This window comes from Phenylobacterium soli, from assembly GCF_003254475.1.
Lineage (GTDB): Bacteria > Pseudomonadota > Alphaproteobacteria > Caulobacterales > Caulobacteraceae > Phenylobacterium > Phenylobacterium soli.
In genome coordinates this window covers 2808157-2861367 of the sequence record NZ_QFYQ01000001.1, presented here as the reverse complement: position 1 = coordinate 2861367, position 53211 = coordinate 2808157, and the positions used below count along the sequence as shown (strand labels likewise).

Genomic DNA, 53211 nt, shown 5'->3' with positions numbered 1-53211 from the left:
CCAGATCACCACCGCCGCCAACACCGCCTTCAAGGACGGCGTCGAGAAGACCCTCGCCGCCCTGACCGAGGCGAACACCCATTCCAAGAAGAACTTCGAGGCCGTCGCGGCGTCGGTCTCGGCCGCCGCCAAGGGCGCCGAAGCCCTGGGCGCCCAGGCCGTCGCCTACTCGAAGAACGCCTTCGAGACCCAGGTGAGCGCCGCCAAGGCCCTGGGCGCCCAGGCCGTCGCCTACTCGAAGAACGCCTTCGAGACCCAGGTGAGCGCCGCCAAGGCCCTGGCCGGCGCGAAGACGCCGCAGGAGCTCTTCGAGCTGCAGACCACCTTCGCCAAGGGCGCCTTCGAAGCCTACGTCGGTGAGATCGGCAAGATGACCGAGACCTTCACCGCCTCCTTCAAGGAGAGCTTCAAGCCGCTCAACGAGCGCGTCTCCGACGTGGTCGGCCGCCTGCAGGCGACCCGCTGAGCCCAGCTTCAGTAGAGTAGCGTACCGAGCGTAGGCCCGGGCCGTGAGGTCCGGGCCTTTTCTCATGCCTAACCCGGCTGTAGACCTGCGGCCATGTCGCAGATCGAAGACCGCCTCGCCGAGCTGGGGATCGTCCTCCCGCAGCCCAATCCTCCCGTCGCCAACTACGTGCCGTTCGTGCGCACCGGCGACCTGATCCACATCTCCGGCCAGGTGTCGGTGGACGCCTCCGGCGGCGTTAAGGGAATCGTCGGCGAGGACGTCGACGCCGAGACTGCCAAGCGCGCCGCCCGGCTCTGCGGCATCAACCTCATCGCCCAGATGAAGGCTGCCTGCGAAGGCCACCTCGGCCGCGTGAAGCGGGTGATCAAGCTCGGCGGCTTCGTCCAGGCGGGCCCCGGCTTCTTCGAGATCCCGCAGGTGGTGAACGGCGCCTCGGACCTGATGGTCGAGGTGTTCGGCGACGCGGGCCGCCACGCCCGCTCGGCGGTCGGCGTCTACCGCCTGCCGATGAACTTCGCCGTCGAGGTCGACGCGGTGGTGGCCCTGTCGTGAGGCAGCGCTTCGGCGAGGCCTGGGACCTGCTCTTCGCGCCGCCGGTCGCGCACCGCGGGCTGTGGAGTCCCGACGGCGCGCCGGAGAACTCGCTCGGCGCCTTCCATGCCGCCTGCGCCGCCGGCTACGGCGTCGAGCTCGACGTCCAGCTGACCGCCGACGGCGAGGCCGTGGTGTTCCACGACGACAAGCTGGAGCGCATGACCGGCGCGCCGGGCAAGCTCGCCGACCGCACCCTGGCCGAGCTCTCCGAGCTGCGGCTCAAGGGCACGGACGAGCGCATCCCGACCCTTACCGAGACCCTCGCCCTGATCGGGCGCCGGGCGATGGTGCACGTCGAGCTGAAGACGCCCTACGGCCACGTCGGCCCGCTCGAGCAGCGGGTGCACGAGATCCTCATCGACCACGCCGGCCCGGTGTGCGTGATCGGCTTCAATCCCTATTCGCACGCCTGGTTCGCCGAGCGCTTCCCGGGCGTTCTGAGGGGGCTGGACAGCTACTCCTACGACCGGGCCCCGCAGATGAACGAAGAGCAGCGCAAGGCCTTCGCCAACCTCGAGCACGTGGCGATCGCCAGGCCCCACTTCCTGGCGCTGGGCCTCGACATGCTGCCGAGCGCCAGGGCCGCCGAGTTCCGCAGCCAGGGCATGCCCATCGTCGCCTGGACGGTGAAGTCGCCCGAGCAGTGGGAGGCCGTGAAGGACGGTTGCGACAACCTCATCTTCGAGGGCTTTAGGGCGTGACGCTGAAGCCGGCGGTCAGGGTCTGCCGCCGCGTCGCCGAGATCGGGCGAGAGGACTGGGACGCCTGCGCCGCCAACCCGGCCTACGCCGGCAATCCGTTCCTGCGCTACGACTTCCTCGACGCGCTGGAGGAGGCCAACTGCGCCGTCGAGCGCGCCGGCTGGGGGCCGCAGCACCTGGTCGTCGACGACGAGGACGGGCGCGCCGCCGCGGTGATGCCGCTCTATCTGAAGAGCCACAGCCAGGGCGAATACATCTTCGACCACGCCTGGGCCGACGCCTACGAGCGGGCCGGCGGGCGCTATTACCCCAAGCTCCTCTCGGCCGCGCCGTTCACCCCGGTCACCGGCCCGCGGCTTCTGGTGCGGCCGGACGTCGAGGCGGAGGAGGGCTGGCGCTACCTCGTCGGCGGCGGGCTGACGCTCTGCGAGCGCTACGGCGCCTCGGGCCTGCACGTGAACTTCCCCACCGAGGCCGAGTGGCGCTGGCTGGGCGAGCAGGGCTTCGGCCTGCGCGAGGGCCAGCAGTACCACTGGCAGAACGCCGGCTATTCCACCTTCGAGGATTTCCTCGGCGCCCTGTCCTCGGGCCGCCGCAAGACCATCCGCCGCGAGCGCCGTGACGCCCTGGAGGGCGTCGAGGTCCAGTGCCTGACCGGCGGCGACCTCAGCGAAGAGCACTGGGACGCCTTCTTCCGCTTCTACATGGACACCGGCTCGCGCAAGTGGGGCCGGCCCTATCTGACGCGCGCCTTCTTCTCCATGCTCGGCGAGCGCATGGCCGACCGCGTACTCTTGATCATGGCCCGCCGCCACGGCCGCTGGATCGCCGGCGCCCTCAACCTGATCGGCGACGACTGCCTCTATGGCCGCCACTGGGGCTGCGTCGAGGACGTGCCCTTCCTCCACTTCGAGCTCTGCTACTACCAAGCCATCGAGTGGGCGATCCTCCACGGCCTGCCGCGCGTCGAGGCCGGGGCGCAGGGCCAGCACAAGATCGCCCGCGGCTACCTGCCCAAGGCCGTCTACTCCGCCCACTACATCGCCGACCCGGCGCTGCGCGGCCCGGTCAACGCCTTCCTCGAGCGCGAGCGCGCCGGCGTGGAGGAGGAGATCGAGTGGCTGACCGAGGAGTATTCGCCCTTCCGGCAGGGCGAGTAGATGCTCCCCCTGAGGGGGAGGATTTGTTACGACGCCGGCAAGACAGGGAGCGCGCGCATGAGCTTGGACGGGACCTACGACCAGGGGAACATCTTCGCCAAGATCCTCCGCGGCGAGGCGCCGGCGGCCAAGGTGTTCGAGGACGACCACGTCTTCGCCTTCATGGACGTCTTCCCCCAGGCCAAGGGCCACACCCTGGTGATCCCCAAGCGCTCGGAGGCGCGCAACCTGCTGGACGAGGATCCGGCGGTGCTGGCGCCCCTGATCCTCGGGGTGCAGCGGGTGACGCGGGCGGTGCGCGCGGCGCTCAATCCCGACGGCATCGTCGTCACCCAGTTCAACGGCGCCCCGGCCGGCCAGACCATCTTCCACCTGCACTTCCACATCATCCCGCGCTGGGAGGGTGTGCCGCTCGGCCGCCACGCCGGCGGCGGCATGGCCGACCCGGCCGAGCTCAAGGTGCTGGCCGAACAGATCGCCGCCAAGATCAGCTAGGCTGAGGCCTCAGCGCGCCTCCCAGAGATCGATCCCGCAGGGCGTCTCGCGGCCGAAGCACTCGCCGTCCTTGGCCTTGTGGTCGCTCGTCCGCTCGGCGTGCCAGCGCAGGTCGTAGCTGTGGTCGCGCCCGAAGCGCGGCGTGACGGAATAGGTCTCGCCGTGATTGATCCGGTAGTGGTCGAGGATCAGTCGGTCGCCGTCGTTGCGGTCGATCACGCTGACGATGGCGTCGGCCTGATCGAGGTTCGTGATCTGCACGCCCGGCTCGTCGGCGGCCGCGACGCCGCCCCCGATCAGCACCAGGGCGCCGGCGAGGACCGCCGCCGTCCGCTGCATCGCCTTTGTCCGCTGTCTCATGGTGCGGGCCTCCTGGAAGACAAACGTCCGAGACCGCCGCCTTGAGCCGCGAGCGCGATCCCCATCGTTGACAGGAAGCCTGAAGTCGGACGCTCCTGACGCGGCGGCGCGTCCAGAGCGCCCGATCGGACGGAGGATGAGGACGATGATCACGGTGTGGGGCGGACAGACTTCGCGATCGCTCCGGGCCGTCTGGGTCCTGGAGGAGATGGGCCTTCCCTACCGCCTGCGGCCGGTCGACATGCTGGCGGCGGAGCGGGACCCGGCCTGGCTCGCCGTCAATCCCGGCGACTTCCTGCCGGCGATCCAGGACGGCGACGTCACCATGGTCGAGTCCGTCGCCATCATGGAGTACCTGATGGGCCGCTACGGGCCGACGCCGCTGCAGCCCGCGCCCGACGATCCGGCCTTCGGCGCCTACCAGCAGTTCCTCCACCTGGGCGAGGCGGGCCTGGCGACCCTGATGATGGTCCCGCTGGTCAGCGGCTTCCTCGCGCCCGAGGCGGAGCGCGACAACTGGAGCGCCCGCTGGGCCCGCGACTGCGTCGAGCGCCGCCGCCTTCTCGTGCAGCGCCAGCTTCAAGGCGCGCCCTACATGGCGGGCGACAGGTTCACGGCCGCCGACATCTCGGTGAGCTACGCCCTGCGCCTGGGCGGCAATCACGGCTTCGCCCTCAGCGACGCCGAACAGGCCTACCTCGCCCGCACCACGGCCCGCGACGCCTATAAGCGCGCCTACGAGCGCTCGCACGAGGGCGTGGCGGCCTGAGCCGGACGCGCCTGGACCGCGCGCCCGTCGCGCGGGCATGCGCCGGCGCCGAGGTCCGGGCGGGCCCGGCCTCGTGGCGGAAGATCTGGAGCTTGGGAGGTGAATTCCGCGGCCTCAGCGGCGCGGCGGGCCGGTGGCGCGGCGCGTCGGCGGGATGTGCGCCGGCCGAAGGGCCGGGCTGACGCCGGAGAGGGCCAGGGCGGCCGAGCCGGCCAGGCGATCGCGCAGCGGCGTCCTCGGCGGCGGCGGCCGGGCGGGCGACGGCGCGGCCCGGGCCAGGAGCTGTTGCAGCGCCGGCAGCTCGGCCGGCCCAAGATCGGATAGGGGCGAGGGCAGGGCGGCGGCCTCGGCCGCCACGCCCTGCAGGGTGTTCAGGAAGAGGGGCAGGCTGGCCCGCTCGGTTTCGCGGTCGCGCTCGCGGTCACCCTCGAAACGCTCGCGCTCGGGCCGCGCCTCGATGGCCTCCGCACGCTCCGCCTCGGGCCGCTCCGTCTCGGGACCGACGCCCTCGGCGATCGCGCCCTCCCGCCGCAACCGAAGCTGCAGCGCGGTCGCCACCCGCACGGCGAAGAAGCAGCGCTCGAACAGGCCGAACATCTCCAGCCTCTCCCCGCCATCCTCCGCCCGCTCGGCCGCCGCGCCGAACGCCATCCCCAGCCGATAGGCGCAAGCGCTCATCTCGCTGAGCATCTCGGACGTGGCGGGGGTGGTCGGCATGGAGAGAACAAAGATAGAACATCCGTTGCAGTTGCGCAAGCTCCATGCTTCCGCAGACGGGGCGTTCGCATCGACCTCTCGATGCCGGGATCTTCACCGTGGGTTCGAGTCCGCGAGTCCGCTAAGAGCTCGGCGCAGGCGCTTCCTCAGAGTTCATATGAGCCCCCGGGTCACCGCAAAGCTATTCGCCGGACTTACGGCGGTCGTCGTGGCCTTCCAGCTGGCGCTCGCGCTTGGCGCGCCCTGGGGGGCGTTGGCCATGGGCGGCTCGGTCCCCGGCGTCTACCCGCCCGTCATGCGAATCATCGCGCTGCTTCAGGCCGCCATCCTCGCCAGCCTCGCCCTCGTCGTTCTCTGCCGGGCAGGTGTCGTGCTGCGGTCTTGGCGCGCGGCGAGCCGATGGCTCGCCTGGGGCGTGGTCGCGTTGCTGGCCGGCGCGAGCATCCTGAACCTCATCACCCCGAGCGCCGCCGAGCGCGCGATCTGGGCGCCTGTCGCCGTGGCCCTCTTCATCGCCTCTCTGCGAGTGGCGCTCAGCCGCTAGAACGGCAGCCCCGTTCCACCCCGCGGCGTCATCGCTGATGTCCGTGGCGAGCCCCCGGCGCTGGTGGCAAGGCTCGTCCGCTCAGCGCCAGAAGCAGACACTGGAGGATGGCCGAGGAGATGACGCTGAAGCTGAACGAGCTTGCGGACGGGTTCTCAGCGGTCACTGCTTAACGATGACGACGGAGACATTGCCCGGGCTCTCTAGCCCGTGCCGAAACTCTGCCTCGTCGCGAATGAACCCGAGGTCGTAGATGACGAACATGATCCTCTCGTACTTCGCGGAGTACGAGCGGATGTCCGCGTTGATTTCATCGATCACTGCCTTCACGCGCAGGGCGTCCTTGACGATCTTCACTTCCACGGCGGTTGAGAGGGGCGCGAGGATGAAGTCGGGAACGACCTCCTTCGCGGAGACCTTCACCCGCCCGGTCTCGCGGTCGTAGTCCTGGCCCTTCTGGAGGCCACGCCCGATGAGAAGTTGTTCAAGCGCGTTCTGGACCTCCCGCTCGTTCGCGGGCGGCTCGAACATGGCGCTGCGCAGCCGGGCCTGGATGAAGTCGCGGAGGGCCGAGAACTCGTCCTCCACCTTTCCGGCATGCTTCTCAAGGATGCTCCGAAGCAGGCTCACGTTGGCGTAGATGCTCTCGAAAAACGCCTTCTGCTGGGGCGCTACCGTGTCGCCCGGGCCCTTCAACTTGCTCAGGTCGTAGGCGTCCAAGATCGGCGGAAGCGCCATCCTTGACGCGATGTGGCGGAGGATCTGATCGTACTTCCGGGCGAACTCCCTGTAGCCGAAGTACTTCCAGACGTACTCCGGATCGTCAGAGCGAACGGCTAGCTCCATCGCCCTCTGCAGGGCGAGCGTCCACTGCAGGAACTCCCGCACCTCTTCCTTGCTCGCGGACATGCTAGGCGTCCGGATCCCTTGAAGTTCTGGTCAGCTCAATGTCGCCCGTCGTGCCCCGGTCGGTGAAGTACCTGATCTTGGCCTTGCCGGGCGCGGTGATGTCGTATTCGAGCGAGGCCATCCCCTCGTGGGGCGAACTGCGGTGGCGCACCTGGGCGTCGGGGTCGCTGTTGTAGGTGTACCAAACCTTGAAGCAGCCGATGTCGCGGAAGGGCTCCAATATTGCCCGCGTAGATCGCGACGTGGACTCGCCGGTCTTCAGCCGGACCGTCGTCTTGAACAAGCCCTGCCTTATCCAGACCGTCGCCTCGATGGGCGCGATGTCCTTCCCCGTCTGGGGGTCGATCCAGTTCGACAGCAGCTTGCCCTCCCAGCGCCCATTCAGGTCAGGGAACACGCGCCGGCCGAGGGCCGGGACCGCGTTCCACAACATCCGCCACGTGGCCGTGAAGGCGAGCGTCGCCACGGTGCCGAGCCCGAAGACGACGGGGGAGATGAGGTCAAGCGGCGAAGCGTGCTGACCGGTGAACGCGACGTGCAGACCGTCCCAGGCCCAAGCCGCGAAGAGGGTGGTGGCGACGATGAGCGTCAGCCGCCAATTCGCCGGCAGAAGCGACCACATCAGGCGTCGCCGAGATGGGCGACCACCGCCTCCGCGAAGGCCATGGCGTCAGCCCAAGTCCACGCCTGCTCCTCAGTGAACAGCTTCTTCAGGCCGTTCACCTCCAGCATCCCAGCCGCCGTGTTCTCGTCGCGCACCATCCACTGGAGCCGGCGGGCGATCCGGCGCACGCGCTCGTACATGTCGTCACCGGAGACCGTGAAATAGCCGTCCTCAACATTCCAGACGAGGCTCTCGACGAGGAACGACGGGACCTTGGCGTGCAAGAGCCCTCGCTGGGCCAGGTCGCCGCGCAGGCGCTTGAAGATGCGGACCTGCCGCTTGAATTGGTGACCTGTACCCGCCCGCTTCGCGACGCCGCTCGCGCGGTGGTGATCAGGGTAGTTGATGGTCCAGCGGCCGTCTTTCGACAGCAGGGCGACACCCTCGATCGTGTTGTACCGAGCCTCCCAGTCCCACCACATGATGTTCTGGTAGCGGACGGCAGGAACGACATCGATCTCGGCGCGCGTCCCGCGCAGGCCCTTCACGCGGATCGCCTTGTTGCCGGGCGTCACATTCCTCTTGCCGAAGGCCTCTCCGAGCAGCGTCTCCAGCTCCCAACGCAGCATCGTGAAGAGTTGGTCGAAGCTCCACGAAGAGTCCGTCAGCCCGAGCAGAGAGCGCGCGTACGGGACCGTCACGTTGGGATGGTAGTCGACCTTGATCAGAGGCAGTTGCACCCGCAGGTCAGCGTCCGCGTCCAAGCGAGTGTTCGTATTGTTGTGGTACGAGCCTTGCGGCTGCACCGTCGCTCCCTGCTCCCGAAGCCACACGCTCCCGGCGATAGCCTCTCGCACCATGCGCTGCGCCCGGTCCAGGGTGCTCTCCTCCGTCGTGCTCGCCGGCTTCTCCCAGTGCTCAAACCGCGCGTTCCACTCGCGCCGCTGGCGGTATTTCTCAAGGCCGCCGAGGCCGCCGAGGTAGCTGAGTTCGCCGCTGAGAGCTTGGGCGAGAGACGACGTCATGGGCAGCCCTAGGCCGGTGGCTGGAGGCGCGGGCGAGGCGACGAGGCGGGCGAGCTCCGACAGGGAGTTCGTCTGGCCGGTCATTCGGGCGAGGTCCGAAAAGGCGGAGAGCGCGTTCGGCGGCGGGTCGGTAAATCGGGCAAGCCCCGAGAGTTCGGAGAACGGGTCCGGCCCGAGCGGCCCGCCCAGGCCCCTGCGGAAGGGGTTGTCGTCGGTCATGGTCGATCCAGCTTCGCCACTGATCCTACCAGATGAAACCGCCGGAGTCCCAATTCTAGAGGTGCGGCAGTCCAGGCACACAAGATGTTGTGGATCGGCGGGGCTAGCCGAGGTCAGGCCGCCAATGGGCCCGCGCACCCCCAGCTTCAGCCCTCTTTCCCTCGGCGGACCTATCGAGGGTCGGCAATGAGTCACCTCCCGCCCTTCCTCCGCCGCCACAGCCCCCCGCACGCAAAAGGCCCGGGGTTTCCCCCGGGCCTTCTGACTGTCTCAGCTCTCCGTAAGGCGCCCTACGGCTCCACGGCCTCCGGCTCGGCGTCGGCGGCGGGGTTCTCGACGATCGGGGCGCCGGGTTGGCGTTCGGCGCCTTCGATCTCGAAGGCCAGCTTGCCGTCCTTGAGCACCACCTGGACGTGGCCGCCCTTGACGAGGCGCCCGAAGAGGATCTCGTCGGCCAGGGGCTTCTTGATGTGCTCCTGGATGACGCGGGCGAGGGGACGGGCGCCGTAGAGCTCGTCGAAGCCGTTCTTGGCCAGCCAGTCGGCGGCCTCGTCCGAGGTCTCGATGGTGACGTGGCGGTCGGCGAGCTGGGCTTCCAGCTGCATGACGAACTTCTGCACCACCTGGCGGATGATCTCGGGGCTGAGGCCCTTGAAGGCCACGACCGCGTCCAGACGGTTGCGGAACTCCGGCGTGAAGACCCGCTTGATCGCTTCCTCGGCCTCGTCGTCCTGCTTGCCGCGGCCGAAGCCGATGGCGTTGCGCTGGGCGTCGGTGGCGCCGGCGTTGGTGGTCATGATGAGGACCACGTTGCGGAAGTCGATCTTCTTGCCGTTGCTGTCGGTCAGCTGCCCGTTGTCCATCACCTGCAGGAGGATGTTGTAGACGTCCGGGTGGGCCTTCTCGATCTCGTCGAGCAGGACCACGGCGTGCGGGTGCTGGTCCACCGCGTCAGTGAGCAGGCCGCCCTGGTCGAAGCCCACATAGCCGGGAGGGGCGCCGATCAGACGGCTGACCGTGTGGCGCTCCATGTACTCGCTCATGTCGAAGCGCAGGAGCTCGATGCCCAGCGTCGCGGCGAGCTGACGGGCGGTCTCGGTCTTGCCGGTGCCGGTGGGGCCCGAGAAGAGGTAGCAGCCGATCGGCTTGTTGGCGTCGCGCAGGCCGGCCCGGGCCATCTTCATGGCCGCGCTGAGCTGCTCGATGGCGTCGTCCTGGCCGTAGACCGCGCGCTTGAGGTCGCTCTCGAGCTGCTTGAGCGCCTCGGTGTCGGACTTGGAGACCGACTTCGGCGGGATGCGGGCGATCTTGGCGACCACCGCCTCCACTTCCTTCAGGCCGATGGTCTTCTTCCGCTTGCCCTCGGGCAGCAGCATCTGCGAGGCGCCGGCCTCGTCGATGATGTCGATCGCCTTGTCGGGCAGCTTGCGGTCGGTGATGTACTTGGCCGACAGCTCCACCGCCGCCTTGATGGCGTCGTTGGTGTAGCGGAGCTTGTGGAACTCCTCGTAGTAGGTCTTCAGGCCCTTGAGGATCTTGATGGTGTCCTCGATCGTGGGCTCGTTGACGTCGATCTTCTGGAAGCGCCGGACGAGGGCCCGGTCCTTCTCGAAGTGCTGGCGGAATTCCTTGTAGGTCGTCGAGCCCATGCACCGCAGGGAGCCCGAGGCCAGCGCCGGCTTGAGCAGGTTGGAGGCGTCCATCGCCCCGCCGCTCGTGGCGCCCGCGCCGATCACCGTGTGGATCTCGTCGATGAACAGCACCGCGTCGGGGTGGTTCTCCAGCTCCTTGACGACCTGCTTCACGCGCTCCTCGAAGTCGCCGCGGTAGCGGGTGCCGGCCAGCAGCGCGCCCATGTCGAGCGAGAAGATGGTGGCGCCGGCGAGGACGTCGGGCACCTGCTTGTTGACGATCTTGCGGGCCAGGCCCTCGGCGATGGCGGTCTTGCCGACGCCGGGGTCGCCCACCAGCAGCGGGTTATTCTTGGTCCGCCGGCAGAGGATCTGGATGCAGCGCTCGACCTCGTTGGCGCGGCCGATCAGCGGATCGACCTTCCCCTGCTTGGCCTTCTCGTTGAGGTTGATGCAGTAGGCCTCGAGCGCCTCGCCGCCGGTCTTGACGGTGGGCTTCTCGTCGTCCTCGGCGCCCTTGACGGGCTTGGCCTCGGCGGCGCCGGCCTTCTTGGCGATGCCGTGCGCGATGTAGTTCACCGCGTCGTACCGCGTCATGTCCTGCTCCTGCAGGAAGTAGGCGGCGTGGCTCTCGCGCTCGGAGAAGATGGCCACCAGCACATTGGCGCCGGAGACCTCCTCGCGGCCGGAGGACTGGACGTGGATGACGGCCCGCTGGATCACCCGCTGGAAGCCGGCGGTGGGCTTGGCGTCCTCGCCGTCGTCCACCACGAGCGAGCGGAGCTCGTTGTCCACATAGTTGGTGAGGGTCGTCCGAAGGGAGGCCAGATCAACGTCGCAGGCCCGCATCACGGAGGCCGCGTCCTCGTCGTCGACGAGGCTTAGCAGCAGGTGTTCGAGCGTAGCGTATTCGTGCTTGCGCTGGTTGGCGTAGGCGACTGCGCGGTGAAGGGACTCTTCGAGCTGGCGCGAGAATGAAGGCAAGAGCCTCTAATCCTTTTCCATGGTGCACTGCAGCGGATGCTGGTGCCGCCTGGCCGTATCAACGACCTGCGCGACTTTTGTTTCCGCCACCTCGTAAGTGTACACGCCGCACACACCGACCCCGTGTTGATGCACATGCAGCATGATGCGAGTCGCGTCTTCGCGCGACTTGTTGAAGAACTGCTCAAGTACATAGACTACAAATTCCATAGGAGTGTAGTCGTCGTTCAAGAGCAGAACCCGGTACATTGAGGGTTTCTGCGTCTTCGGCTTGGTCTGAGTGACCACCGCCGTTCGAACGCCCGTGGCCTGATCACCTTGTTTGCGTTCGGCCATCGAACGGTTCTCCTGGCGTCGTCGAACTCGCCGCCCTCGTCAATTAGATATGGAAAACCTTGCCGGATGGAAGGGCCGAATCGTCACGGGCGCCCTGATTGAGATCAACTGCGGAAAAAAGCGGCGAGGGGGCGCCTCACTCGGCTTTCGGATTACCCTTCAGGCGTAGGATGCGTCCGGAGGTCACCGCCTCGGCGCCGAATCGGGCGCGCAGCGCATCGATGGTGCGCTCGCTGGCGAGGGCCCGCCGCTCCTCGCCGGCAAAGAAGTCGGCCTCGACGGCGCCGGCTTCCACGAGGTCGGCGACGCCGATGCCGATCAGCCGCCAGGGCTTGCCGCCGGCTTCCCTGGCCAGCAGCTCGCGGCCGACGGCGAACAGGGTCTTGGCCGTCTGGGTCGGCACCGGGATGGTCCGCCGGCGGGTGACGATCTTGAAGTCGGTGGCGCGCAGCTTGAGGGTCACGACGCGGCCGGCGAGGCCGGCGGCGCGGGCCTGGCGGGCGACCTTCTCGCAGAGCGGGGCGAGCTTGTCCTCGAGATCGGCGAGGGCGGAAAGGTCGGTCTCGAAGGTGGTCTCGGCGCTGATCCCCTTGCGCTCCTCGTTGGGATTGACCGGGCGGCTGTCGCGGCCGGTGGCGAGCTGGGCGAGCCTGAGGCCATGGGCGCCCCAGCGCTCGGCCAGCGCCTTGGGATCGGCGCGGGCGAGGTCGCCGACCGTGCGGTAGCCGGCCTTCTCCAGGCTCGCCGCCATGGCGGGGCCGACGCCGGGCAGGATCCCGACCTTGCGGGGCGCGAGGAAGCCTTGCGCCTCCGCCGCGCCGATCACCGAGAAGCCGCGCGGCTTGTCGAGGTCCGAGGCGATCTTGGCCAGGAACTTGTTCGCCGCGAGGCCGATCGAGACGGTGAGGCCGGTCTGGCTTTCGATGCGCGCCTGCAGACGGGCCAGCGTCAGGGCCGGCGGGGCCTGATGCAGTCGCTCGGTGCCCGAGAGGTCCATCCAGGCCTCGTCGAGGGAGAGGTTCTGGATCAGCGGGGTGAGCTCGCCGGCCATGCCGAGGATGCGGCGGCTCTCGGCCTTGTACTTGGCGAAGTCGGGCTTGATGACCACCGCCTCGGGGCAGGCCTTCAGCGCCTTGAACATCGGCATGGCCGAGCGGACGCCGGAGATGCGGGCGATGTAGCAGCAGGTGGTGACCACCCCGCGCTTGCCGCCGCCGACGATCACCGGCCGGTCGCGCAGCTCGGGCCGGTCGCGCTTCTCGACGCTGGCGTAGAAGGCGTCGCAGTCCATGTGGGCGATGGCGAGGGCGCCGAGCTCCTCGTGGGCGACGATGCGCGGGCTGGCGCAGGTCGGGCAGCGCCGGACCGGCTCCTCGCCCGTCCAGAAGCAGTCGCGGCAGAAGGCCTTCATGTCGGCCACAGCCAGGCCGCGCCGCGCACGCCGGAGGAATCGCCGTGCGCCGCCTTGACCACCGGCGTCGCGAAGACGTCGGAGAAGACGTGCGGGGCGATGGCGGCGGGCAGGCGGTCGTAGAGCGCGTCGAGGTTGGACATGCCGCCGCCGAGGACGATGACGTCCGGGTCGAGGACGTCGCAGACCAGGGCGAGGCCCCGGCCCAGCCGGTCGACGTAGGCGCGGAGGGCGGCCACGGCGGAGGGCTCGCCGGCCTGGGCCGCGGCGACCACGGCCGCGCCGTCCGCTCCGGGCTTCCAGCTGCGGCCGAGGCCAGAACCCGAGACCCACAGCTCCAGGCAGCCGCGGCGGCCGCACCAGCAGTCCGGGGCCGGCAGCTCGTCGGCCTTGGGCCAGGGCAGGGGCGCATGGCCCCACTCGCCGGCCACGCCGTTGCGCCCAGAGAGGGACTGGCCGTCGACGACCACGCCGCCGCCGCAGCCGGTTCCGAGGATGACGCCGAACACCACCCGCGCCCCCTGGCCGGCGCCGTCGGTGGCCTCGGACAGGGCGAAGCAGTTGGCGTCGTTGGCGAGCCGCACCGGGCGACCGAGCGCCGCCTCGAGGTCGGCCTGGAGCGGCCGGCCGTTGAGGTGGGTGGAGTTGGCGTTGCGGATCAGGCCGCTGACCGGCGAGACCGAGCCGGGGATGCCGACGCCGACCCGCGGGGCGCGGGCGCCGGCCTGGCGCTCGGCCTCGGCGACGAGGTCGCGCACCGTCTCCAGCGCCGCGTCATAGGCCTTCGGCGAGGGCGCGCGGACGCGGGCCAGGAAGCGGCCCTGCGCGTCCAGCGCCGCCGCCTCGATCTTGGTGCCGCCGAAGTCCACGCCGATGCGGATCATCGCCTGCCTATACCTGATTTGTTCGGCTCATCTGAGCCGCGTCCTGGTGGGGCTCGCTATGGGGGATCGATTCCCGCTAAAGCCTTGCTTCATCCAAGTCGCCGATCCTCGGGCCCCATGACAGCCACCGTCCAGACCGTCGCCGCCCAGGTCCAGGGCCGGGTGCAGCGGCTGGGAGACGCCTTCGCCTCCCTGTCGCCGGCCCAGGTGATCGCCGCGGTGTTCGCCTTCGCCGTGGTGCTGATCCCCGGCTCGGTGTTCAACGACCCGGACACCTTCTGGCACATCGCCGCCGGCCGCTGGATGATCGAGCACCGGGCGGTGCTGAAGACGGACGTCTTCTCCTACACCTGGGCTGGCAAGCCCTGGGCGAGCCACGAATGGCTGGCCGAGATCGTCATGGCGGCCGCCTACATGGCGGGCGGCTGGACCGGGGTGATGCTGCTGTTCGCCGCCTCGCTGGGCCTCGCCGCCTGGCTGCTGGCGGGCGGCATCGGCCGCTGGATGGGCCCGCTCGGCCAGGCCGTGGCCCTCACGCTGGCCCTGTTCGTCATCGCCCCGACGGTGCTGGCCCGGCCGCACCTGCTGATGCTGCCGATCCTGGTCGCCTGGACCCGCGAGATGCTGGCCGCCCGCGAGGCGCACCGCGCGCCGCGCTGGTGGTTCGCGCTCTTCATGCTGGCCTGGGCCAACCTGCACGGCTCCTTCGTCTTCGGCTTCGTCCTGGCCGGCGGCTTCGGCCTGGAGGCCCTGGTCGCGCGCGGCGCCGACCGCCTCAAGGTGATCCGCGACTGGGGGATCTTCGGCGCGCTCTGCATCCTCGCCGCGCTCGCCACGCCGCACGGGATCTCCGGCCTGATCGCGCCCTTCGACATCATGTTCATGGGCACCCTCGACCAGATCATCGAGTGGAAGCCGGCCAACTTCTCGAAGTTCACGCCCTTCGAGGGCGCGATCCTCGTCACCCTGCTGATCTGCCTCGCCAAGGGCGTGCGCGTGCCGCTGGTCCGCGCGGTCCTGATGCTGTTCATCTTCCACATGGCCCTGCAGCACCAGCGTCACCAGCTGGTGGTGGCGGTGATCATGCCGCTGCTGCTGGCCGAGCCGATCGGGCGCGCCTTCAACCGCCAGCCGGGCAGCGTGGCCATGACCCGCGCGGGCAGCATCATGCTGGCGGTGCTGGCGCTGGGCTTCGCCGGCTGGCGGATCGCCGACCCGGCCGTGCGCAAGGACGACGGCATCACCCCGGTCAGCGCGCTGGCCCACGTGCCGCCGGAGCTGGCGGCCCGGCCGGTGTTCAACGCCTACAACTTCGGCGGCTATCTGATCTTCAAGGGCGTGAAGGTGTTCATCGACGGCCGCGCCGACATGTACGGCGACGCCTACGTCAAGCGCTACAGCCAGGCCAACAAGGGCGATGCGGCGACCATCGACAAGCTGTTCAAGCAGTACGACATCGCCTGGGTGATCACCCAGCCCAAGGAAGGCGTCGTCGAGGTGGTCTCCAAGCGGCCGGGCTGGAAGAAGATCTATGGCGACAAGTACGCCGTGGTCCTGGCCCGCGAGGATGCGCTGCCGAAGGCCGCCGGGCCGGCGCCCCAGGCTAAGCCTCAGCCCAAGCCCTAGCCGTGGATCGCCGCCTCGATGGCGGCGGCGAGGTCGGCCCAGTCGTCGATGCGCGGGTGGCGCTCGGGCGCAGCCGGCGCCAGCGGCCGCAGCCGCTCGTCGGCGACGTGCTGGAAGGTCGCCGTGGCGGGCGCGTGCTCGGCCACCGAATCGAGGTTCGGCAACAGGTCGTCGACGAAGGCCGTGCGATGCGGCGTCTGGGCGACGATGCCGCGGGTGATCGGGCCCTTCGGCCCGGAATTGAGGATCAGGGTGTGCGGCAGGCCATGCTTCCTCAGCCACTCGCCGCGCAGCCGCTCGGCCTGGGGCGGGGCGTTGGAGAGGATCAGGATCTCGGCCCGCCGGTTGAGCCCCTGCAGCGCCGCCGCCGCGCCCGGGACCGGCTCGATCTCGGCGCAGTGGGTGGCGAAGAAGTCGTCGAACAGCTTCTGGCCGGTGGCGAGGTCGAGGTGCTCGGTCCCGCCCCTGGGATAGATGTTCTGGAAGAGGGCGAAGCGGTCGATTCGGAAGTCGTAGCCGCGCTCGGCCAGGAAATCGCCGAAGCCCTTCATGAACAGGCCCAGCACCTCGTCGACGTCGACGATCACCAGCGGCCGCTCGCGCGACAGGCCCAGGGTCTGAAGCGAAGGGGCGGTGCTGGGGGCGGGAGAGGAAGCGGACAAGGCGACTCCGAACGCGGCTAACGAAGTTTAAGGATATCGCGGTGATGAATGCGCGAAAGGTGGGGTGGGCCGAAAGACCGCATCCCGCAAAACAGCGCCGGGTCGGGAATGGCCAAGAAGGTCCTCATCGTCGAGGATAACGAGCTGAACATGAAGCTCTTTCATGATCTGCTCGAAGCCCAGGGGTACGAGACCCTTCAGACCCGCGAGGGTCTGCAGGCGCTTGCGTTGGCGCGCGAGCATCGCCCCGACCTCATCCTCATGGACATCCAGCTGCCGGAGATCTCGGGACTCGAGGTCACCAAGTGGCTGAAGGAAGACGACGAGTTGGCCCATATCCCGGTGGTGGCGGTGACCGCCTTCGCCATGAAGGGGGACGAGGAGCGCATCCGCGAGGGCGGCTGCGAGGCCTACATCTCCAAGCCGATCTCGGTCTCCCACTTCTTGGACACCATCCGCCGGCTCCTGGACTAGCGCCATGACGGCCCGGATCCTCGTCGTCGACGACATCGAGGCCAACGTCCGGCTGCTCGAAGCCAAGCTCGCCTCCGAATACTACGAGGTGCTGACCGCCAGCGACGGGCCGACCGCGCTCGCCGTCGCCGCCGCCGAGAAGCCCGACATCATCCTGCTCGACGTCATGATGCCCGGCATGGACGGCTTCTCCGTCTGCCGCCGGCTGAAGGACGACGCCGAGACGCGCCACATCCCGGTGGTGCTGGTCACCGCCCTCGACGGCCGTGGTGACCGCGTCGCCGGGCTCGAGTCGGGCGCCGACGAGTTCCTGACCAAGCCCATCGACGACATGATGCTGTTCGCCCGGGTGCGTTCGCTGACGCGCCTGAAGGCGGTGATCGACGAGCTGCGCGAGCGCGAGGCCTCCGGCCGGCGCATGGGCGTGATCGCCGGCGCGCACGTCCGCCTCGGCGGGGCAGGGGGCCGCATCCTGGTGGTCGACGACCATATCCGCCAGGCCCAGCGCGTGGCGGCCGAGCTTTCGGTCGAGCACCGGCCGGTGGTCGAGACCGAGCCCGACAAGGCCCTGCTCACCGCCAAGGGCGCGGTGGACCTGATCATCCTCAACACCGCCGCGCGGGGCTTCGACGGGCTCAGGCTTGCCGCCCAGATCCGCTCGGACGAGCAGACCCGCAACGTGCCGGTCATCGCCGTGGTCGACTTCGACGAGCGGCCGAAGGTGATGAAGGCCCTCGAGATCGGGGTGAACGACATCCTCGCCCGGCCGATCGACCCGCAGGAGCTGGCCGCTCGGGCCCGCACCCAGATCCGCCGCAAGCGCTACACCGACTACCTGCGCGACAACCTCGACCAGTCGCTGGAGCTGGCGGTCACCGACCAGCTCACCGGCCTGCACAACCGCCGCTACATGCAGGGCCGGCTGGAAGCCCTGGCGCGGCGCGCCGCGGCCGGCGGCGAGCCGGTGGGCTGCCTGGTCATCGACATCGACCACTTCAAGAAGATCAACGACAGCTTCGGCCACGAGGTCGGCGACGAGGTGCTGCGCGAGTTCGCCGTGCGGCTGGCATCCAACGTGCGGGCCATCGACCTGCCGGTCCGCTACGGCGGCGAGGAGTTCGTGGTGGTCATGCCCGACACCTCGCTGGACGTCGCCCAGCGCATCGCCGAGCGCATCCGCCTGCACGTCGCCGGCTCGCCGTTCCGCGTCCTCGGCGGCGAGGAACTGCTCAGCGTGACCATCTCCATCGGCGTCGCCGCCACCGCCGGGGCCGACGACACCCCCCAGGCCATGCTCCGCCGCGCCGACGCGGCCATGTACGAGGCCAAGTCCCAGGGCCGCAACCGCGTCATCGCCCGCGCGGCGTAGGGGCATCCTCCCCCTCCCGCCGCTTCGCGGGGGAGGTAAGGGGGCGAGAATCAAAAACGCCCGGCTTTGGGCCGGGCGTTCTCAAATCAGATCAGCGAGTTGGCGATCTTACTTGATCTTGCCTTCGCGGAACTCGACGTGCTTGCGCGCGATTGGGTCGTACTTCTTCAGCACGAGCTTGTCGGTCTTGGTGCGGGCGTTCTTCTTGGTCACGTAGAAGAAGCCGGTGTCCGCCGAGGAGTTCAGGCGGATCTTGATGGAGGCGGGCTTCGCCATGGGATACCTCGGGCGGGGCCGGCTGCGCGAAGCGCCGGCGGGTGTTCGAAAGAGCGGCGGAAAATACGGATCGCGGCTCCAAAGTCAATGCCGGCCAAGTCTTTCCGTGACCGGCTAGTCCATGGCCATGTAGGCGGCGAAGGCGTCCTTGTAATCCGAATGCCAGCGCGAGAGGGCTGGGCGGTTCTCGATGATGTCGCCGATCGCCCAGGCCATCCGCTTCTCGTCGGTGCGGCGGTCGACGTCGTTGTCGGGGCAGAGGATGTAGAAGTCGCCCCTGGCGAGGGCGTCGATCATGAAGTCGACGACCTGTTCGGCGGTCCAGGCCGCGGCCGGCTTCTCGGCGCGGCCGGTGATGCCGGTGAAGGTGAAGCCCGGAATCAGCAGGTGGGCGCTGACCCGGCAGCCGTCCTTCTGGCGCAGCTCGTAGGCGAGGGCTTCGGTGAGAGCCTTCACCGCCGCCTTGGCGACATTGTAGGCGGCGTTGCCGGGCGGGGTGGTGATGCCCTGCTTGGAGCCGGTGTTGATGATCATCCGCGGCGCGTCGTCGGCGGTCATGCACGGCACGAAGGCCTGCAGGCCGTGCTCGACGCCCCAGAAGTTCACGTCGATCAGCCGCCGCCAGGCGGGCAGGTTCTCGCCGACGCCGCCGGGGTTGAGGCCGATGCCGGCGTTGTTCATCAGGATCGAAGGGACGCCGAACTCGGAGACCACGCGCTCCTTCACCTGCGCCAGGCTCTCGGCGTGGGCGACGTCGCAGCCGGCGGCCATGATGTCGGCGGGACGGCCGCACAGGCGCGAGACCTCAGAGGCCGCCTCCTGCAGCGGCTCGCCGGGCAGGTCGCAGAGGACCACCTTCATGCCCGCCTCGGCGAAGGCCTTGGCGGCGGCGAGGCCGATGCCGCTGGCGCCGCCGGTGATCACCGCCACCTTTCCCGGACCGACGGCCGGCAGCTTGGCGAGGTTGGGATTGGCGGCCATGCGGCGCTCCGGGTCTGGCGGCGGGTCAGAGGTGGCCAAATCTACAGATGGGAGGGCCGCATACCCCCGTCCTTGAAGCGGAGGAAGGGCTTCGGCCGGTTCGGATCGCGCATCCGCTCCACCGATTCCTTGATCATCATGCGGGTGACCTGCGGCAGGGGCAGGGCCTGGGCCTCGTCGAAGTCGACCCAGGCGATCTCCTCCAGCTCGCCGCAGTCGGCCTGCCGGTCCAGGCTCATCAGCCGCTCGGCGTCGGCCACCAGGAACCAGGTGTCGAAGCGCTTGCCGACCGCCGGCGGGGTGATGGCGCGGGCGACCACGTCCAGCGCCTCGAGGTCGGGCAGGGCGCCCTGTTCGATGAACTCGCGCCAGGGGCCGGCGGCGGGGCGCTGGGGCGCGGGCCTGGCCAGCAGCAGCCCGGCTTCCTCCCAGGTCTCGCGCACGGCGGCGAGCGCCAGGGCGCGGCCCTTGCCGGGCTTCAGATAGGCGTCGAACACCGCCGAGACGTCGTGACGAAGATCGGTGGCGAAGGGGGCGCGGTAGTCGGCCCGGTCGATGCGGCCGCCGGGAAACACCCAGCGGTCGGGCATGAAGGAGTGGCCGCCGTGGCGCTTGCCCATCAGCACGCGTGGCTTGGGCCCGTCGCGGCGGATGATCATCACCGTGGCGGCGCTCTTCGGGCGGACGGCGCGGGCCCCGGGGACGCGCGCGGGCCCTTCCGGCTTGAAGGGCTTGGGTTCAGGTTCGCTCATGCGAACAACTGTATGACCGCGCCGAGCCGGGTGGAAAGGCTGTCCTCGCGGAAAGTGGCCGAACGGCCGCCTGTCGTGGGCCCTTACTTCCTCGGACCGCCGCGCTTGCGGCCATTGCGGATGTTCTTCGGCCGGCCCGGCTTGCCGGGGCGGTGCGCGCCGCCGGGACCTTTGCCGCCGGGACCGGGGCGCCGGTCGCCGCGTGCGCGCATGCCGAGCCGCGGGGCGGGCATGGAGCGGTCGGCAGGCGCCGGCTCGCTCAGCATCTCGAAGAGGAGGCCGCCGGTGAGCGGCGTCGCCTCGCGCAGACGGACGCGCACGGCCATGCCCAGCGGCCAGCGCGCGCCGGTCCGCTCGCCGACCAGGGCGTGGGTGCGATCGTCGTGGACGAAGTACTCGCCGCCGAGGCTCGACACCGGCACAAGGCCGTCGGCGCCGGTCTCGGCCAGGCGCACGAAGAGGCCGAACCGGGTGACGCCGGTGATCTTGCCGTCGAACTCCGCGCCCACGCGATCGGCGAGGAAGGCGGCGATGTAGCGGTCGGTGGCGTCGCGCTCGGCGGCCATGGCGCGCCGCTCGGCCATGGTGATCAGCTCGGCCGTCTCCTTCATGGTGGCGACGTCGCGTTCGGTCAGCCCGTCGTCGCCGAGCTTCAGGGCGGTGATCAGGGCGCGGTGGACGATGAGGTCGGCGTAGCGGCGGATCGGCGAGGTGAAGTGGGCGTACTTCGCCAGGTTGAGCCCGTAGTGGCCGATGTTCTCGGACGAATAGTGCGCCTGCATCTGGGTGCGCAGGACGACCTCGTTGACGATCTCGGCATGGGGGGTGCCGCGGGTCTCGCCGAGCAGCTTGTTGAAGCGTTCGGTGCGCGGCGCCTCGCCCTTGCTCCAGGGGATTTCGAGGGTGGCCAGGAAGTCGACCAGGGCCTGCAGCTTCTCGAAGCTCGGCTCGTCGTGGACCCGGTAGATCAGCGGGATCTTCTTCTGCTCAAGCGTCTCGGCGGCGCAGACGTTGGCCTGGATCATGAACTCCTCGATCAGCCGGTGGGCCTCCAGGGAGCTGCGCGGGATGATCGAGGCGATGCGGCCCATCTCGTCGATGTGGATCTTCCGCTCCAGGCTCTCGATGGCCAGGGGCGAGCGGGCGTCGCGGCCCGTCTTGAGGCAGTCGTAGGCTTCCCAGAGCGGCTTCAGGATGGGATCGAGGAGCCCCATGGTCTTGCCGTCGGTCTGGCCCTCGATGGCGGCCTGGGCCTGCTCGTAGGAGAGCTTGGCGGCCGAGCGCATCAGGCCGCGCACGAAGCGGTGCGAGCGCTTGCGGCCGTCCTTGCCGAACACCATCCGCACGGCGAGGCAGGCGCGGTTCTCGCCCTCGCGCAGGGAGCACAGGCCGTTGGACAGGCGCTCGGGCAGCATCGGCTCCACCCGGTCGGGGAAGTAGACGCTGTTGCCCTTGTCGCGCGCCTCGCGGTCGAGGGCGGAGCCGGGGCGGACGTAGGCGGCGACGTCGGCGATGGCCACCCAGGCGATCCAGCCGCCGGGGTTCTTCTCGTCGGTGTCCGGCTCGGCATAGACCGCGTCGTCGTGGTCGCGGGCGTCGGCCGGGTCGATGGTGATGAAGGGGACCTCGCGCAGGTCCTCGCGGCCCTTGAGGGTGGGCGGCTCGGCGGCCTCGGCCTCCGCTTCGGCGGCCGGCGAGAAGCCGGTGGGGATGCCGTGGGCGTGGATGGCGATCAGGGAGGCCGCGCGCGGCTCGTCCTCGCGGCCGACCACCTCCAGCAGCTTGCCGCGATGCGGGCCGTAGCGGGCGGCCGGGCCGCTCATCTGGGCGAGGACGAGGTCGCCGTCCTTCAGCTCCGCGGCTTCGGACGGGTCGAGGACGAGGGTGTCCTTGGAGCGCCGGTCCACCGGCTCGACGCGGATCTCGCGGCGCGCCTTGCGGATGACGCCGAGCAGACGATGGGCGCTCTGGCCCAGGCGCTTGATGAGCCGGGCCTCGTACTCCCCGCCCTCGAGGCGCTCGAAGCGGACCAGCAGCCGGTCGCCGAGGCCCGGGGCCTGGCCGGCCTCGGCCTTGCGGCTGGGGGCCAGCACCACGAGCGGCGCGTCCTCGCCCTTGGTCAGGCGGACCAGGAGGTCGCCGTCCGGGTCGCGCTCGACCACGTCGACGACGCCCACCTCGGGCAGGGCGCCGGGCTCGGCGAAGCCCTTGCGGCCGCGGCGGGAAAGGCCGCCTTGGCCTTCCAGTTCGCGCAGCATCTCGCGCAGCGCCCGGCGCTCGGCGCCCTTCAGCCCGAAGGCGCGGGCGAGGTCGGCCCGGTCGCTCTCGCCGTGCTCGCGGATGTAGGCGAGCAGGGTCTCCTTGTCGGGAAGGCCCTGGGGCGTCTTGGCGGGCGGACGGGATTTCGGGGCGCGGGGCTTGGCCATGTGTCCTTACGTCTAGCACCTTTGAACGCCGATTCCTCGGCGCTGCTCCCGAAGCCTGTTGGGCGTTAAGCTGGAGCCATGCTCACCGGATCCCACCGTTTCCCGCGCCAGGACCTCGTCACCTACGGCCGCCCGGCGGCCCAGGCCCTGAAGGAGATCGCCGCCCAGGCCGGGCTGAAGCGGCTGATGATCGTCACCAACCGCTCGCTGGCCAACAGCCTGGCCCGCCAGCTCGCGGCCGAGCTCGGCGAGCTCTGTGTCGGCGTCGCCGCCGGGGTGGGAGCCCATTCGCCGCGCGAGAGCGTGATGGCCGGCGCCGAGGCCGCCCGGCGGCTGAGGGCCGACGTGCTGGTGGCGCTGGGCGGCGGCAGCGTCATCGACGCCACCAAGGTGATGCAGCTCGCCCTCTGGGCGGGTCTCGGCCGGCCCGAGGAGCTGGACCGCTACCGCGCCGCGCGCAGCACGCCCGACCGCATCGACACCGCGCGCATTCCGCCGGGCGTGCGGGTGATCGCCGTGCCGACGACCCTGTCGGCCGCCGAGTTCACGCCCTTCGCCGGGGTGACCGACACGGCGCGCCGGACCAAGGAGGGCTACACCCATCCGCTTCTGGCGCCGCGGGCGGTGATCCTCGACGCCGCCATGACCCGGCACACGCCGGATGCGCTGTGGTTCTCCACGGGGCTGAAGGCCATCGACCATGCGGTCGAGCAGCTCTGCAACCCGCTGCGCGCGCCCTATGCCGACGCCCTGGCCGCGGACGGACTGAAGCGGCTGGCGAGCGGGCTCGCCGCCTGCAAGGCCGATCCGGCCGACCTCGACGCGCGCCAGGCCTGCCAGTTCGGCATGTGGCTGGCGATCAGCGGCGCGGGCGCGGGGCGGGGCCTCGGCGCCAGCCACGCCATCGGCCACACCCTGGGCGGCAGCCATGGCGTCTCGCACGGGATCACCAGCTGCGTGATCCTGCCGGCGGTCCTGGCCTGGAACGCGAGCGCGGACACGGGCCAGCAGGCGCTCGTCGCCGAACTGATGGGCGCGCCGGGCAGGCCGGCGGCCGAGGCGGTGCGCGACCTCGCCCGCGCGCTCGGCCTGCCCACCGACCTGAAGGCGATCGGCATCGGGCCGGACACGTTCCAGGCCATCGCCGAGCACACCATGCACGACAGCGGGGTGAGGGCGAACCCGCGGCCGATCACCGGCCCGCAGGACATCGTCGAGATCCTTCAGCTCGCGGCGGGCTAGGCGGCCAGCAGGAACTCGGCCATGGCCGGGACGGCGGTGCGGTCCTGGATCATGAACAGGTGGCCGCCCTCGAACCACCGGAGGACCGCGCCGGGGATGCGGGCGGCCATCTTCTCCTGGGTCTCGGGACGGGCGATGCCGTCGTAGCGGCCGGCGGCGATCATCACCGGACAGGCGATCTGGGGCAGCCGGTCCCAGGCGTCGTGGAAGCGGCGGGCCTCGAGCTGGCGGTGCGCGCCCATGGCGTGGCCGGGCTCGTCGGCGAAGGGATCGCGGGCGCCCATCTCGACGAGCTGGGCGTAGGCGTCCGGATGCTCGCGGGCCCAGGCCTCGGTGCGGCGGACATCGGAGATCGGGATCAGGTGGCGGGCGCGGGCCTCGCCCTTCAGGTGCTCGATCTCGTGGAACGGGAAGGAGGCGCCGCCGGCCCCGCCCGGCGAGGTGCAGGCGAGGACCAGGCGCTTCACGCGGGCCGGATGCCGCAGGACCAGCTCCTGGGCGACCATGCCGCCGAACGAGACGCCGATCACCAGGGCCTCATCCCAGCCGATCTCGCCCATCAGGGCGGCGGCGTCGTCGGCGTAGTCGGCCATGGAATAGGCCGTGTCGGGCTTGCCGCTCCGGCCCAGGCCGCGCTGGTCGTAGGCGAGCATGTCGAAGGACCGGGGCAGGGGGCCGTCGAAGACGTTGGGCTTCACCCGCAGGTCGCCGCCGGTGCCGGAGATGAACAGGAGGGGCGGGCCCGCGCCGGCCCGCTCCCAATAGATCTCGATCCCGTTGGCGCGGGCGAAGGGCATCAGGCGTCGGCCTTGGCCTTTTTCTTCGGCGCGGCCTTCTTGGCGGCCGGCTTCTTGGCCGCCGCCTTCTTGCCGCGGGCGGGCTTCTTGCCGCCGCCCTTGGCCTCGCGCTCGGCGATCAGGGCCACGGCCTCCTCGAGGGTCAGCTCGGCCGGGTCCTTGCCCTTCGGGATCGTGGCGTTGGTCGAGCCGTGCTTGACGTAGGGCCCGTAGCGGCCGGCCAGCACCTTGATCGGCTGGCCGTCGGCGGGGTGGGCGCCGAGGTCCTTCAGCGCGGTCGGCTCGCCGCCGCGGCGGGCGCTGGCCGCCGCCTTCTTCTCGGCCAGCACGGCGACGGCCCGGTTGAGGCCGACCTCGAAGACCTCGTCGACGCCGGAGAGGTTCGCGTAGACGCCGTTGTGCTGCACGAAGGGCCCGTAGCGGCCGATCCCGGCCAGGATCGGCTGGCCGTCCTCCGGGTGGGCGCCCACCTCGCGCGGCAGGCGCAGCAGGCGCAGCGCCTTCTCGAGGTCCATGGCCGCCGGGGTCCAGCCCTTGGGCAGGCTGGAGCGCTTGGGCTTCTCGCCCTCGCCGAGCTGGACGTAGGGCCCGAAGCGGCCGGCCTTGAGGAAGACCGTCATGCCGGTCTCCGGATCGACGCCGAGCTCGCGCTCGTCGCCGGCCTCGCCGTCCTCGGCCGTGCCGAAGGGACGGGTGTAGCGGCACTCCGGATAGTTGGAGCAGCCGATGAATGGGTTCGAGCGGGAGAGCTTCAGGCCCAGACGCCCCGTGCCGCACTTGGGACAGGCGCGCGGATCGCTGCCGTCCTCGTTGGGCGGGAACATGTAGGGGCCGAGGACCTCGTCGAGCGAGTCCAGCACCTCGCGGGTGCGCAGCTCGCCCATCTGGCCGACCTTGGCGTTGAAGTCGGCCCAGAACTCGCGGAGCAGCACCTTCCAGTCGAGGTCGCCCGCCGAGACGAGGTCGAGCTTCTCCTCGAGGTCGGCGGTGAAGTCGTACTCCACGTACTTGCCGAAGAACTGCTCGAGGAAGACCGTCACCAGCCGGCCCTGGTCCTCCGGCACGAAACGGTTCTTGTCCATGCGGACGTAGTTGCGGTCGCGCAGGCGCTCGAGGATCGAGGCGTAGGTGGAGGGCCGCCCGATGCCGAGCTCCTCCATCTTCTTGACCAGGCTGGCTTCGGAGTAGCGCGGCGGCGGCTCGGTGAAGTGCTGGTCGGCCTTGGCGGAGATGACCCGCGCCTCGGCGCCCTCGCGCACCTGCGGCAGGCGGCCGCCTTCCTCGTCTTCCGGATCGTCGCGGCCTTCCTCGTAAACGGCGAGGTAGCCGTCGAACAGCACCACCTGGCCGGTGGCGCGCAGGCCGGTCTTCCCGTCCGCGCTGTCGAGGTCGATGGTCGTGCGCTCGATGCGCGCGGCCTCCATCTGGGAGGCGATCATCCGCTTCCAGATCAGCTCGTAGAGGCGGCCGAGGTCGCCCTCCAGCCGCAGGCGGCCGGGGTTGCGGGCCAGGCTCGTCGGGCGGATCGCCTCGTGCGCCTCCTGGGCGTTCTTGGCCTTGGTCGAATAGAACCGCGGCTTCTCCGGCACATAGTCCTTGCCGTAGATGCCGCCGATCACCGAGCGCGCCTCGTCGAGGGCTTCGGGCGCGGTCTGCACGCCGTCGGTCCGCATGTAGGTGATCAGGCCGACGGTCTCGCCGCCGATGTCGACACCCTCGTAGAGCTTCTGCGCCGCCTGCATGGTCCGCTGGGCGTTGAAGCCGAGCTTGCGGGCCGCCTCCTGCTGCAGGGTCGAGGTGGTGAAGGGCGGCGGCGGCGAGCGCTTGGCCGGCTTCTTCTCGACGGCGGCGACCTTGAAGCTCGCGGCCTTGACCGCGTCGCGCGCCGCGAAGGCCGAGGCCTCGTTGCCGAGGTCGAACTTGGAGAGCCGCTTGCCCTCGTGCTTGACGAGGCGGGCCGTGAAGGGATCGCCGCCGGCGGAAACCTCGCCTTCGACCGTCCAGTATTCCTGGGTGCGGAAGGCCTCGATCTCCAGCTCGCGGTCGACCACGAGCCTCAGGGCGACGGACTGCACGCGGCCGGCCGAGCGCGAGCCCGGTAGCTTGCGCCACAGCACCGGCGAGAGGGTGAAGCCCACCAGATAATCGAGGGCCCGGCGCGCCAGGTAGGCGTCGACCAGCTCCATGTCGATCTGGCGCGGGTTGGCCATGGCCTCGGTCACGGCGGTGCGGGTGATGGCGTTGAACACCACGCGCTCGGCCGGCAGGTCCTTCAGCGCCTTCTTCTGGCGCAGGATCTCCAGCACGTGCCAGCTGATCGCCTCGCCCTCGCGGTCGGGGTCGGTGGCGAGGATCAGGCGGTCGGCGCCCTTGGCCGCGTCGGCGATCTCGGCCAGCCGCTTGGCCGCCTTGCCGTCCACGTCCCAGGACATGGCGAAGTCCTCGTCCGGACGCACCGAGCCGTCCTTGGCCGGCAGGTCGCGGACGTGACCGTAGGACGCCAGGACCTTGTAGCCCGAGCCCAGGTACTTGTTGATGGTCTTGGCCTTGGCCGGGCTCTCGACGACGACGACGTTCATACTGGCGGTGATCTGTCCCGTGGGCCGGTCGTGCGGCCGAAAAAGAGCCGGAAGGTGGGGGCGCGTCCCGGCCGCTGTCAACGTCCGTTGAGCAGGCGGTCCGGCGAGCCCCCTTAAGGGGGCTCAAGAGAAGGGCGCCGTTGGGACAGCGTTCCAAGACCCGCCGCGGGCTTGCTATGCCGGAGCCAATCAGAGCTTTGGGAGGATCTAGGATGTCGCTGGCCGGTCGAGTGGCGCTGGTGTCGGGCGCGAGCCGCGGGGTGGGACGGGCGATAGCCCTGGCGCTCGCCGAGGACGGGGCGGACGTCGCCGTCAACTATCGCCGTGAGGCGGCCGAGGCCGAGGCGGTGGTCAAGGCCATCGAGGCCATGGGCCGCCGGGCCAAGGCCTACCAGGCCTCGGTGGACGACTACGCCCAGGACAAGGCCATGGTCGACCAGGCGGTCGCCGACTTCGGCCGCATTGACATCCTGGTGCACAACGCCGGCATCGCCAGCCGCGGCCAGTCGGTGGTCGACACCGATCCCACCGAGCCGCAACGCCTGTTCGCCACCCACGCCCAGGCGGCCCACCACCTGGCGGCGCTCTGCGTGCCGCATATGCGCCAGAACCCGCGTGGCGACGTGGTGGTGATCTCCTCGGTGGCGACGCTGAGCCACGCCGCCAACGGCGCGCCCTACAACATGGCCAAGGCCGCCCTCGAAGCCCTGGCGCTCACCCTGATGAAGGAAGAGCGGGGCAACGGCATCTATGTGAACATCGTCGCCCCCGGCCTCGTGGACACCGACATGGGCCAGCGGCTGGCCAAGGCGGCCATGGGCGCGGCCGATATCCACATGCTCGACAAGAACATGCCCTTCGGCCACGTCTGCCAGCCCGAAGAGGTGGCCAGCGTCGTCCGCTTCCTGGTCTCGCCGGCCAACACCTACGTCACCGGCGAGAAGATCAACGTCCACGGCGGCGGCCAGCGCTAGCGGGCGTTGACAGGCAGGCTCAGGGGGCGCCTCGATCCAGGATCGTCAGATCCGAGGAGGCCCCCATGGACGCCAAGGTCCAGACGCTGGTCGCAGCACAGACGCTCGCACGCGAGAACCCGGTCCGGATCGCCAATGAAAGCGCCGAGTACCGGGCCGCGCGCACCGCCTTGCTGGCCGAGGAGATCGAACTCCGCCGCCATATCGAGAAGGTCGCCGCCATGCGTCGGGCCCTGCCGCCCGGCGGCGCGGTGACGGGCGACTATCGCTTCGAGGGTGAGGAGGGGTTCGTCGACCTCGCCGACCTCTTCAACGAGCGCGGGACCCTCATCACCTACAGCTACATGTTCGGGCCCGAGCGAGAGCGCCCGTGTCCGATGTGCACCAACATGCTCGACGCCTGGGACGGCGTCGCCGACAGCGTCGGCCAGCACGCCTCGCTGGCCGTCATCGCCCGGTCGCCCTACGCCAAGCTGGCGGCCTGGAAGCGCGAGCGCGGCTGGAAGCATCTGCGGCTCTACAGCGACCTGACGGGCGCCTATTCGCGCGACTACCTGGCGCTGGCTCCCGACGGCAGCGACATCCCGGCGATGAACGTCTTCACGCGGCGCGACGGGACGATCCGCCACTTCTGGTCCGGCGAGATGACCGGCTCCACGGCAGACCCCGGCCAGGATCCGCGCGGCGCGCCCGATCCGTCGCCCCTGTGGGCGGTGCTCGACCTGACACCCGAAGGGCGGCCGCCGACCTGGTACCCGAGCCTGTCCTACGCCTGAACGAGGCGCACCCGCGTCCCGCAGAGCACCACCTCGCCGGCCTGATCGACGCAGCCCCGGACCTTGGCCCGGGCGCGCACCGCCGCGGGATCGCGCACCGCGACGTCGAAGGCGGTGAGTCCCTCGCCGCGGGCGTCCTTCAGCGGGGTGAAGCGGATCTCGCCGCCCTCGGTGACCAGCCGCCAGCCGTCGGCGGTCTGCTCGCGCGGACAGGCGAGCACCTGCGCCCAGCGCTCCGACATGGCGGCCGGGTCCTCGCCCTGCACCTCGGCGCCGCGGATCTCCACCGCGCTGTCGGTCCTGACGTTGTCGCGCCAGTCCGGACCGCCCCATTCCCAGCGTTCCTTCGGCTCCATGGCGTCCACCGAGACGATGGCGCCCGGCACGTCCTTGGGGTGCAGGTGGGTGAAGCTCGCGCCGCCCCGGTCCATCTGGTCGACCACCCGCACACCGGCCTTGGCGATCCGCGCGCGGTCGGCCGCGAGGTCGTCGGTCTGGAAGATGGCCATGTAGCCGCCGTCGCCGCCGCGCTTGTCGAGCAGGCGGCCGGCCGTGGTGCCGTCCTGGGTCGGCGAGACCACCTCTAGGAAGGTGTCGCCGATCGGCCAGACCTGGTTCGCGAGGCCGTACTTGCCGACGCCCGGGTCGGCATAGGCCCCACCCAGCCCCAGCACCTCGGTGATGTCCTGGCGAATGGCGGCCAGATCCCGGCCCACCAGGGCCACCTGCCGAAGGCGCATGATCGTCTCTCCTCCCACCCAGGCCGTTTGGGGGCCTTTTCCAGGCCCATCCTCAGGGCCTATCACTTCGTCAGGCAAGAACAACATCCCAGGGGAAACGCCATGGCCGCCATCGACACCGGCACGAAGGACCTCATCGCCGACCTGGACGAGGGCGTGCTGACGATCACCCTCAACCGCCCCGAGGCGCGCAACGCCATGAGCGGGGAGATGAACGACGCCCTGGCGCAGCAGCTCGCCTGGGCCGAGCTGGCGCGGGAGGTGAAGGTCGTGGTGCTGACCGGCGCGGGCCAGGGCTTCTGCGCCGGCGGCGACGTGAAGGGCATGAACAGCCGCAACCAGGGCGGCGGGGCGCCGCTCTCGATCGACGAGCAGATCCACCGCCAGCGGGTCAACCAGCGCGCCACCTCGGGCAAGCTGTTCAAGATGCCCAAGCCGACCATCGCGGCCCTGCCGGGCGCGGCGGCGGGCGCCGGCCTCGCCCTGGCGCTGGCCTGCGACCTGCGCGTCATGGCCTCCAGCGCGATCATGACCACCGCCTTCGCCAAGGTCGGCTTCTCCGGCGACTACGGCGGCACCTATTTCCTGACCCAGCTCGTCGGCGCCGCCAAGGCGCGCGAGCTCTACTATCTCTCCGACCGGGTCTCGGCCGAGGAAGCCCTGCGGCTCGGCCTCGCCAACTGGGTCGTGGCGCCCGACGAGCTCCAGGCGAAGACCCGCGAGATCGCCCTGCGGCTCGCGAAGGGTCCGACCGTCGCCTACCGCTACATGAAGGAGAACCTCAACCGGGCCATGGCCGGCGACTGGGATGACTGCCTCGACCTCGAGGCGACCCATCACGTCCACCTCGCCCAGACCGAGGATCACAAGGAGGCCGCCCGCGCCTTCGTCGAGAAGCGCGAGCCGAAGTTCGTCGGCCGCTAGGCGGCCACCACCATGCCGCCGGGCATGAGCTCGGCGCGGCCGGCGAGGGCAAGCTCGACCACGGCGGCGAACACCAGGCTGGGTGCGGCGCCGGTGGCCCGCACCAGCTCGTCGCGCGACACCGGCGTCGGGGAGAGGAGGGCGGCCACCTGCCCGCGCAGCGCCGCGTCGGGCTCGCCGGCCGCGTGGTCGTGGCGGAACGGGTCGGCCTCGGGCGCCTCCAGGCCGGGCAGGGTCTCCAGCGTCCGCAGGACGTCCTCGGCGCCCTCGCAGATCGCCGCGCCCTGGCGGATCAGGTCGTTGGTCCCCTTCGCCCTCGGATCGAGGGGCGAGCCGGGCACGGCCAGCACCTCGCGGCCCTGTTCGGCGGCGAGGCGGGCGGTGATCAGCGATCCGGAGCGCAACTCGGCCTCGACCACCACCACGGCGCGCGAGAGGCCGGAGATGATCCGGTTGCGGCGGGGGAAGTCGCGGGCGGTGGCGCTGCGGCCCGGCTCGTTCTCCGAGACCACGCAGCCCTGGGCCACGATGCGCTCGTAGAGCCCTGCGTGCTCCGGCGGATAGACGTCGTCCACGCCGCCGGCGAGGACCGCCACCGTGCCGGTGGCGAGCGAGCCCTCATGCGCCGCGCCGTCGATGCCGCGGGCCAGGCCCGAGATCACCACGAGGCCCGCCTGGCCGAGGTCGGCCGCGAGGCCGCGGGCGAAGCGCTGCCCGGCCGCCGATGCGACCCTGGCGCCGACGATGGCCACGCCGGACCGGTCGAGCACCGCGGTGTCGCCACGCGCCCAGAGCACCGGCGGCGGCGGAACGACGGCGGCGAGCTGGCGGGGGAAGGCGGCTTCGCAGGCGCAGAGCAGCCTCGCGCCGATCCGCTCGCCGGCCGCCAGCTCGTCCTCGATCTCCGCGGTCGTCGGCACGCGGATCCCGGCCACCCGCCCGCCGCGGCGGGCGAGCTCGGGCAGTGCCTCCAGCGCCTCGGCCGGGCCGCCGTAGCGGCGGACCAGCTCGCGGAAGGTGACGGGCCCGACGTTCTCGGTGCGCGCCAGCCTCAGCCAGGCGATCCGTTCGGCCGGCGGCAGGGCTCCGCTCAGGACTCGGCTCCCGCCTCGGCCCTCTTGGACTGGCCGATCCGGGGTTCCTCGCCGCGCAGCAGGCGGCGGATGTTCTGGGTGTGCCGCACGTAGATCAGGATGGCCATGAAGAGACCGAGGTAGGCGATCGGCGTCGGCCGGCCGACCACGAAGACATAGACCGGCGCCAGGGCCGCGGCCGTGAGGGACGCGAGCGAGGAGAACCGGAAGACGAAGGCCATCAGCAGCCAGGTCGCGCCCGCCAGCATCCCGACCGGCCAGGCGGCGGCCAGCAGGGTGCCGAAGAAGGTCGCCACGCCCTTGCCGCCCTTGAAGCCGAGCCACACCGGGAAGAGATGGCCGAGGAACGCCGCGCCGCCGGCCAGGGCCGTCATCACCGACTGCGCCTGCAAGGTGTTGTCCTGGGTTGCCAGCCAGGCGATCAGCACCGCCACCGCGCCCTTGCCGCCGTCGCCCAGCAGGGTAATGGCGGCCAGGTCCTTGCGGCCGGTGCGGAGCACATTGGTCGCTCCGATGTTGCCTGAGCCGATCGAGCGCAGGTCGGGCGCGCCGCCGAGCCTGGTGGTGATCACCCCGAAGGGGATCGAGCCCAGGAGATAGCCGCCTGCCAGGGCGACCGCGACCTGGATGAAACTCAAGCCCTCGAACATCTGGATGCTCCCCCGTTCGCCTTAGGTTCTAGCCGCAGCGGAGCCGTCCGTCAGCCCCTGTCGGCCTGCCCCCGCTCTGGGCGGCAAGCTAGAGGTCGGCGGTAAGGGCGGTCTTAAGGGCGGCGATGGCCGCCTCGTCGCGGCGGTAGAAGGTCCACTGCTTGATCCGTTTGGGCCTCACGAGCCCCGCGTCGACCAGGATCCGCATGTGCTCGGAAAGGGTGGGCTGGCTGACGCCCAGCTTCTCGGCGATCAGCACGGCGCAGACGCCGTCGTCGACGAGGTCGCCGTCGACCTGCGGCCGGAAATGGGCGCGCGGATCCTTCAGCCACTCGAGGATCTGCAGGCGGCGCTCGTTGCCGAGCGCCTTGAGGGCGGGGACGACGGACATAGTCGAACGGCTAATTACCCCGTTCAGGCGCGGTAGACCACCCGTCCGTCGGCGACGGTCATCAGCACCTTGCCCTGCAGCCGGCGGCCGTCGAAGGGCGAGTTCTTGGATTTCGACGTCAGCTTGTCGGCGTCGATCACCACCGGGGTGTTCGGATTGACGAGGACGAGGTCGGCCGGCGCGCCCTTGGCGAGGCGGCCCTGCGGCAGGCCCAGCAGCTCGGCCGGCGCGGCGGTCACCGCGCGGATCAGCTTCATCAGCGGGATGCGCCCCTCGTGGTGGAAGGCGAGCAGGGCGGGCAGGAGGGTCTCGAGGCCGACCGCGCCGGGCGCCGCCTCGTCGTAGGGCAGGCGCTTTTCCTCCGGCGGGGCCGGGGCGTGGGCCGAGACGATCACCTCGACGAGGCCGCTGGCCACCGCCTCGATCACCGCCTGGCGGTCGTCCTCGCTCCGCAGGGGCGGGTCGAGCTTGCAGAAGGTGCGGTAGTCGCCGATGTCGATCTCGTTGAACGACAGGTGGTTGATCGAAGCCGTGGCGGTGACCTTCAGGCCGCGGTCCTTGGCGCGCTTGAAGCTCTCCAGGGCGCAGGCGGTGGTGAGCTGGTCGACGAGCAGCGGCGCGCCGGTGAGCTCGGCCAGGGCGAGGTCGCGCTCCAGCATGATCTTCTCGGCCACCACCGGCACGCTCGGCAGCCCCATGCGCGAGGCGAACTCGCCGCTCGTCGCCGCGGCCCCCTTGGCCAGCCACGGATCGGCCGGGCGGTGCGCCACCAGCACGCCGAACGCCTTGCCGTAGTTCAGCACGCGCTGGAACACCTTGGAGTCGACGATCGGCCGGTCGGCGTCGGTGATGTAGACGCAGCCGGCCTCGGCCATCAGGCCGATCTCGGCCATGCGCTGGCCTTCGCAGCCCTTGGTCGCCGCGCCGGCCGGCAGCACCTTGACCAGCTCGATGTCCCGCGCCCGGCGCAGGATGAAATCGACCACCGAGGGCTCGTCGACGGTGGGATGGGTGTCCGGCTGGACGACGATGGTGGTGACCCCGCCGGCGGCCGCGGCGCGGGCGGCGGACTTCAGCGTCTCCTTGGTCTCCGCGCCCGGCTCGCCGGTCTTCACGCGGATGTCCACCAGGCCGGGCATCAGCAGCGCGCCGGCCGCGTCGATCACCTCGACGTCCGTGGAGAGCTTGCCCGGGTCGGCGCCCTTGACCACGTCGGCGATGACGCCCTCGGTGACGATCACCGCGCCCGGGCCGTCGTAGTCCGTGGCCGGGTCGACGAGGCGGGCGTTCACGAAGGCGAGGGGACGGCCGCTCATCGGTCGTTCTCCAGCCGGTGGGCCAGGGAGGTCAGCACCGCCATGCGGGCCGCCACGCCCATCTCCACCTGGTCCTGGATCAGGCTGACGGCCAGGTCGTCGGCCACCTCGGAATCGATCTCGACGCCGCGGTTCATCGGGCCCGGATGCATCACCCGCACGCCCGGCGCGGCGTGGGCCAGCTTCTCGCGGTCGAGGCCCCAGAAGCGGAAGTATTCGCGCTGCGAGGGGGCGAGCACGCCGTCCATCCGCTCGAGCTGCAGGCGGAGCATCATGACGACGTCGGCCCCGGCGATGCCCTTCCTGAGGTCGTGGTGAATGGCGACGTTCCAGCGTGCGGCTTCGCTGGGCATCAGGGTCGGCGGACCGACCAGCCGGACCTCGGCGCCCAGCATCTGCAGCAGGGCGATGTTCGAGCGCGCCACGCGGCTGTGCAGGATGTCGCCGCAGATGGCGACCTTCAGCCCTGCGATCCGGCCGAAGGCGCGGCGCATGGACAGGGCGTCGAGCAGGGCCTGGGTCGGGTGTTCGTGCTGGCCGTCGCCGGCGTTGATTACCGAGCAGGTGACCTTCTGCGACAGCAGGGAGGCCGCGCCGGAGGAGGAATGGCGCACGACCAGCAGGTCGGGCTGCATGGCGTTGAGCGTCACCGCCGTGTCGATCAGGGTCTCGCCCTTGGAGATCGAGGAGGAGCGGGGGCTCATGTTGACCACGTCGGCGCCGAGCCGCTTGCCCGCCAGTTCGAAGGAGCTCTGGGTCCGCGTCGAGTTCTCGAAGAACAGGTTCATCAGCGTGCGACCCTTGAGGAGGTCGAGCTTCTTCGAGGTCTGGCGGTTGAGGCTGACGAAGCCGTCGGCGAGGTCGAGGAGGCTCGCCACCTCCACCTCGTTCAGGTCGGTCACGGAAAGGAAATGGCGCTTCGGGAAGGCGAAGGTCCTCTGCAGGACCTCATTCAGGCCGGGCGGCGCGCTGGTCATCAAAGCGCCCTCTTAGGCGCAGTCGGCCGGTAAGCCAACCCTTTGCCAAGCGGGGCCGCGCCGCCATATGAGCGGCTCAACTTCATTTCGGGGGATAACTCATGAAGGCCGATCTCTACGCCAGCTCCGTCGGGGTCTACACGCGGGGCCTAGCCACCGCCGAGCGCGTGCTCGAGAAGGCGGAGGCCCACGCCAAGGCCAGCGGCATGAGCGAGGCGGCGATGCTCGATTCGCGCCTGGCGCCTGACATGTTCCCGCTGCGCCGCCAGATCATGACGGTCTGCGATTTCGCCAAGCAGGTGCCTTCGCGCCTCCTCGGCCTGCCGCTGCCCGAGCAGCTGACGGGGGAACTGTCCCTGGCCGAGCTGCGCGCCGAGATCGCCAAGGCGAAGGACTTCCTCGCCGGCCTGAAGCCCGAGCAGTTCGCGGGGCGCGACGAGGCGCCGGTGACCTTCTCCATCGGCCAGGACATCACCCTGCCGGCCGCCCAGTACGCCCTGGGCTTCGGCCTGATGAACTTCACCTTCCACATGTCCATGGCCTACGCCATCGCCCGCCACCTCGGCGCGGACATCGGCAAGCGCGACCTGTTCGCCGGCGGACTCTAGGCGCCTCTGGCCGCCTCTGGCAGCGACCGGCTGCGCGAGCGCGACTAGGCGTTCCGCAGCCGGTCCAGGGCGCCCTGCAGGATCCAGGCGGCGGCGGCCTTGTCGACCAGCTCGGCGCGGCGGGAGCGGGTGACGTCCGCCTCGTCGATCAGCATGCGGTTGACCGCCATCGAGCTCATCCGCTCGTCCCAGAAGGCGATCGGCATGTCCCGGAGCCGCAGCAGGTTGCGGGCGAAGGCGCGGTTCGACTGGCAGCGCGGCCCCTCGGTCCCGTCCATGTTGACCGGCAGGCCGACGACGATGCCGCCGGCCCGGCGCTCGGCCATCAGCTTGAACAGCCGCTCGGCCTCGTCGGTGAACTTGGTCTTGCGGATCAGCTCCAGCGGCGAGGCGATCGAGAGGGTCGAATCGGCGATCGCCACCCCGATGGTCTTCTCGCCGAGGTCGAGGCCCAGGAGGCCCTGGCCCGAAGGCAGCTGCGCGGGAAGGTCCAGGAGATCGACGACGGCCATGCGCGTCCTTAGCACATCCGTCCCTGGCGCATCCGGCCGCTACGGCGCCGGTTCACCATTTTCGCAGATGGCTCGTCGATCTCGGGGATTGAGGAGCCTCCCATAACGCCGATATCAGCGCGGCCTCTTGAAGCACGACCCATACGGGAGTCACGCCGTGGCCCAACCTCAAGCCGTCCCGCCGCGCAAGACGCGCGAACTGCACAACCACCACATGGATTCCACCATCTGGAACCGGTTCGCCTTCCGCGACGACGACGTGATCGTCGCCACCTATGCGAAGTCGGGCACCACCTGGACCCAGCAGATCGTCGCCCAGCTGGTGTTCGCCGGCGATCCGGCGGTGACCGTCAACGACATCTCCCCCTGGCTCGACCTGCGCATCATGCCGCCGGACACCATGGACAAGCTCGAGGCGCAGACCCACCGTCGCATCGTCAAGACGCACCTGCCGCTCGACGCCCTGACCTTCTCGCCCCGGGCCAAGTACCTCTATGTCGCCCGCGACGGCCGTGACGTGGCCTGGAGCCTCTACAACCATCACGCCGGGGCCAACGACCTCTGGTACCAGCTGCTCAACGAGACTCCCGGGCGCGTCGGCCCGCCGATCGAGCGGCCCGACCCCGACATCCGCCGCTACTTCAACCACTGGGTCGAGAACGACGGCGCGCCGTTCTGGTCGTTCTTCGAGAACGTCGCCACCTGGTGGGCGGCCCGCGACCTGCCGAACGTGCGCCTCGTCCACTTCGCCGACCTCAAGGCCGACCCGGAGGGCGAGATGCGCGAGATCGCCGCCTTCCTCGGCTGCGAGATTCCCGAGGACCGCTGGCCGGCGATCCTGGAGCACACCAGCTTCGACTACATGAAGGCCCACGCCACCGAGGTGGCGCCCCTCGGCGGGGCGATCTTCGAGCACGGCGCGCAGACCTTCATGAACAAGGGCGTCAACGGCCGCTGGCGCGAGGTGCTGTCGGCCGAGGAATCGGCAGCCTACGAGGCCAAGGCCCTGGCCGAGCTCGGGCCGGACTGTGCGGCCTGGCTGGCGAACGGGCGCCTGGTCAAGGGAGGACTGGCGGCGGCCCGGACTCGCGCGGCCTGAAGAGGGCGCGGTTGGCGCTCACCTGCTGGGCGATGAAGTCGTTGAAGGCGCGCACGCAGGGGTCGGTCTTGAGCGCCTGCCGGGTGAGCAGCCAGAGCCCCGCCGTGAAGTCGGCCGGCAGGCGGAAGCAGACCACCAGGTCCTCGTAGCTGTCGGCCAGCACCGAGGGCAGGGCGGCGAGCCCCAGGCCCGCCCGAGTCGCGGTCAGCATGTTGGTGACGCTGTCCGAGCGCGTGGTCACCGGCTCGCGGGTCTGCCGTTCCAGCCACTCCGGCCCCGGCATGCGCGAGACGAGGCCGACGCCGCCGATGACGGTATGGCGGGCGACCGCCTCCGGCCCGTCGGGAACGCCGCGCCGGGCGGCGTAGTCGGCGCTGGCGTAGACCGACCACGGCAGGTCGGCGAGCCGGCGGCCCACCAGGTCTCCCTCGCCGGTGGTGTAGGCGCCGCGCAGCGCCACGTCGGCCTCGCCGCGGGCGAGGTTCACCACCCGGTCGTCGATCAGCACCTCGACGCGGACGTCGGGATGGCGTTCGCCGAACTGGCGCAGGGTCGGGACGATCAGAAGGTTGGCCAGCGGCTCGTTGGTGGCGACGCGCACCGTGCCCGCCAGGCGCCGCGCCCGCTGCTCGATGGCGTGCTGCAGCGCCCTGGCCTCCGCCTCCACCCTTTCGGCATGGGCGAGCAGCTCCTCGCCGACCTCGGTCAGGCGGTAGCCCGAGCGGTTGCGCTCGAAGAGCCGGGCGCCGAGCGCGCTCTCCAGGGCCGCGATGCGGCGCGCGGCGGTGGTCTGGCTGAGCTTGAGCGCGCTCGCCCCGCCGAGCGTCGAGCCGGCCCTGGCCACGGCCAGGAAGTATTTTAGGTCGTTCCAGTCGAACACAGCTCGAGTGTGGTGGAGGAGGCAGGTTCCTGACAACCAGCGATCTTGGGCGTGCGGCGCTTGCAAAGTGAGGGCTAGCGCGGCTAACCCACGCGCTCGGATCAAGGAGGGTGGCATGGCCATCGACGCAGCGACCGTCCGCAAGGTCGCCCGGCTGGCGCGGATCGCCGAGCCCGAGGAGAAGCTGGAGCCGCTGGCGAAGGAGCTTTCGGGCATCCTCGCGTGGATCGAGCAGCTCAACGAGGTCGACACCGCCGACGTCGAGCCGATGACCACGGCGATCCACACCCCGCTGCCGATGCGCGAGGACGAGGTCACCGACGGCGGCGCGCCCGAGCGCGTGCTCGCCAACGCGCCCAAGGCGGCGAACAACTTCTTCGTGGTGCCGAAGGTGGTCGAATAGTCATGTCCGAGCTCACCTCGCTTACCCTCAAGGCCGCCCTCGACGGCCTCGAGAAGAAGGCCTTCTCCTCGGTCGAGCTGACCCAGGCCCACGTCGAGGCGGTGGAAGCCGCCCGGGCGCTCAACGCCTATGTGCTGGAGACGCCGGAGAAGGCGCTCGACATGGCCAAGGCGTCCGACGCGCGCCGCGCCAAGGGCGCGGCCGGTCCGCTGGACGGCGCGCCGCTCGGCATCAAGGACCTGTTCTGCACCGAGGGCGTGCGCTCCACGGCCTGCTCGAAGATCCTCGGCGACTTCAAGCCGACCTACGAATCCACCGTCACGTCCCACCTGTGGCGCGACGGCGCGGTGATGCTCGGCAAGCTGAACATGGACGAGTTCGCCATGGGCTCGTCCAACGAGACCTCGGCCTTCGGGCCGGTGGTCAACCCGTGGATGGCCGAGGGCGGTAACGCCAAGCTGACTCCGGGCGGCTCGTCCGGCGGCTCGGCCGCGGCGGTCGCCGCCGAGCTGTGCCTGGGCGCCACGGCCACCGACACCGGCGGCTCGATCCGCCAGCCGGCGGCCTTCACCGGCACCGTCGGCATCAAGCCGACCTACGGCCGCTGCTCGCGCTGGGGCGTCGTGGCCTTCGCGTCGTCCCTCGACCAGGCCGGCCCGATCGCCCGCACGGTCGAGGACGCCGCCATCCTCCTGAAGTCGATGTGCGGCCACGACCCCAAGGACTCCACCAGCCTACCGGTCGACACCCCCGACTTCGCCGCCCACGTCGGCCGGTCGGTGAAGGGCCTGCGGATCGGGGTGCCGAAGGAGTACCGCGTCGACGGCATGCCGCCGGAGATCGACGCCATCTGGGAAAAAGGCATCGCCTGGCTGAAGGAGGCCGGCTGCGAGATCGTCGAGGTCTCCCTGCCGCACACCAAGTACGCCCTGCCGGCCTACTATATCGTCGCCCCGGCCGAGGCGTCCTCGAACCTCGCCCGCTACGACGGCATGCGCTACGGCCTGCGCGTCGACGGCTCGAACCTCACCGAGACCTACGAGGGCTCGCGCGCCGCGGGCTTCGGCGCCGAGGTGAAGCGCCGCATCCTGATCGGCACCTATGTGCTCTCGGCCGGCTACTACGACGCCTATTACCTCAAGGCGCTGAAGGTGCGCCGGCGCATCGCAGACGACTTCGACCAGGCGTTCCAGAAGGTGGACGCCCTGCTGACGCCGACCGCGCCCTCCGCCGCCTTCAGCCTCGGTCAGAAGTCGGACGATCCGGTCGCCATGTACCTGAATGACATCTTCACGGTGACGGTGAACCTGGCGGGCCTGCCGGGGCTCAGCCTGCCGGCCGGCCTCGATTCCAACGGCCTGCCGCTCGGCCTGCAGCTGATCGGCCGGGCCCTGGACGAGGGCACGGTGTTCTCGCTGGCCGGCGCCCTCGAAAAGGCCGCCGAGTTCAAGGCCAAGCCGAAGAAGTGGTGGTGAGGACGGCCTAGGGCCGGGGCTTCGCTTCGGCGGAGTCCTTGTCCGCGGGCTTGGCCTGGCCGGCGTCGAGGATCTGCGCGATCCCCACCGCCGTGGCGCTGGTGTCGGAGCCGTAGCCCAGCGAGACGCCCTGGGTGGTGCTCGCCTGATCGACCGTGTTGCGCTGCTGCTGGCCGTTGGTGGCGTTGTGCGCCGCGTGCGACAGCTCGGCGTTGGGCGCGGCGACCCCGAGCTGGCTGTGCGACTGCTGGTTGGAGACGGCGTTTTGCTGGCCGAGGTTGTTGCTCGCGGCCGGAGTCCCGGTCTGCGCCAGGGCCGTCCCCGCCGTCATGGCGAGCGCCAGGCTCATGGCGATCGTCCGCATCCTCTTCCCCCCAAACAAAAAGCCCCCGGCCGGGGCCGGGGGCTGATCGGTTCCGCCGTTTACTTACCGGCGTTGATCTTGTCGAACTCGGCCTGGATCGACTTCAGCTTGGCGTCGTCGAGGGCGCCCTGGCTCATCGGAGCCACCTGGGCCAGCGTCATGCCGCCGATCTGGTCGTAGTACTGGGAGATCGGGGGCAGGGCGGCTTCCAGGGCGGCCTTGGCCTTCTCGTTCTTGATGATGTCGCTGATCGGCGTCTTGTCGACCGAGAGGCCGGCGGAGGCCGTGGCGCTGGCGGCGGCCGGGGCGGCGGCGGCCTGCGTCTGGGCGAGCGCGGGAGCGGCGGCGAGGGCGGTGAGGGCGATCAGGCTCGCCGCGATCTTGGTCTTCATGGTGTTTCCCCTGGATTCCCCGAACGGGATTTTTCGAAACCCCATCAAGAGACCTGTTTTTCGAACCCGTGCAAGCATCCTGCAATTGAACCATGGCCCGAGGGCATGGGCGCCCCGGCGAGCGGCGCCGGCGGTGAAGCGGCAAATTTGGCGGCGGCGCGCATTCCACTTTGGCTGGACGCGCGCTAGTGAGGGCCCATGAGCGAAGCCAGCAAGCAGATCGAGGGCCGCACCGGCCCGTGGGAAATCGTTCTCGGCCTCGAGGTCCACGCCCAGGTGGCCTCGCGCGCCAAGCTGTTCTCCGGCGCCGCCGTCGGCTTCGGGGCCGGGCCGAACGAGCAGGTCAGCCTCGTCGATGCGGCCATGCCCGGCATGCTGCCCGTCATCAACCGCTTCTGCGTCGAGCAGGCGGTGAAGACCGGCCTTGGCCTCAAGGCGCAGATCAATCTGAAGAGCCGCTTCGACCGGAAGAACTACTTCTATCCGGATCTGCCGCAGGGCTATCAGATCAGCCAGTTCCAGAACCCGATCGTCGGCGAGGGCGAGGTGCTCGTCGAGCGCGACGACGGCACCACCTTCACGGTCGGCATCGAGCGCCTGCACCTGGAGCAGGACGCCGGCAAGTCGATCCACGACCTCGACCCCAACGCCACCTACGTCGACCTCAACCGCGCGGGCACCGCGCTGATGGAGATCGTCTCGCGGCCGCACATGAGAACTTCAGACGAAGCCGTGGCTTACGTGAAGAAGCTCAGGACCATCCTGATCTACCTCGGCTCCTGCGACGGCGACATGGACAAGGGCAACCTGCGCGCCGACGTGAACGTGTCGGTGTGCCGCCCCGGCGCCTACGAGAAGTTCCGCGAGAGCGGCGACTTCAGCCATCTCGGCACCCGCTGCGAGATCAAGAACGTCAACTCATTCCGCTTCATGCAGCAGGCGATCGAGTACGAGGCCCGCCGCCAGATCGAGATCCTGGAGGACGGCGGCAAGATCGACCAGGAGACCCGGCTGTTCGACCCGGGCAAGGGCGAGACGCGCTCCATGCGCTCCAAGGAAGAGGCGCACGACTACCGCTACTTCCCCGATCCCGACCTCCTGCCGCTGGAGCTCGACCCGGCCTGGGTGAAGCGCATCGAGGCGAGCCTGCCCGAGCTGCCGGACGCCAAGAAGCAGCGCTTCCAGAGCCAGTACGGCCTGTCCGCCTACGACGCCGGCGTGCTGATCTCCGAACAGGCCAAGGCGGACTTCTACGAGGCCGCGGCCAAGGGCCGCGACGCCAAGCTGGTGGCCAACTGGGTGACCAACGACCTCGCCGCCAAGCTGACGGCCGGCGGCCTCGACATCGAGAACAGCCCGGTCTTCCCGGCCGCCATCGCCGAGCTCGTCCAGCTCATCGAGGAGGGGGTGATCTCCTCCAAGATCGCCAAGGACGTCTTCGAGCGCATGTGGCTGGGCGAGGGCAGCCCTTCCGAGATCGTCGAGAAGCAGGGCCTCAAGCAGGTCTCCGACACCGGCGCGCTCGAGAAGATCATCGACGACCTGATCGCCGCCAATCCCGGCCAGGCCGAGGCGGTGAAGGAAAAGCCCCAGGCGATCGGCTGGTTCGTCGGCCAGGTGATGAAGGCCACCGGCGGCAAGGCCAATCCGGGCGCGGTCAACCAGCTCCTGAAGAGCAAGCTCGGCGTCTGAGGCAGGCCGGCCCTAGTCCGGCACCACGTCGAAGACCTGGCCGGTGCCCATGTCCATGAGCATCATGCTGCGGCCCGAGCGGACCCAGCCGTAGCCGGGCGGGGGCGGACGCAGGCGATAGCGGCCATAGTCCTGCACCACCCCGCCGCGGGCCTGCGGCGGCAGGTAGCCGCCGCGCCGGGGCTGGTAACGGGGCTGGTCGTAGCTCGGCGGCGGGCCATAGGCCTCCGGCGGCATCTCGCGTCGTTCGAAGCGGCGTTCCTGCGGGCGATCCGGGGAGCGATCCCCGCGATCCTGGCCGCGGCCCCAGCCGGGCGGGCCGCCGCGTTCGCGGCCCCAGGCCGCGCCGCCGCGCTCGCCGCCGTCCCAGCGGCCGCCGTGCTCGCGCGCGGCGGCGGCGTCGGCCAGGGCCAGGCCCAGGGCGGCGGCGATCACGGCGAAGGTGGCGATAAGTCGCCTCATCGGCTCGATTGATCCCAATTGCGGGGGTTACGTCGAGCCTCTTATCGCCGCCTGTCCGTGAACTGCGGCTGAACGGGCCGTTCGGCTAGCGGAGCAGTTCGCCGATCACCTGGCTGATCAGGCCGGTCTCGGTCTGGGCCAGATAGTAGCGGTCGTAGACCCGCACCCAGCGATAGCCGTAGGGCGCCGGCGGCAGGTCGTAGCGGTAGGGGTCGTAGACCACGTAGCGCTCCTCGGTGACATAGGCCATCGGCAGCCGTTCGCCCTGGCGCCACATCTTCTTCGCCTGGCCGGGAGGCATGCCGTAGGGCTTCTTGGCCAGGCCCGGCGGCGTGCCGTGCGGATTGCCGTGGCCATGCCCGTTACCGTGACCGGCCCAGGGCGGCGGATCGGCCATCGCGCCCGAGGCGGCAAGGCCGGCGGTCATCAGGGCGGCCAGCCCGGCTGCGGTGGCGATGCGATGAATCTTCAAGCGTCTCTCCAAGGTTCTTGTCCCTCAGGAACAAGAACGTCCCGCAAGGGCCAAAAGCTCCACTGTAGGCGCAGCGAACATGACGCGCTGACAACAGCGGCCTTAACCATGTGTTCAGCGTGACCGGCGTTTCCTGCTTAACGCATAAGACCGGAATGGGGCGCTTCCGACCTCGCCGGCCAACCGGGAACGAAGATCATGCTGCACGGCATGGAAGTCGCGAACGAAGCTCTGCCGCTGCCGAAGCCGGACGCGTCCGGCGACGAGCTGTTCCGCCTGGGTCTGCTGTATTCGACCGGGCAGGGCGGCGCGCCGCTCGACTATGTGTCGGCCCACATGCTGTTCAACCTCGCCGCCATGCGCGGTTCGGTGGAAGCCAAGGTCTACCGCAAGGAGCTGGCTGACGAGATGGCCCTCGAGGACGTCGCCGAAGCCCAGCGCCAGGCCCGCGAGTGGCTGGCCCGCGGCTGAGCGAGCGCTAGTTGATCGAGCCTCGGGAGCCGAGCGCCGGCCCGACGTGCTCGCCATTCCGTCCGCCTGTGTGCGGGCGACCGTCCGCGACGCACTCATAGCTCGCCCGTGAGGACTTGAACTCCAGCGGCCAGGGATAGCCGCCTACCTCCGCGCAATACTTCTCCGCCGTCGGCAGCGGGTCATCGCCGCTCCAGCGCAGCTGCACCGTCACCTTGCGCCCGGTCATGACGGCCGGCAGGTCGGTGGGCTCGTTGGCGGCGCGCAGCCAGCTGCAGCCGCCCAGCGCCAGGCCGGCCAGCGCCAGGCCGGCGGCAAGCAGCAGCCGTGCTCTTCGCGTCCCTGTCATGGGTCCCAAGATGGGTCTCAAGCCCGCGTCCCCCGTTCGACGCCCATAACCCTTAGACGCCGCCGAAGGCCCCCGCCCTCACGTTACGTCTGAAACCATTTGAGGAGCCATCCGCGCGGCGGCGTCAACCCATCATGGCGGCGCTGGAGGCGCCGACGGGTAGCGACGGGGGCGAAGAGTCTTGGAACATCTGGCCTTGGCGGCGGACGCGCCGGACAGCGCGGCCGCCAGTCCGCGTGTGGCGGCGGCGGCCTATCCGCTCGAGCTCAGCATCGTCATCCCGACCTACGAGGAGCGGGAGAACATCCCCGAGCTGCTCGCCCGGCTCGAGACGGCGCTCGCGGGCATCGCCTGGGAAGTGATCCTGGTCGACGACGACTCGCCGGACGGCACCTGGCAGGTGGCCAAGGCGGTGGCCGCGCGCGATCCGCGGGTCAGCTGCATTCGCCGCGTCGGCCGCCGCGGCCTCGCCGGGGCGGTGGTCGAGGGGGCCCTCGCCAGCTCCGCGCCGTTCATCGCGGTCATGGACGCCGACCTGCAGCACGACGAGGCCCTGCTGCCCGAGATGCTCCGCGTCCTGCGCGCCGGTTCGGCGGAGGTGGCCATCGGCAGCCGCTACCTGCAGCCTGAGGCCCGTGTGGTGGCGGGCCTTGCGGGCGCGCGCCGCCGGCTCGGCAGCCGCCTCGCCAACTGGCTCGGCCGCAAGGCGCTCTCGATCAGCCTCACCGATCCGGTGAGCGGCTTCTTCATGATGCGCCGGGAGGTCGTCGACCGCGTCGCGGGCAAGCTGGCGGTGAACGGCTTCAAGGTGCTCTTCGACATCCTCGCCTGCCAGCCGCAGCCGCCGCGCTGCGTCGAGCTTCCGTACGAGTTCCGGCCGCGCCTGGCGGGGCGCAGCAAGCTCGACCACGGGGTGGTCGCCCAGTACCTCAGCCTGATCGCCGCCAAGCTCAGCCGCGACATGCTCTCGCCGCGGGCGATCATGTTCGGCCTGGTGGGCGCCAGCGGCGTGGCGGTGCACATCGTGGTGCTGCGCGCCTTCCTGCGCTTCGGCTTCGCCGACGCCCAGGCGGTGGCGGCGCTGACCGCCATGACCTCCAACTACCTGATCAACAACGCCGTGACCTATCGCAGCCGCCGCAAGCGCGGCCTGGCGCTGGTCACCGGCTACCTGAAGTTCTGCCTGTTCTGCTCGGCGGGCCTGGCGGCCAACATCGGCGTCGCCGCGGCCCTGCACGACCACCTGCCGATCTGGTGGCTGGCCGGACTGGCCGGCGCCGCCGTCGGCGCGGCCTGGAACTTCACGACCACCTCGATCGCCGTCTGGTGAGCCGCGCTCCGCTCACCTTCGGCGCCCGGCTGGGACTGTTGGCGCTCGCCGCCGGCCTGCTGCGCCTCGCGCCGGCCGCGCTCGTCCACCTGACCGAGGACGAGTCCTACTACCGCATCTGGGCCCAGCACCTGCAGCTCGGCTACTACGACCATCCGCCGATGATCGCCTGGTGGATCTGGCTGGGGCAGCGGATCTGCGGCGACACTGCGCTCGGCGTACGCCTGCTGCCGACCCTCTCGGCCGGCGCGACCACCTGGCTGCTCGGCGACCTGGCGCGAAGGCTCGGCGGGTCCGAGCGGATCGCCTTCCGCGCGGCGCTCTGGTGGAACGCGACGTTCACCGTGGCGCTCGGCGGCATGCTGGCCATCCCCGATGCGCCCACCTGCTTCTTCTGGATCCTCAGCCTCTGGTGCCTGGCGCGCGCCGGGGAAGGCGAGGGGCGGGGCGGCTGGTGGCTGGCCGCCGGCGCCGCCGCCGGCCTTGGCCTGCTCTCCAAGTACTCGACCCTGTTCCTGGCCCCCGGGATCCTCCTTTGGCTGCTGCTCGACCCGCAGCGGAGACCGGAGCTGCGCACCCCCTGGCCCTGGCTCGCGGCGCTGCTGGCGGCCGCCGTCTTCTCGCCGAACGTGGTGTGGAACGCCCAGAACCACTGGCTGACCTTCGCCAAGCAGTTCGGCCGGGCCGCCCCCTCGCCCCTGCGGCCCGCCGGCCTGCCCGAGTTCCTGCTGGCCCAGGCCTTCCTCCTCAACCCGATCATCGCGGTGTTCGCCGCGCGCGGCGTGGCCAGCGCCCTCCGGGCAGAGCGGCGCCTGCTGCTGCCGGCGACGAGCGCCCTGCCGTTCCTCGGCTACCTGGTGATCCACAGCCTGCACGCGCGGGTCCAGGGCCACTGGCCGGTTCCGGTCTATGCGCCCCTGGCGCTCTGCGCCGCCGTCGCGGCCGGGGAGGGCGGCCGCTGGAGCCGCCTGGCCTCGGGGCTCGGGATCGGCGTCGGCGCCCTGGCGCTCGTCCACATGTCCGTCCCGCGGGCCGGCTCCCTGGGCGTCGTCGACCCGGCCCTGCCGCTGGCCGGCTGGGACCGCTTCGCCGACGACGTCGAGGCCCTGCGCCAGCGGGAAGGCGCGGCCTGGGTCGGCACGCTCAACTACGGCCTGCACGCCCAGCTCGTCGGCGAGGGGCGCGTCCGCGCTCCGGTGCTGCAGGTCAGCGAGCGCGCGCGCTACCGGCTGGACGAAGGCCCGCGGCCCGACTTCACTCGTCCCGGCCTGCTGATCGACCTCGACCGGCGGATGGACCGCGCCGACGTGCTGCGCTGCTTTGCGGTAGTGGAGCCCGTCGGCGTGCTCGAGCGGGGGTTCGAGGCCGGCCCGGTCCAGCGCTACGCCGCCTTCCGCGTCGCCCAGCCCCGGCGCGACGTCTGGGCGGACGGCTGCCACATGCGCAACGAGGTCCTGCCCGGCTTCTGAGCCCGGTCAGCGCCGCGGGCCGCCGACCGGCAGGGTGGCGGAGCCTACGGCCTGGTCGGCCGAGGGCGAGCTGCGGGGGGAGAGGTGCGCCACCACGATCGCGCCGCCGATCAGCAGCGCCAGCAGCAGGACGGCCAGCACGGCGAGGCCTAGCTTCGACCACAGGCCGCCGGGCCCGGGCGTACGGCCGGACAGGCTCAGCAACGGATCGACGCCCGCGCCGGGCGGCTGCTCGTCGGATCCGGACATCTGGGGCGGCAAGGCCATCGTGCCACCTAAGCGCGCGGAATGCGGCTTCGGTTCGGCAGGCCGACTCAGCTTGAGGGGAGGGTGGCGGTGACGGAGGGATTCGAACCCTCGATACCCTTTCGAGTATGACGATTTAGCAAACCGTTGCCTTCAGCCACTCGGCCACGTCACCTTGATTTTGTTCGGGTTTTGGCCCGACCCCTTGGGCGTTTGGGAGATTGCTTTCCCAACGGAGGCTGCAAGGGAGGCTCTCCATACCCAAACTGCCCCGCGCGGGCAACGCGTCTTGGCGCGGATCATGCGCGAACGCCCGGGGCTCGGCCGAGCCCCGGGCGCAAACCGCGACCGATGAATGGTCTCAGCGCTTCTTGTCGTCTTCGCGGGCCTTGGCGTCGTCCCGGGCCTTCGCGTCGTCGCGGACCTTGTCCTCGGCCGAACCGCGGGCGTCCCACCCTTCCGAGGCGGCCTGGACCTGGGGCGGGGCCTTGCCGAACTCGGGCGAGGTGTCGCCGCCGCCGCCCTGGCTGCCGCCGCCCGAAGCGCCGCCGGAAGATCCGGGCGAGCCGCCGTCGTCCTCGAGCATGCCGCTCGGCTTGGAGGCCTGGTTCGAGACATAGCCCGTGGGCATGCCGACCTTGGCGCCATAGCCGGAGACGCCGCCGGCGACGCCGGTGTCGGGCACCCCGCCCACCGTGCTGCGCTGGCTGCGCCAGTCGGTGAAGGTGCGCCCGAAGTGCTCGCGCCGCTCGGAGCGGAACTTGCGATAGTCGTCGTCGTACTGCTGCTGCTGGCTGGTGCGCCAATCGCGATAATCGCGGTCGTGGCTGCGCATCTGCTCATCGCGCCAGTGCAGATAGTCCGGGTCGAACTCGTGCCCGGCCTGCGGATGGTAGGCGTAGTCGGCCGGCGGCCCGAACTCCTGGACGCCGCGGTTGCGCGCGTTCAGCTCAAGGTCGCCATAGGGCTCGCCGCCGCCGGGGCTCCAGGTCTGGCGCTCGTCGTCGCTCCAGCCGGCGCGGCCCTGGCTGCGGCCGCCCTGATCGCGACCCTGATCGCGACCCAGATCGCGACCCTGATCGCGCCGATGGTCGGCGCCGCCCTCCATCCCGTATTCCTGGCCGCCGTAGCCTTGGGCTCCGGAACCCTGGCTGCCGTAGCCGACGCGGTCCTGGTCGTAGCGCGCGCCATAGCGCGCCTCGCCGCGCCAGGGCTCGCCGCCTTCGGGGCCGCGCCACTCGCGGCTGTGGCTGCCGGGCCCATGGCGGCTGTCGTCTTCCTGTCCGAAGGAGCGGTGCTCCCAGGGCCGGTCGCGTTCGCTGCGCCGGTGTTCCTGGTCGGGCTCTCGGCGGTCGTGCTGGCCGTGCCGGCCACGCGCGCCCCAATCGCCGCTCCGATTGTCGCCGCCCCGATTGCGATCGCGGTCAGGCATGTCGTGATCCTCCAGCTTCGCTTGTCCAAGGTGCGGTCAACCGGCGGCGAGGCGGCGGTGTTCCTATGGCGCGGGCTGTTCGGCGGTGCGGCGAAAAATAGCTTGGCCATATGTCGGGTCTTTGCTTGTCGGCGGGCCCGCGGCGGTATCCAATGAGGAACTGCCTTGGGACGGGACACCATGGCCACGAAGGACGGTTCGGACCGCGCGAAGAAGCAGGCGCTCGACAAGGCGCTGCGCGGCATGTTCGGCAAGCTGCAGGCCCGGCCCACGCCGGACCGCCTGATGTCGGTTGTCGAGCAGCTGGAGGCGGCAGACCAGCCGCCGGTCAAGAAGGCCAGCTCTGGCTAGGCCCGACCGGCCACGCTCATCGTCTCCAGCGCCATGACGTCGGTGGCGTCGTCGGCGTCCATGATCTTCAGCAGCCGCGCGCGGGCGCGGTTCACCCGGCTCTTGATGGTGCCGAGCGCACAACCGCAGATCTCCGCCGCCTCCTCGTAGGAGAGGCCGGCCGCGCCCACCAGGATCAGGGCTTCGCGGTGTTCGTCGGGCAACTGCTGCAGGGCGACCTGCAGCGAGCGCATGGCGATGCTCCAGTCCTGGGTCGGGGCGGCCTTGAGCGAGCCGGCGTATTCGCCGGTCTCGTCGCGCACCTCGCGGCGGCGGCGCAGCACGTTGGTGTAGTAGGTGTTGCGCAGGATCGTGAACAGCCAGGCCCGAAGATTGGTCCCCGGCTCGAACTTGTCCCGGTTGGTCCAGGCCTTGATCAGCGTGTCCTGCACCAGGTCGTCGGCGTCCGAGCCGTTGTGGCTCAGCGACCAGGCGAAGGCTCGCAAGGCGGGTATCAGTGCGACGACTTCGTCGCGCCAGTGACCGGACGGCGCGTCCATACTGCCCTCATCCGACCCTCGCGGGCCCATCTGCCTACAGCTCTCCAGCGGTCGGGAAACGCGTCCCCCTCCCATCCGTTCCGGCGCATCCGGGGGAAGGCGGCGACGTATTTTGCCGCCGGGCGCAGAACCTGTGGATCGATCGGCCTCGCTCTTGAATTGAGATCGGCGCGACCACACGTCGCATCGCGTCGGGCGCGCGGCCAGGGAGGCCTTCATGACCCAAGCCGAGGGCCCTCCGAAGGGCGCTGCGGACATCGCCGCGCAATCCACCGCGCTCAACCGCTATCGCGCGGTCCGCCAGGCGACAGAGGCGCTCACCCGCGCCCTCACGCCTGAGGACCAGCAGGCCCAGTCCATGCCGGACGCCAGCCCCGCCAAATGGCACCTGGCGCATACCACCTGGTTCTTCGAAACCTTCCTCCTGGAGCCCAGGCTGGCCGGCTACAAGGTCTTCGACCCGCGCTTCGCCTACCTATTCAACTCCTACTACGAGGCGCTGGGACCGCGGCAGCCGCGGCCGCAGCGGGGCCTGCTCACCCGGCCCTCGGTGGACGACGTGCTCGCCTATCGGGCCCACGTGGACGCGGCCATGGCGCGCCTCCTGGCCGACGGCGCCGAGGGCTTCGAGGCGCTGCTCGATCTCGGCCTTGCCCATGAGCAGCAGCATCAGGAGCTGATCCTGATGGACGTGCTGCACCTCTTCTCCTGTTCGCCGCTCAACCCCGCCTACGCCCCGCCGCGCTCGGCCGGCCCGGCCGCCCCGCCGCCGGCCCTGCGGTTCCATCGCTTCGAGGGCGGGCTGGTGGAGATCGGCCATGCCGGCGACGGCTTCGCCTTCGACAACGAAGGGCCGCGCCACAAGGTCTGGCTGGAGCCCTATGCCCTGGCCGACCGCCTGGTCACCAACGGCGAGTGGCTGGCCTTCATGGAGGACGGCGGCTACGCCCGCCCCGAGCTCTGGCTCGCCGAAGGCTGGGCCCGCGCCCGCGAGGAGGACTGGCGCGCGCCGCTCTACTGGCGCGAAGGCGAGGGCGGCTGGTCGGTGATGTCGCTGCGCGGCCTGCGCCCCCTCGATCCGGCCCAGCCGGTCAGCCACGTCAGCTTCTACGAGGCGGACGCCTACGCCACCTGGGCCGGCGCGCGCCTGCCGACCGAGGCGGAATGGGAGCACGCCGTGGCGGGCAAGCCGATCGCCGGCGCCTTCCTCCCGTCCGGCCGGCTCGAAGCCGCGCCGGCCGTAGGCGGGGAGGGGCTTCGCCAGATGTTCGGCGACCTCTGGGAATGGACGCGCAGCGCCTATGGCCCCTATCCGGGGTTCCGCCCCGCCGCCGGGGCGGTGGGCGAGTACAACGGCAAGTTCATGGCCGGTCAGTTCGTCCTGCGCGGCGGCGCCTGCGTGACGCCCGGCGGGCACGTGCGGGCGAGCTACCGCAACTTCTTCTATCCGCAGCAGCGCTGGATGTTCTCGGGCGTGCGCCTGGCCAGGGACGCCGCGCCGCGGCCGGCCGTCGACGCCGACTTCGAGGCCGACGTGCTTGAGGGCCTCGCCAGGCCGCAGAAGGCGATCCCGCCGAAATACTTCTACGACGCGGAGGGTTCGCGCCTGTTCGAGGCGATCTGCGAGCTCGAGGAGTACTATCCGACCCGTACCGAGATCGCGCTCCTGCGCCGCCATGCCGGCGAGATCGCCGAGGCGATCCCGAAGGGCGCGGCCCTCGTCGAATTCGGCTCCGGCGCCAGCGTGAAGACCCGCATCCTGCTGGACGCCGCGCCCCAGCTCTTCGCCTACGCCCCCATCGACATCAGCGCCGATGCGCTCGACGCCGCCGTCGAGGCCCTGCGCCGGGACTACCCGGGACTGACGCTCGCGCCGCTCTTGGAGGACTTCACCCGCGCCCTGGAGCTGCCGCAGGCGCTCGCCGGGCGGCCCGTGGTCGGCTTCTTCCCGGGCTCGACCATCGGCAACCTGTCGCCGGCGGAGGCCGAGGCCTTCCTCGTCGGCGCGCGCCGGCTGCTAGGGCGGGGCGCGGCCTTCCTGGTGGGCCTGGATCTGGTGAAGGACGAGGCGAGCCTCGTGGCGGCCTACGACGACGCCCTCGGCGTCACGGCGGCGTTCAACAAGAACCTGCTGGCCCGCATGAACCGCGAGCTCGGGGCTGACTTCGATCTCGACGCCTTCGCGCACCGCGCCGTCTGGAACCCCGCGCAGAGCCGCATCGAGATGCACCTGGCGAGCCTGCGCGACCAGGAGGTCCGCCTGGCGGGACGCGCCTTCCGCTTCGCGGAGGGGGAGACCCTGCACACCGAGAACTCGGCCAAGTTCACGGTCGAGGGCTTCGGCGCGCTCGCGGGGCGCGCCGGCTGGATGCTCGAGCGGGCGTGGGTCAGCCCCACGCCCGCCTTCGCTACCGTTCTCTTGAGGGCTTGAGGCCTTCGGCCTAGCCCTCGCGGCTGCCGCGCGAGCGGCCGCCGCCACGGGAGGCTTCGCCGCCCTTGCGCCCGGCCGAGGCGGCCAGGTCGCGGTCCTTGGCGAAACTGCGCTTCTCGCCGGGCACGCTGGCCCCGCCCTTGCGGGCGATCTCGCGGCGTCGTTCGGGGTTCATGGCCGCGAAGCCTCGGCGGGCCCGCGGTTTTCCGGATTCTACGGTCGGCATGCGTTCGCTCTCCTCGTCGGGTTGGTCGTGCGAGACACAGCTCCCGGCCCGGTCGTCAGTCGGGACGGGATCGGACGTGCGGCAGCGCGTCCGCTTGCCGGCGGAAGGTCTTGAACGGTGTGGTTTTCCGTCTCGGACATGGCGTCTCACTGGGTTGCGGTCAGGCTAACCATCGAGACGCAGCCAAGGTTGCGTTGTGGGGGGCGCGAGTTTTCGTCACGCCCCAGTGATCGTACTCAGAATTGGTTAGGCCGCAGGCCGGCTACTCGCGGCGCAGGGCCTCGATCGGGTCCAGGCGGGCCGCCCGCCAGGACGGATAGGCGCCGAACACCAGGCCGACGATGATCGAAAAGCCGAGCGCCAGGGGCCCGGACCACGGCGGCACGGCGGCCGGCCAGGAGCCGAGCTTGGCCACCCCGATGGCGCCCAGCACCCCGATCGTCAGGCCGATCAGGCCGCCGGCCAGGGACAGGGTCATGGCCTCGAGCGAGAACTGGATCAGCACGTCGGAGCGCTTGGCGCCCACCGCCATCCGCAGGCCGATCTCGCGGGTCCGCTCGGTCACCGCCACCAGCATGATGTTCATGATCCCGACGCCGCCGACGATCAGGGACACGGCGGCCACGGCGGCGAGCAGGGTGGTGAAGGTTGAGACCGCCGCCTGGCTGGCCTGGAGGATCGAGGCCATGTTCTGGGTCTGGAAGTCGTCGTCCTCCCCGGGACGGATGTGGTGCTGGTCGCGCAGCAGGTTGGAGACGTCCTCCTGCACCTGGTCGATGGCGTCCTCGGTGGCCGCCTTGACGTAGATGGTCTGCACCACGTCGCCGCGCAGCCGGCGGCCGACCACCCGCGAGCGCACCGCGGCCAGCGGCGCCAGCACCACGTCGTCCTGGTCCTGGCCGAAGCCCGACTGGCCCTTGCTCTCCAGCACGCCGATGACGTCGAAGGGCACGTTGCGCACCCGCACGCGCCGGCCGAGCGGGTCGGCGTCGCCCCAGAGCTGGCGGGCCACGGTCGGCCCGACCACGATCACCTTGCGGCCCTGGCGCGCCTCGCGGTCGTCGAACATCCGGCCCGAGGCGATCTTCAGGTCGCGGGCGGTCAGATAGTCCGGCGTCACCCCCTGGATCGAGGTGTTCCAGTTGGCGCCGTCGCCGACCAGCTGCACCT

General features: G+C 70.5%; 58 protein-coding genes and 1 tRNA gene (2 of these 59 cut by a window edge). 24 read left to right on the top strand and 35 right to left on the bottom strand.

Going from position 1 to position 53211, the window contains the following annotated elements; all coding sequences use genetic code 11:
- The 5 genes from DJ017_RS14225 to DJ017_RS14205 all read left to right on the top strand — a co-directional run.
- Positions 1-466, top strand: partial view of a phasin family protein gene (locus tag DJ017_RS14225; RefSeq protein WP_111529331.1) — the 3' portion only. Its footprint begins 98 nt before the window's first position; only the last 466 of its 564 coding nucleotides appear in the window; its start codon lies beyond the left edge, outside the window; its stop codon occupies positions 464-466.
- A gap of 93 nt (positions 467-559) precedes the next feature.
- The gene (locus DJ017_RS14220; RefSeq protein ID WP_111529330.1) at positions 560-1021 is read left to right on the top strand and encodes a RidA family protein; all 462 of its coding nucleotides are present in this window, start codon (positions 560-562) and stop codon (positions 1019-1021) included.
- On the top strand, positions 1018-1764 hold the full coding sequence (locus DJ017_RS14215; protein ID WP_111529329.1) for a glycerophosphodiester phosphodiesterase: 747 nt from the start codon (positions 1018-1020) through the stop codon (positions 1762-1764). Before DJ017_RS14220 ends, DJ017_RS14215 begins: the two co-directional genes overlap by 4 nt.
- Positions 1761-2924: a GNAT family N-acetyltransferase gene (locus tag DJ017_RS14210; protein WP_111529328.1), complete on the top strand. Its 1164-nt coding sequence runs from the start codon at positions 1761-1763 to the stop codon at positions 2922-2924. The genes DJ017_RS14215 and DJ017_RS14210 overlap by 4 nt, the downstream gene beginning before the upstream one ends.
- A 57-nt stretch (positions 2925-2981) precedes the next feature.
- Entirely contained in the window at positions 2982-3419 is a 438-nt protein-coding gene (locus DJ017_RS14205) for an HIT family protein (protein WP_111529327.1), read from the top strand.
- A gap of 9 nt (positions 3420-3428) precedes the next feature.
- On the opposite strand, the gene DJ017_RS14200 is transcribed toward DJ017_RS14205, so the two are convergent.
- Positions 3429-3779, bottom strand: coding sequence for a hypothetical protein (locus tag DJ017_RS14200; protein ID WP_133255459.1), 351 nt, complete (start codon positions 3777-3779; stop codon positions 3429-3431).
- Between the two features lie 145 nt (positions 3780-3924).
- Between DJ017_RS14200 and DJ017_RS14195 the strand changes: the two genes are divergently transcribed.
- Entirely contained in the window at positions 3925-4548 is a 624-nt protein-coding gene (locus tag DJ017_RS14195) for a glutathione S-transferase family protein (protein ID WP_111529325.1), read from the top strand.
- A 114-nt stretch (positions 4549-4662) separates the two neighbouring features.
- Here the strand turns inward: DJ017_RS14195 and DJ017_RS14190 are convergent, their stop codons facing one another.
- Complete coding sequence (locus tag DJ017_RS14190; protein ID WP_111529324.1) at positions 4663-5265, bottom strand: hypothetical protein; 603 nt, start codon at positions 5263-5265, stop codon at positions 4663-4665.
- A gap of 157 nt (positions 5266-5422) precedes the next feature.
- Between DJ017_RS14190 and DJ017_RS14185 the strand changes: the two genes are divergently transcribed.
- Entirely contained in the window at positions 5423-5809 is a 387-nt protein-coding gene (locus DJ017_RS14185; protein ID WP_111529323.1) for a hypothetical protein, read from the top strand.
- Positions 5810-5971: 162 nt separating this feature from the next.
- On the opposite strand, the gene DJ017_RS14180 is transcribed toward DJ017_RS14185, so the two are convergent.
- From DJ017_RS14180 to DJ017_RS14150, 7 genes are all read right to left on the bottom strand, one after another.
- Positions 5972-6718, bottom strand: coding sequence for a PD-(D/E)XK nuclease domain-containing protein (locus DJ017_RS14180; protein WP_111529322.1), 747 nt, complete (start codon positions 6716-6718; stop codon positions 5972-5974).
- Position 6719: 1 nt separating this feature from the next.
- The gene (locus tag DJ017_RS14175; RefSeq protein WP_111529321.1) at positions 6720-7340 is read right to left on the bottom strand and encodes a Cap15 family cyclic dinucleotide receptor domain-containing protein; all 621 of its coding nucleotides are present in this window, start codon (positions 7338-7340) and stop codon (positions 6720-6722) included.
- A complete protein-coding gene (locus DJ017_RS14170) occupies positions 7340-8566 on the bottom strand; it encodes a nucleotidyltransferase family protein (protein WP_111529320.1) in 1227 nt (408 codons plus the stop codon). Before DJ017_RS14170 ends, DJ017_RS14175 begins: the two co-directional genes overlap by 1 nt.
- Positions 8567-8856: 290 nt before the next feature.
- A complete protein-coding gene (gene clpA, locus DJ017_RS14165; RefSeq protein ID WP_111529319.1) occupies positions 8857-11181 on the bottom strand; it encodes an ATP-dependent Clp protease ATP-binding subunit ClpA in 2325 nt (774 codons plus the stop codon).
- Positions 11182-11187: 6 nt separating this feature from the next.
- The gene (gene clpS / locus DJ017_RS14160) at positions 11188-11517 is read right to left on the bottom strand and encodes an ATP-dependent Clp protease adapter ClpS (RefSeq protein WP_111529318.1); all 330 of its coding nucleotides are present in this window, start codon (positions 11515-11517) and stop codon (positions 11188-11190) included.
- A 136-nt stretch (positions 11518-11653) separates the two neighbouring features.
- On the bottom strand, positions 11654-12928 hold the full coding sequence (locus DJ017_RS14155) for a DNA polymerase IV (protein WP_111530117.1): 1275 nt from the start codon (positions 12926-12928) through the stop codon (positions 11654-11656).
- The gene (locus tag DJ017_RS14150; protein ID WP_111529317.1) at positions 12925-13812 is read right to left on the bottom strand and encodes an ROK family protein; all 888 of its coding nucleotides are present in this window, start codon (positions 13810-13812) and stop codon (positions 12925-12927) included. Before DJ017_RS14150 ends, DJ017_RS14155 begins: the two co-directional genes overlap by 4 nt.
- Before the next feature lie 117 nt (positions 13813-13929).
- Between DJ017_RS14150 and DJ017_RS14145 the strand changes: the two genes are divergently transcribed.
- On the top strand, positions 13930-15438 hold the full coding sequence (locus tag DJ017_RS14145) for a hypothetical protein (RefSeq protein ID WP_111529316.1): 1509 nt from the start codon (positions 13930-13932) through the stop codon (positions 15436-15438).
- On the opposite strand, the gene DJ017_RS14140 is transcribed toward DJ017_RS14145, so the two are convergent.
- Positions 15435-16100, bottom strand: coding sequence for an HAD family hydrolase (locus tag DJ017_RS14140; protein WP_227000150.1), 666 nt, complete (start codon positions 16098-16100; stop codon positions 15435-15437). The genes DJ017_RS14145 and DJ017_RS14140 overlap by 4 nt on opposite strands.
- Positions 16101-16208: 108 nt before the next feature.
- On the opposite strand from DJ017_RS14140, the gene DJ017_RS14135 reads away from it, so the two are divergent.
- Both DJ017_RS14135 and DJ017_RS14130 read left to right on the top strand, forming a co-directional pair.
- Positions 16209-16574 carry a response regulator gene (locus DJ017_RS14135; protein ID WP_111529315.1) on the top strand — a complete coding sequence of 122 codons (366 nt, stop codon included), beginning with the start codon at positions 16209-16211 and terminating at the stop codon, positions 16572-16574.
- 4 nt (positions 16575-16578) lie between these two features.
- Positions 16579-17943 carry a PleD family two-component system response regulator gene (locus DJ017_RS14130; RefSeq protein ID WP_111529314.1) on the top strand — a complete coding sequence of 455 codons (1365 nt, stop codon included), beginning with the start codon at positions 16579-16581 and terminating at the stop codon, positions 17941-17943.
- Between the two features lie 108 nt (positions 17944-18051).
- Here DJ017_RS14130 and rpmG read toward each other — a convergent pair whose 3' ends face one another.
- The 4 genes from rpmG to rnr form a co-directional block, all read right to left on the bottom strand.
- Entirely contained in the window at positions 18052-18219 is a 168-nt protein-coding gene (gene rpmG / locus DJ017_RS14125; RefSeq protein ID WP_111529313.1) for a 50S ribosomal protein L33, read from the bottom strand.
- 114 nt (positions 18220-18333) lie between these two features.
- Positions 18334-19200 (bottom strand): SDR family NAD(P)-dependent oxidoreductase, encoded by an 867-nt coding sequence (locus DJ017_RS14120; RefSeq protein WP_111529312.1) that lies wholly within the window; start codon positions 19198-19200, stop codon positions 18334-18336.
- A 41-nt stretch (positions 19201-19241) separates the two neighbouring features.
- Positions 19242-19952 (bottom strand): NUDIX hydrolase, encoded by a 711-nt coding sequence (locus DJ017_RS14115; protein ID WP_111529311.1) that lies wholly within the window; start codon positions 19950-19952, stop codon positions 19242-19244.
- A gap of 83 nt (positions 19953-20035) precedes the next feature.
- Positions 20036-22378 carry a ribonuclease R gene (gene rnr, locus DJ017_RS14110; RefSeq protein WP_111529310.1) on the bottom strand — a complete coding sequence of 781 codons (2343 nt, stop codon included), beginning with the start codon at positions 22376-22378 and terminating at the stop codon, positions 20036-20038.
- A 78-nt stretch (positions 22379-22456) separates the two neighbouring features.
- Between rnr and DJ017_RS14105 the strand changes: the two genes are divergently transcribed.
- Positions 22457-23620: an iron-containing alcohol dehydrogenase gene (locus DJ017_RS14105; RefSeq protein ID WP_111529309.1), complete on the top strand. Its 1164-nt coding sequence runs from the start codon at positions 22457-22459 to the stop codon at positions 23618-23620.
- Here the strand turns inward: DJ017_RS14105 and DJ017_RS14100 are convergent.
- Together DJ017_RS14100 and topA are read right to left on the bottom strand one after the other, a co-directional pair.
- On the bottom strand, positions 23617-24417 hold the full coding sequence (locus DJ017_RS14100) for an alpha/beta fold hydrolase (protein WP_111529308.1): 801 nt from the start codon (positions 24415-24417) through the stop codon (positions 23617-23619). The genes DJ017_RS14105 and DJ017_RS14100 overlap by 4 nt on opposite strands.
- Complete coding sequence (gene topA / locus DJ017_RS14095; protein WP_111529307.1) at positions 24417-26996, bottom strand: type I DNA topoisomerase; 2580 nt, start codon at positions 26994-26996, stop codon at positions 24417-24419. The genes DJ017_RS14100 and topA overlap by 1 nt, the downstream gene beginning before the upstream one ends.
- A gap of 212 nt (positions 26997-27208) precedes the next feature.
- On the opposite strand from topA, the gene DJ017_RS14090 reads away from it, so the two are divergent.
- Positions 27209-27970, top strand: coding sequence for an SDR family NAD(P)-dependent oxidoreductase (locus DJ017_RS14090; protein WP_111529306.1), 762 nt, complete (start codon positions 27209-27211; stop codon positions 27968-27970).
- Positions 27971-28035: 65 nt separating this feature from the next.
- A complete protein-coding gene (locus DJ017_RS14085) occupies positions 28036-28746 on the top strand; it encodes a DUF899 family protein (protein WP_111529305.1) in 711 nt (236 codons plus the stop codon).
- On the opposite strand, the gene DJ017_RS14080 is transcribed toward DJ017_RS14085, so the two are convergent.
- Positions 28737-29486 (bottom strand): VOC family protein, encoded by a 750-nt coding sequence (locus DJ017_RS14080; protein ID WP_165830633.1) that lies wholly within the window; start codon positions 29484-29486, stop codon positions 28737-28739. The genes DJ017_RS14085 and DJ017_RS14080 overlap by 10 nt on opposite strands.
- A gap of 102 nt (positions 29487-29588) precedes the next feature.
- Between DJ017_RS14080 and DJ017_RS14075 the strand changes: the two genes are divergently transcribed.
- Positions 29589-30410, top strand: a complete 822-nt coding sequence (locus DJ017_RS14075; protein ID WP_111529303.1) for an enoyl-CoA hydratase — start codon at positions 29589-29591, stop codon at positions 30408-30410.
- Here the strand turns inward: DJ017_RS14075 and dprA are convergent.
- The 5 genes from dprA to DJ017_RS14050 all read right to left on the bottom strand — a co-directional run bounded on the left by dprA (position 30407) and on the right by DJ017_RS14050 (position 34838).
- Positions 30407-31504, bottom strand: a complete 1098-nt coding sequence (gene dprA / locus DJ017_RS14070) for a DNA-processing protein DprA (RefSeq protein ID WP_111530115.1) — start codon at positions 31502-31504, stop codon at positions 30407-30409. The genes DJ017_RS14075 and dprA overlap by 4 nt on opposite strands.
- Positions 31501-32160, bottom strand: a complete 660-nt coding sequence (gene plsY, locus DJ017_RS14065) for a glycerol-3-phosphate 1-O-acyltransferase PlsY (RefSeq protein ID WP_377284589.1) — start codon at positions 32158-32160, stop codon at positions 31501-31503. The genes dprA and plsY overlap by 4 nt, the downstream gene beginning before the upstream one ends.
- A gap of 82 nt (positions 32161-32242) precedes the next feature.
- Positions 32243-32545: an ArsR/SmtB family transcription factor gene (locus DJ017_RS14060; RefSeq protein ID WP_111529301.1), complete on the bottom strand. Its 303-nt coding sequence runs from the start codon at positions 32543-32545 to the stop codon at positions 32243-32245.
- 23 nt (positions 32546-32568) lie between these two features.
- Positions 32569-33861 carry a dihydroorotase gene (gene pyrC, locus DJ017_RS14055; protein ID WP_111529300.1) on the bottom strand — a complete coding sequence of 431 codons (1293 nt, stop codon included), beginning with the start codon at positions 33859-33861 and terminating at the stop codon, positions 32569-32571.
- On the bottom strand, positions 33858-34838 hold the full coding sequence (locus DJ017_RS14050; protein WP_111530114.1) for an aspartate carbamoyltransferase catalytic subunit: 981 nt from the start codon (positions 34836-34838) through the stop codon (positions 33858-33860). The genes pyrC and DJ017_RS14050 overlap by 4 nt, the downstream gene beginning before the upstream one ends.
- A 101-nt stretch (positions 34839-34939) precedes the next feature.
- On the opposite strand from DJ017_RS14050, the gene DJ017_RS14045 reads away from it, so the two are divergent.
- Positions 34940-35446, top strand: a complete 507-nt coding sequence (locus tag DJ017_RS14045) for a DUF1993 domain-containing protein (protein WP_111529299.1) — start codon at positions 34940-34942, stop codon at positions 35444-35446.
- A 44-nt stretch (positions 35447-35490) separates the two neighbouring features.
- Here the strand turns inward: DJ017_RS14045 and ruvX are convergent, their stop codons facing one another.
- Entirely contained in the window at positions 35491-35958 is a 468-nt protein-coding gene (ruvX, locus tag DJ017_RS14040; protein ID WP_111529298.1) for a Holliday junction resolvase RuvX, read from the bottom strand.
- Positions 35959-36115: 157 nt separating this feature from the next.
- Between ruvX and DJ017_RS14035 the strand changes: the two genes are divergently transcribed.
- Positions 36116-37057, top strand: a complete 942-nt coding sequence (locus tag DJ017_RS14035) for a sulfotransferase domain-containing protein (protein ID WP_227000149.1) — start codon at positions 36116-36118, stop codon at positions 37055-37057.
- Here DJ017_RS14035 and DJ017_RS14030 read toward each other — a convergent pair.
- A complete protein-coding gene (locus DJ017_RS14030; RefSeq protein WP_165830632.1) occupies positions 37017-37937 on the bottom strand; it encodes a LysR family transcriptional regulator in 921 nt (306 codons plus the stop codon). The two genes, DJ017_RS14035 and DJ017_RS14030, sit on opposite strands and share 41 nt — an antisense overlap.
- Before the next feature lie 115 nt (positions 37938-38052).
- Between DJ017_RS14030 and gatC the strand changes: the two genes are divergently transcribed.
- Both gatC and gatA read left to right on the top strand, forming a co-directional pair.
- A complete protein-coding gene (gene gatC, locus DJ017_RS14025) occupies positions 38053-38340 on the top strand; it encodes an Asp-tRNA(Asn)/Glu-tRNA(Gln) amidotransferase subunit GatC (RefSeq protein WP_111529295.1) in 288 nt (95 codons plus the stop codon).
- A 2-nt stretch (positions 38341-38342) separates the two neighbouring features.
- Entirely contained in the window at positions 38343-39815 is a 1473-nt protein-coding gene (gene gatA, locus DJ017_RS14020) for an Asp-tRNA(Asn)/Glu-tRNA(Gln) amidotransferase subunit GatA (protein WP_111529294.1), read from the top strand.
- Between the two features lie 7 nt (positions 39816-39822).
- On the opposite strand, the gene DJ017_RS14015 is transcribed toward gatA, so the two are convergent.
- Together DJ017_RS14015 and DJ017_RS20420 are read right to left on the bottom strand one after the other, a co-directional pair.
- Positions 39823-40179, bottom strand: a complete 357-nt coding sequence (locus tag DJ017_RS14015) for a RebB family R body protein (protein ID WP_227000148.1) — start codon at positions 40177-40179, stop codon at positions 39823-39825.
- A 59-nt stretch (positions 40180-40238) separates the two neighbouring features.
- On the bottom strand, positions 40239-40571 hold the full coding sequence (locus tag DJ017_RS20420) for a hypothetical protein (RefSeq protein ID WP_111529293.1): 333 nt from the start codon (positions 40569-40571) through the stop codon (positions 40239-40241).
- Positions 40572-40769: 198 nt separating this feature from the next.
- On the opposite strand from DJ017_RS20420, the gene gatB reads away from it, so the two are divergent.
- Positions 40770-42263, top strand: coding sequence for an Asp-tRNA(Asn)/Glu-tRNA(Gln) amidotransferase subunit GatB (gene gatB, locus DJ017_RS14005; RefSeq protein ID WP_111529292.1), 1494 nt, complete (start codon positions 40770-40772; stop codon positions 42261-42263).
- A 12-nt stretch (positions 42264-42275) separates the two neighbouring features.
- Here gatB and DJ017_RS14000 read toward each other — a convergent pair whose 3' ends face one another.
- Together DJ017_RS14000 and DJ017_RS13995 are read right to left on the bottom strand one after the other, a co-directional pair.
- A complete protein-coding gene (locus DJ017_RS14000; RefSeq protein ID WP_111529291.1) occupies positions 42276-42725 on the bottom strand; it encodes an RcnB family protein in 450 nt (149 codons plus the stop codon).
- Positions 42726-42810: 85 nt separating this feature from the next.
- Complete coding sequence (locus tag DJ017_RS13995) at positions 42811-43197, bottom strand: RcnB family protein (protein WP_111529290.1); 387 nt, start codon at positions 43195-43197, stop codon at positions 42811-42813.
- A gap of 198 nt (positions 43198-43395) precedes the next feature.
- Here DJ017_RS13995 and DJ017_RS13990 point away from each other — a divergent pair, with 198 nt between their 5' ends.
- Positions 43396-43668, top strand: a complete 273-nt coding sequence (locus tag DJ017_RS13990) for a sel1 repeat family protein (RefSeq protein ID WP_111529289.1) — start codon at positions 43396-43398, stop codon at positions 43666-43668.
- A 7-nt stretch (positions 43669-43675) separates the two neighbouring features.
- Here the strand turns inward: DJ017_RS13990 and DJ017_RS13985 are convergent, their stop codons facing one another.
- On the bottom strand, positions 43676-44017 hold the full coding sequence (locus DJ017_RS13985) for a hypothetical protein (RefSeq protein ID WP_111529288.1): 342 nt from the start codon (positions 44015-44017) through the stop codon (positions 43676-43678).
- A 181-nt stretch (positions 44018-44198) separates the two neighbouring features.
- On the opposite strand from DJ017_RS13985, the gene DJ017_RS13980 reads away from it, so the two are divergent.
- Positions 44199-45347 (top strand): glycosyltransferase family 2 protein, encoded by a 1149-nt coding sequence (locus tag DJ017_RS13980; RefSeq protein ID WP_227000147.1) that lies wholly within the window; start codon positions 44199-44201, stop codon positions 45345-45347.
- On the top strand, positions 45344-46816 hold the full coding sequence (locus DJ017_RS13975) for an ArnT family glycosyltransferase (RefSeq protein ID WP_111529287.1): 1473 nt from the start codon (positions 45344-45346) through the stop codon (positions 46814-46816). The genes DJ017_RS13980 and DJ017_RS13975 overlap by 4 nt, the downstream gene beginning before the upstream one ends.
- Before the next feature lie 6 nt (positions 46817-46822).
- Here DJ017_RS13975 and DJ017_RS13970 read toward each other — a convergent pair whose 3' ends face one another.
- The 3 genes from DJ017_RS13970 to DJ017_RS13960 all read right to left on the bottom strand — a co-directional run bounded on the left by DJ017_RS13970 (position 46823) and on the right by DJ017_RS13960 (position 48494).
- Positions 46823-47083, bottom strand: coding sequence for a hypothetical protein (locus DJ017_RS13970; RefSeq protein WP_111529286.1), 261 nt, complete (start codon positions 47081-47083; stop codon positions 46823-46825).
- Between the two features lie 64 nt (positions 47084-47147).
- A tRNA-Ser gene (locus DJ017_RS13965) sits at positions 47148-47237 on the bottom strand.
- A gap of 186 nt (positions 47238-47423) precedes the next feature.
- Positions 47424-48494, bottom strand: coding sequence for a hypothetical protein (locus tag DJ017_RS13960; protein ID WP_111529285.1), 1071 nt, complete (start codon positions 48492-48494; stop codon positions 47424-47426).
- 180 nt (positions 48495-48674) lie between these two features.
- Here DJ017_RS13960 and DJ017_RS20415 point away from each other — a divergent pair, with 180 nt between their 5' ends.
- On the top strand, positions 48675-48845 hold the full coding sequence (locus tag DJ017_RS20415; protein WP_165830631.1) for a hypothetical protein: 171 nt from the start codon (positions 48675-48677) through the stop codon (positions 48843-48845).
- Here the strand turns inward: DJ017_RS20415 and DJ017_RS13955 are convergent.
- Complete coding sequence (locus tag DJ017_RS13955) at positions 48842-49384, bottom strand: sigma-70 family RNA polymerase sigma factor (RefSeq protein ID WP_111529284.1); 543 nt, start codon at positions 49382-49384, stop codon at positions 48842-48844. The two genes, DJ017_RS20415 and DJ017_RS13955, sit on opposite strands and share 4 nt — an antisense overlap.
- A 217-nt stretch (positions 49385-49601) precedes the next feature.
- Here DJ017_RS13955 and egtB point away from each other — a divergent pair, with 217 nt between their 5' ends.
- Positions 49602-51815, top strand: coding sequence for an ergothioneine biosynthesis protein EgtB (gene egtB, locus DJ017_RS13950; RefSeq protein WP_111529283.1), 2214 nt, complete (start codon positions 49602-49604; stop codon positions 51813-51815).
- A gap of 10 nt (positions 51816-51825) precedes the next feature.
- Here the strand turns inward: egtB and DJ017_RS13945 are convergent, their stop codons facing one another.
- Positions 51826-52041 (bottom strand): con-10 family general stress protein, encoded by a 216-nt coding sequence (locus DJ017_RS13945; protein WP_111529282.1) that lies wholly within the window; start codon positions 52039-52041, stop codon positions 51826-51828.
- Positions 52042-52303: 262 nt separating this feature from the next.
- Positions 52304-53211, bottom strand: partial view of an ABC transporter permease gene (locus tag DJ017_RS13940; protein WP_111529281.1) — the 3' portion only. The gene runs 322 nt beyond the window's last position; the window shows 908 of its 1230 coding nt (coding positions 323-1230); its start codon lies beyond the right edge, outside the window; it ends in the stop codon at positions 52304-52306.

Excerpts from the sequence above, each read along its gene's own strand:
- DJ017_RS14170 (WP_111529320.1), bottom strand. The coding sequence starts at position 8,566 with ATGACCGACGACAACCCCTTCCGCAGGGGCCTGGGCGGGCCGCTCGGG.
- DJ017_RS14060 (WP_111529301.1), bottom strand. The coding sequence starts at position 32,545 with ATGTCCGTCGTCCCCGCCCTCAAGGCGCTCGGCAACGAGCGCCGCCTG.
- DJ017_RS14115 (WP_111529311.1), bottom strand. The coding sequence starts at position 19,952 with ATGAGCGAACCTGAACCCAAGCCCTTCAAGCCGGAAGGGCCCGCGCGC.
- DJ017_RS13985 (WP_111529288.1), bottom strand. The coding sequence starts at position 44,017 with ATGACAGGGACGCGAAGAGCACGGCTGCTGCTTGCCGCCGGCCTGGCG.
- DJ017_RS13960 (WP_111529285.1), bottom strand. The coding sequence starts at position 48,494 with ATGCCTGACCGCGATCGCAATCGGGGCGGCGACAATCGGAGCGGCGAT.
- DJ017_RS14090 (WP_111529306.1), top strand. The coding sequence starts at position 27,209 with ATGTCGCTGGCCGGTCGAGTGGCGCTGGTGTCGGGCGCGAGCCGCGGG.
- DJ017_RS14130 (WP_111529314.1), top strand. The coding sequence starts at position 16,579 with ATGACGGCCCGGATCCTCGTCGTCGACGACATCGAGGCCAACGTCCGG.
- DJ017_RS14135 (WP_111529315.1), top strand. The coding sequence starts at position 16,209 with ATGGCCAAGAAGGTCCTCATCGTCGAGGATAACGAGCTGAACATGAAG.
- DJ017_RS14000 (WP_111529291.1), bottom strand. The coding sequence starts at position 42,725 with ATGAGGCGACTTATCGCCACCTTCGCCGTGATCGCCGCCGCCCTGGGC.
- DJ017_RS14180 (WP_111529322.1), bottom strand. The coding sequence starts at position 6,718 with ATGTCCGCGAGCAAGGAAGAGGTGCGGGAGTTCCTGCAGTGGACGCTC.
- DJ017_RS14075 (WP_111529303.1), top strand. The coding sequence starts at position 29,589 with ATGGCCGCCATCGACACCGGCACGAAGGACCTCATCGCCGACCTGGAC.
- DJ017_RS14175 (WP_111529321.1), bottom strand. The coding sequence starts at position 7,340 with ATGTGGTCGCTTCTGCCGGCGAATTGGCGGCTGACGCTCATCGTCGCC.
- DJ017_RS13970 (WP_111529286.1), bottom strand. The coding sequence starts at position 47,083 with ATGGCCTTGCCGCCCCAGATGTCCGGATCCGACGAGCAGCCGCCCGGC.
- gatC (WP_111529295.1), top strand. The coding sequence starts at position 38,053 with ATGGCCATCGACGCAGCGACCGTCCGCAAGGTCGCCCGGCTGGCGCGG.
- DJ017_RS14185 (WP_111529323.1), top strand. The coding sequence starts at position 5,423 with ATGAGCCCCCGGGTCACCGCAAAGCTATTCGCCGGACTTACGGCGGTC.
- DJ017_RS14105 (WP_111529309.1), top strand. The coding sequence starts at position 22,457 with ATGCTCACCGGATCCCACCGTTTCCCGCGCCAGGACCTCGTCACCTAC.
- DJ017_RS20420 (WP_111529293.1), bottom strand. The coding sequence starts at position 40,571 with ATGAAGACCAAGATCGCGGCGAGCCTGATCGCCCTCACCGCCCTCGCC.
- rpmG (WP_111529313.1), bottom strand. The coding sequence starts at position 18,219 with ATGGCGAAGCCCGCCTCCATCAAGATCCGCCTGAACTCCTCGGCGGAC.
- topA (WP_111529307.1), bottom strand. The coding sequence starts at position 26,996 with ATGAACGTCGTCGTCGTCGAGAGCCCGGCCAAGGCCAAGACCATCAAC.
- pyrC (WP_111529300.1), bottom strand. The coding sequence starts at position 33,861 with ATGAGCGGCCGTCCCCTCGCCTTCGTGAACGCCCGCCTCGTCGACCCG.
- DJ017_RS14155 (WP_111530117.1), bottom strand. The coding sequence starts at position 12,928 with ATGAAGGCCTTCTGCCGCGACTGCTTCTGGACGGGCGAGGAGCCGGTC.
- gatA (WP_111529294.1), top strand. The coding sequence starts at position 38,343 with ATGTCCGAGCTCACCTCGCTTACCCTCAAGGCCGCCCTCGACGGCCTC.
- DJ017_RS14080 (WP_165830633.1), bottom strand. The coding sequence starts at position 29,486 with ATGCGCCTTCGGCAGGTGGCCCTGGTGGGCCGGGATCTGGCCGCCATT.
- DJ017_RS14145 (WP_111529316.1), top strand. The coding sequence starts at position 13,930 with ATGACAGCCACCGTCCAGACCGTCGCCGCCCAGGTCCAGGGCCGGGTG.
- gatB (WP_111529292.1), top strand. The coding sequence starts at position 40,770 with ATGAGCGAAGCCAGCAAGCAGATCGAGGGCCGCACCGGCCCGTGGGAA.
- DJ017_RS14220 (WP_111529330.1), top strand. The coding sequence starts at position 560 with ATGTCGCAGATCGAAGACCGCCTCGCCGAGCTGGGGATCGTCCTCCCG.
- DJ017_RS13945 (WP_111529282.1), bottom strand. The coding sequence starts at position 52,041 with ATGCCGACCGTAGAATCCGGAAAACCGCGGGCCCGCCGAGGCTTCGCG.
- DJ017_RS14195 (WP_111529325.1), top strand. The coding sequence starts at position 3,925 with ATGATCACGGTGTGGGGCGGACAGACTTCGCGATCGCTCCGGGCCGTC.
- rnr (WP_111529310.1), bottom strand. The coding sequence starts at position 22,378 with ATGGCCAAGCCCCGCGCCCCGAAATCCCGTCCGCCCGCCAAGACGCCC.
- DJ017_RS14050 (WP_111530114.1), bottom strand. The coding sequence starts at position 34,838 with ATGACCAGCGCGCCGCCCGGCCTGAATGAGGTCCTGCAGAGGACCTTC.
- ruvX (WP_111529298.1), bottom strand. The coding sequence starts at position 35,958 with ATGGCCGTCGTCGATCTCCTGGACCTTCCCGCGCAGCTGCCTTCGGGC.
- DJ017_RS14045 (WP_111529299.1), top strand. The coding sequence starts at position 34,940 with ATGAAGGCCGATCTCTACGCCAGCTCCGTCGGGGTCTACACGCGGGGC.
- DJ017_RS14015 (WP_227000148.1), bottom strand. The coding sequence starts at position 40,179 with ATGCGGACGATCGCCATGAGCCTGGCGCTCGCCATGACGGCGGGGACG.
- DJ017_RS14100 (WP_111529308.1), bottom strand. The coding sequence starts at position 24,417 with ATGCCCTTCGCCCGCGCCAACGGGATCGAGATCTATTGGGAGCGGGCC.
- DJ017_RS14205 (WP_111529327.1), top strand. The coding sequence starts at position 2,982 with ATGAGCTTGGACGGGACCTACGACCAGGGGAACATCTTCGCCAAGATC.
- clpS (WP_111529318.1), bottom strand. The coding sequence starts at position 11,517 with ATGGCCGAACGCAAACAAGGTGATCAGGCCACGGGCGTTCGAACGGCG.
- DJ017_RS14200 (WP_133255459.1), bottom strand. The coding sequence starts at position 3,779 with ATGAGACAGCGGACAAAGGCGATGCAGCGGACGGCGGCGGTCCTCGCC.
- DJ017_RS14150 (WP_111529317.1), bottom strand. The coding sequence starts at position 13,812 with ATGATCCGCATCGGCGTGGACTTCGGCGGCACCAAGATCGAGGCGGCG.
- DJ017_RS14190 (WP_111529324.1), bottom strand. The coding sequence starts at position 5,265 with ATGCCGACCACCCCCGCCACGTCCGAGATGCTCAGCGAGATGAGCGCT.
- egtB (WP_111529283.1), top strand. The coding sequence starts at position 49,602 with ATGACCCAAGCCGAGGGCCCTCCGAAGGGCGCTGCGGACATCGCCGCG.
- DJ017_RS13990 (WP_111529289.1), top strand. The coding sequence starts at position 43,396 with ATGCTGCACGGCATGGAAGTCGCGAACGAAGCTCTGCCGCTGCCGAAG.
- DJ017_RS14120 (WP_111529312.1), bottom strand. The coding sequence starts at position 19,200 with ATGGCCGCCAATCCCAACCTCGCCAAGCTGCCGGCCGTCGGTCCGGGA.
- DJ017_RS14085 (WP_111529305.1), top strand. The coding sequence starts at position 28,036 with ATGGACGCCAAGGTCCAGACGCTGGTCGCAGCACAGACGCTCGCACGC.
- DJ017_RS13955 (WP_111529284.1), bottom strand. The coding sequence starts at position 49,384 with ATGGACGCGCCGTCCGGTCACTGGCGCGACGAAGTCGTCGCACTGATA.
- DJ017_RS20415 (WP_165830631.1), top strand. The coding sequence starts at position 48,675 with ATGGCCACGAAGGACGGTTCGGACCGCGCGAAGAAGCAGGCGCTCGAC.